Below are 52232 nucleotides of genomic sequence, written 5' to 3' on the forward strand. Positions count from 1 at the left end.
GGGGTTGGTCGCAACGGCCGGTGGCGTATTGCGGCTGCCGAACAGAGTGCCGCGGGCGGTGGCGCTGGAGATGATCATGACGGGTGTGCCGATCTCGGCCCAGCGTGCCTATGAGGTCGGGTTGGTCAACCACGTCGTATCCGAGGGCAGTGTATTGACCAGTGCCGTCGAGCTCGCTCAAACGATTGCCGCCAATGCGCCGATGGCTGTGCGCGCCGCCAAGGCGGTGGCGCTCAATGCCGTTCACTGGAGTGGCTCCGATGGGTTCATGCTGCAGCGTCGGTACACCGATCCGGTGCGCGAATCGGCTGACGCGGCTGAGGGCGCCCGGGCGTTCGTGGAGAAGCGTCCGCCCGTCTGGCAGGATGCCTGAGCGTACGGCGGCAATGCGTCATCTATTCTGCGTCCAGGAGTCTCCGATTAGATGCAGGAGGTCCAACCATGTCGGGGCAACACTCTGAGGACACGCCTACGCATAATCCGCGCCCCCGGGGCCGGCCCCGCACAGTGATCGACCTCGATGCGGTGGCCGACGCGGTCGCGGAACTGGTCATCGACGGGGGCGAGAACGCGATCTCGATTGTCGGCGCGGCGGAACGACTCGATATCTCGCGGGCCACCCTGTACCGTCTTGTGCCGACCAAAGAGGATCTGGTCGGAATCATGTTCGAACGGGCTACGCGGCAGCAGACCGAGGTCCTGTCTGAGGTCGTCGAATCCGGAATCCCCGTGCGGGACAGGCTGATCCGCCTCATTCGCATGCAGGTCGAGACCGCCATCAGGCTGCGCGGCTACATGCCCATCTTCTTCGGCAGCGACGGCCTGCCCGCGGACGTCTTCCAGCGCTGGCATGCGTGGAGCCGGGAATTCGAAGCGACGTGGCACGACTGCGTCGAAGACGCGATGGCCGAGGGAGTGCTCGAACAGGCGGACGTGGGGACAACCACCCGGCTGGTGCTCGGGATGTGTCTGTGGGTGTCGCGCTGGTACCGTGCCGAGGACGGCATCGGGACCGAACACATTGCGCGGGTTGCGTTATCGCTGATCCTGCCCGAGGGTTCCTGACGGAACGACCGGATTGACCGTTCTAACACCCATGATTCGTATTTGCGACCAATAAACCCAAAATAGTTTGGGGGTGCTAATGACTACCGATCTCGGTATTGAAGCGCTGTCGGATGGCGTCGGCCTGTTGGAGATCCGGCGGCCCGCCCAACAACTATTCCGACGCCGACCTCAGCGAGGCGATCGCAGATCTTCATCACCGCTGGTGACTTCGACTGCCCTGGCCGAGAATTCGCGAGCGCCTCGTCAAGGTCCTCTTCTTCGGCGAGGCCCACGGATCGATCTGCTCCTGGAATTCTTCGCAGCATTGGACCATGGCCATCTCTATCAACTGACCGCGGCTGGATACGGTGCAATACATACCTCGGGTCAATATAGCGACAGTATGCACTGACATCAATAACTAAACGAAAGCGTTGGTTGCGATACTCGCACTCTATTTCTCCTGTTCAAGCTCATAAAAGCTATATACGAGACGAATGAGCTGATAAATTGGGGCTGCGCTGCCGATCAGGAATGCCGGTGAGCGATGCCGTCGACGATCAGTCGCGCCATCTCGCGGACCATCCGGGTCCGCCCAGGAGTACGCCGGTTCGCCGGATATGCCCAGTCGCCCAAAAGCACTGAGCCGATGATCATGCTGGCGACCGCCCCGATGGTGGCTGGCGGGTCGACGTAGACCAGCTCCTTGGCCCGCGCGATGTCGACCCCGACGTCGAGCACGGCACAGAAACCCTCCCGGAACTGGGCGCTGATCGCGACCGCGGATTGGTGGAGTGTCGACTGCGGGTCGGAACGCGCGACCATCAGCTCGCGGAGGATCCTGCGGTCCTCCCACACCAGCGTGTACAGGCCGTCCACGAGGTTCTCGGCGAGTTCCTCGAGGGTGATCTCGGTAGGCATGTCGGCCCATGACCGCGTCCACTCGTCCACGACCTCGTTGAACGGCTCGAGGATGCTGGCTTCGAACAGCTCAACCTTGGAGCCGAAATGACGAAAGACCGTCGGCTCGGCGACGCGAGCCCGCGCACTGATCTCCCTCGTGGTGGTCGACTGGTAGCCCTGCTTGGTGAACAGGTCGTGCGCGGCCTTCAGCGTGCGGGCGCGAACGTTCCCGCCACTGTCGGAACGAGGGGCGACCACGGCTCACACACTACTGAATGACCTGCTAGATTCCGGCGTCGGCTGTTTCCAGTCGCTAAACGGCAAGATTATGGGCACCTCTTATCCCGCTACGGTCCCCGGTGGATATCCAGCAACGCCCGCGGGTGGCGGTTGGCGGGATGTCCCTCTCAGCTGGACGCTGGTTAAGGGCGCCCTTGCCATCGATCTCTGTCTGTTGTCCGTCACGGGCACGTTGTTGTGGGGTGCGCCGTTGGCCGCTGCGTTGCTGGGTCGCCGGCCCAACGATCGCGGCATTCCATGCTGGAATGGATCTGTTACAGCGTTATGGCCGTGTGCTATTCGATCGTCTGGATCGTGTTCTCCGCTGGCGGGTTCTTCATTCGTGGCCGTAGGTCGCGTCGCGTCGCGGCATGGGTATGGCGCTTCGCCGGGCATCGACGTTATCTTCGTTGCCCGGCGGCGGGGGTACCGTTCGCGTCTTGGACTCCTCCGCCAGGCCACTCAGGTTCTGGCGCAATGACATTCAGTATGCGCCAGCGTGGGTTCAGCTTGGTTGGCTGGCGTTCAATTTGGGTGACTGCCTGCCTGCGGCGACCGGCTGGCGGTTAGGCGCCAGCCACTCCAGACCGGACATCGCCATCCCCGTCAACAGGTTGTCGAGCGCGGACAACTTCAACGACTGCGTCGGCCAGAACGCGGTGGAGTCGATCAGACCGTGGGTCGCGTGCACGGCGCTGACCAGGAGATCGCGGGGGTTACCCGGGTAGCACGCGTCGAGGGTGTCGACCCAACGGTCGATATAGCGGTTGATGCGGTAGCGCAGCCGTGACCGGTACTTCTTGGGAATCGAATTGCGTTCCTTGGTCCAGACGCTCATCAATTCGCGCTCTTCTAATGCCCGTTGTACGTGCCCGCGGATGAGGTGTTCGAGTTCGTCGCGCGGATTGCCGAACTCGCCACCGGTCGACATCATTACCCGGTCGATGGCTTCATCGACCAAGGTGATCAGGATTTCGTCCTTGCCGCTGAAGTAACGGTAGATAGCAGGTCCCGACATTCCTGCCCGTTCTCCGATCAGATCGACGCCGACGCCATCGAAGCCGCGTTCGTAGAACAGGTGCATAGCTGCCCGAAGGATCCGCTCGGAACGTTCGTTTCGGGTGATAGCCACCCGGCAACGGTACCGCAGTCGGCAGGTCGGCAGCTGAGTCAGCACTACCGAAGCGCGCAGCGGCGCGCAATCGTCACGATAGCGATGGGTTAAGCCTCTCACCTGGGGATCACATTCACTTCACTCATCGTTGCGAGATGCCTTCGGGCCTGACCGACGGGGGTTAGTCGAGCTATCTGGGACTGATCAGTGATATGGGCTGCGTAGTCAGCGATACGACACGTCCGCGGTGACGGACTGGTGCGCGCCGGCAAGGTTATCGACATCGATCCGGACGGTCACTGCATCTATCGTTCACTTCGGTGCTGTCCAACGGTGCCTGCTGCGATCAGCGATCGATATCGCATCACCGATCTCGCACGCGACAGTTCACAATAATTGCGAGTGGTCGTTCACTGAGTGAGGCATCGCGGACCCGCTTAACGGGCTAGGCCCAGCTATATATGTCAATCTCGAATCCAATGGCGTCTGTGGACGGCGTGCCTCAGCGTTCAATATCGTTGGCGATCGTTTACATACTCTCCTTGCCCACTAGCATCGACGCCATCGGCGTTCCGTACGGGCTTCCCGAATCATTCGACGAACAGGACAGCGCCATGAGCTACGCGATTCGGGACTCGGTGACCACCAATGGGCCGTTCGCACCATTTCGGTCCTGGGCACGCCTGCTAGCCCATGTTAGCCCGCAGGCGGGGTCAGCATCGACTGCCAGGTCTGAGGCCGCGGCGCGTTCTGGCCGAGATTGATTTGGGTGTAGGGCTTTCCGTCTGGACCGATGTAGGTCCCGGTCGCGGGGTCATAGGGTGTCGCGGTGATCGACTGGGTTGCCGGTTGGGGTGGTGGCGCCGATTCCGGGGTGCTCCCGACGATCGGCTGGGGTATGGCCTGGCCCGACAGCGTTGCGTTCGGGTCGCCTTTCCAGTTCTCGCCGTCGTTGAGCGGAACGTATTGTTCGTCGCTTTCGCACATCTTGGCGGTCGGGGCCCGCTTTCCTGGCTTCGTCGGACACGGAGTGTTCTTCACTCCGCGGACGCCGAACCGTGCATCCTGCGGGGTGCGGCAGTACATATCGCCGGGCGGGCGCTCCGGGAAGTCGAGCTGGTCGGGCGTGCGCTGCTGCTGAACGGGCATATACCCCGTGGTGCATGGTGGCGGCATGTTGATGTTCAGGTTGAAACTGAGGTAGAGCCCGCGCAGCGGTTGTTTGGTGTTGGCGTTGGGTACCGCGAGCGCGGCTTCGATCGCGAGGCCCTGCGGGACGAGCACCAAAACCTGTTCCAGGCTTGCGTTGTAGGTCAGGGCAACATCGGCGATGCCCGAGAGGTTCGCGAGGATGGTCGGCAGCGTCGCGTCTAGGCGGTCGAACAGTTGTTGAGCCTGCGCGGCCGCGGGGCCGGCATTGTCGATGAGACCGGCGACCGCGTGGTCCTGAGTCTTGAGTTGGGTGGTGATGTCAGCGACCTGAGACGCCCATGCGGAGATTGGGCCGGAGGTGTCGGCCTGGGTATCCAGAAGCGGCTTTGCTCCGTCGATGAGAGTTGTCAGCGAATCGAGATTCGCCCTGGCATCAATGGCCAGTGCCGTCGATCCCTTAACGATGCGGGACAGCTCGGGACCCAAACCGCCGATGGCCGTGTAGCTTTCGTCCACAACTGTGCTCAGTGAATCGCCGGGTATCGCGTCAAGCCCGGTGTTAGCCGAGTCGAGCAGGCTGTTGATATCCGGCGGTACCGAGGTGTCCTCCACGGGTATCACGTCACCGTCTTTAAGTGGCGCTCCGTTCGCGCTGCGCGGTATGAGGGCGACGTACTGCTCGCCGACGGCCGAGACGCTGTGCACTTCGGCTTTGACATCGGACGGGATATCGATACCGGACTTAAGTGACAACGTTGCTGCAACGCCGTCGGGGGTGATCTTCACACTGTCGATGCGGCCGACTTCGACCCCGCGGTAGGTGACGTTTCCCGTGGCGTAAAGGCCGCCGGAGCGCGGCAGATCCACGGTGACGGTGTAGCGGCCGATGCCGAAAAGCAAGACCGGCAGCTTGATATAGACGAACACCATGATGAGCGCGGCGATCAGGCTCACGACGCTGAAGATGGCTAATTGGATCTTGATGCCTTTGGACAGGTGCATCTACGGTCCCTGGTCGAAGTGGTAGGGCGCGACCAGCGGGTTGCCGGCGGTGTACGGGCTTGGCATCTGTCCGATCGTGCGGCCCCATTGCATCTCGAGTTCGGTGAGGTTGCCCTCCCAGCGGGTGCCGGTGAAGACCGACGCATCGATCCGGCTCAGGGTCAAGTCGATGATGGCAGTGAGGTTGGCGTAGTCACCACGGAACCAGTTGAGTAGGGTCTCTTTCGGCCACGGGTAGGTCGCCAGCAGCCCGAGGGACTTGGTCATGTCGGGTCCGGCGTCGGCGAGTGACTTGAGGACCGGTGCGATATTGCGCAGGTTGGCAACCAGGCTGTCGCGGGTCTGGCGGGACACGTCAGCGGCCAGCGCGCTGAACTTGCCGAACTTGTCGATGGCCTCGACGAGGTTGTCGCGCTGCTTGCTGAGCTCGGCCAGCGCATCCGGAATGGCACTTAAGGCATTGTCCAGTACCGGCTTCTGTTCGGCGATCTGCCCGATCAGGCTGTTGAGACTGGTGTTTGCCTCGATGATGTCGGTGGTCTGCTCGCTGAGCTTGCCGATGAAAACGTCCAGTTGGGTGATAAAGCTTCGGAGGTCCTGTTCACGACCCTTGAACGCCGTTGCGAAAGCTTTTGTGATGTCCTGCAGTTGGCCTATCCCGCCGCCGTTCAAAAACAGCGACAGCGATCCGAGAGTCTGTTCGGTGGTGGGATAGGAGCCCGAAGAGGCGAGGGGAATCAACGACCCCTGGTGCAGGTGCCCGCGCGGTGGTTGGGTTGTCGGCGCGGCCAGCTCGACATGCAGGGTGCCCAGCAGGCTCGTCATGCCCACTTTGGCGGTGGCGTTCTCCGGCAGGTCGACGTTGCCTGCGAGGCGCATCGTCACCACGGCGTGCCATCCCTGGCGTTCAATATCGGTGATATGCCCGACGGTGACATCGCCGACCCGAACACGCTGGTTCCGTTGGATATTCGTGACATCCGGCATCTCGGCGCGGACTTCGAAGGACCCGGGGCCGTTGCCCTCCGTGCCCGGCAGGGGCAGGGAATTGGCCCCCTCCCACTTCGAGCATCCGGAGACGGTGCAGGCGGCTGCGGAGATCAGGACGGCGGCGACGACCGTCGCGACGCGGGGCCTCACGAGCCACCTGCCGACGGGGTCATCATGCCGCTCAGACCGGCGCCCGGATTGGTTGCAACCGCCTCGGCCGGTAACGCAGCTGGGTTGTTCGCAGGGGGTCCCGGTCCGTCGGTGGGCGGCGGTGCTGAGTTGTCCGGTGCTGGTGTCGGCCGATAGTCGGGGCGTAGCCAATCTTCGCTGTAGGTCAGCTCATTGGGACGTGCGGACGCACCGACGAAGGGGTTAATACCGAACGGCAGGAAGTTGAACTGCCGGTTCTTGATGATCGGGGCAAGGTACTGAACGCACAGCTTCGCCGACTGTTCGGCGCCCAGCCGGGACGCGGCCTGTATGGCTCCGCACAGGAACGAGACGGGGTTGGCGAAGTTGTTCAGGCCGAGCACACCGGTCAGCGCATCCTGCGCCGGCTGATAGATATTGATGAAGTTCTGCACCGTGGTCGGTGCCACGTGCAGGAACTGCTCGATGTCGTCGTGGCTTTCGCCTAGTGCCTTGGCCACTCCCGCGAGCTGATCTGAGGTTGTCCCGATCGCGTCGGTGTTTTCGGTGAGAAATCCGCGGACGTCGGTGACGGCGGTGTTGAGATCGCCCATCGCTTGGCCGATTTCGTTGGGTGCGTTCACGAACAGCCCGCTCACTGCGTCCAAGTTCCTGTTGAGTAAGCGCATCACGTCGGTGCTGGCTTGCAGCGCGGTCACCAGGGTTGCCAGGTTTTTGACGGTTCCGAAGATGTCCTTGCTGTGGTCGCCTAGGGCCGAGAACGCTTGCGCCATCGTGATGATGGCCTGGCGGATGTCGGCGCCCCGGCCGCGCAGGTTGTCGGCGGTGGTGTTGATGAACGCGCCCAGTGGGCTCACGCCGCCCGGTGTGCTGGGTTGCAATGTCTGCGTGAGCTTCTCGAGTTGCTCGCGCAGGTCGTCCCATTCGACCGGCACGATGGTGCGGTTCAGCGGGATCACCGCGCCGGTCTTGATGACCGGGCCCCCGGTGTAGGCGGGCGTGAGCTGGATAGCGCGGGCGGTGACTAGGGATGGCGACAGGATCGCGGCTTGGACATCGGCGGGGATCTTGTATTTCTTGTCCACCCAGAACGCCACCTTGACCCCTTGCGGCTGGGGTTGGATGGTGTCGATCTGGCCTACCGGAACGCCGAGGATCCTGATCTCGTCACCGGGGAAGATGCCGTTGCTGTTGTCGAAATACGCGGTCAGGTGCAGGCGGTTCGCGGTGAGAACGGATCGCAGGACCAGTCCACTGCCTGCGACCAGCGTCAGCACCAGTGTGATGGCTACGGCCAGTGTGAGGGTGCGTCTGTTCATGGTTGGCCTGGTTCGACGACGAATGGTTGCGGTGTCGGCGTAGGTGACAAGACGGCCGGCGGGCCCGGTGGCGGCCCACCGGGCGGGGGAGCGGGCAGCGGCGGCCGGTACGGGTAGCGGGGGTCACCGGGATTGCCGGTGATGGCGGCAGGGAGCGACGTGTTCGGATCGCCACCCTGACCGGTTCGGGGGAATGGCGATGGCAAGGGCGGCGTAGCCGGCTGGCCGACCTGGGGGTCGGCCAGCTGTGATGGCAGCAGCACGTTTGGATCGAGACCCAGATCGGAGAATGCAGCGTCGATGAACGGCTGAACGAATTGTCCGGGAAGCAGATTGGCGAGGTAGGCCTTGAAGAACGGGCCCGACGACAACGTCTCCCCAAATGACATCAGGTAGGAGTTCAGCAACTTGATCGATTTCTGCGCGTTGTCCTTGTACTTGTTGACCAACGCCAGCACGCCGTTGAGTTTGTCGAGGGCGGGTTTTAGCTTGCCGCGGTTGTCGGCGACGAAACCCGACAACTGCCTGGAGACCGCCGACAGATGGCCCGAGATGGCCTCGAGTGAGCCGCTTTGGCTCCGCAGGCTGGCCAGCAATGCGTTGGTCTCGTTGATCAGGCTCGACACGTCGGAACTGCGTTGCGCAAGAACGGTGGTCGCCTTCTCGGCGTTGGCGAGCAGGCTGCGTAGTTCCTCGTCGCGCTTACCCAACGTGTCGGAGAACTTCGTCACACCGGCCACGGCGACCTGCAGATCCGGCGGGGTGTCTTTGAAGGTTTCGGCCAGCGTCGACAACGAATCGGACAGTTGGTTGGTGTTCAGTCCACTGATCGCGGTGGCGACATCGCCGAGGGCATCGGGAAGCTGGTAGGGCGCGGTGGTGCGGTCCACCGGGATGGGCCCGTCGAGCCTGCCCTGGCCGCGGGGGCTGACCTCGAGGATCTTGGAACCCAGCAAGGTCCGGGTCTTGATCGCGGCCTCGGTGCGATCCCCCAGCGGCATATCCTTGTCGACCTCGAATGTGACGAGTACGCGATTGCCGTCCAGTTCAAGGTCGGTCACCTGGCCGACCTTGAATCCCGAGATCTGCACCGGGGAATCGACTGCCAGGCCACCGGTTTCACTGAAGTACGCGGAGTAGGACTTGCCGCTGTCGAAGAACGGCAGGCTCTTATACTGCAGGGCTGCCACCATCAGGACTGCGAGCACGGCGATGCCGATGGCGCCGACGATCAGCGGATTGCGCTCGGAGAACATTTTCACTTGGGCGTGCACCTCCCAGTGTCCTGGCCGGCGAGCTTGACGTAAACCGGTTGTCCGCCTTTGCCATTCAGCTTGAGGAACAGATCGCACAGGTAGAAGCTGAAGAAGTCGCCATAGACGCCTTGCCTGGCCAGCGCGTGGTAGGCGTCGGGCAGGGTGGCCAGCAGATTGTCGAGGTAGTCGTGGTCGGCCATGGCCAACCCCGACACCCGGTCCGTCTGTTCGATGGTGTTCTGCAGCGGGGGACGGGCCGCGGCCATTAAGTCGGCGATCGACCCCGCTGCGGCATCGGTATAGGCCAGCCCTTTGGCGATGTCGTCGCGCCGAGCCGACAGTCCCTTCACCAGTTCGGTCACCGACGACACCGCCTTGTCGAATTGCTTGTTCTGGTCGGCGAGTGACCCGAGGACGACATTCAGATTGTGGATGACCTGCCCGATGAGGTCGTCGCGGTCGGCCAGCGTGCTGGTGAACTGTGCAGTTTCGTTCAGGAACGAATTGATGGTGCCCCCTTGTCCCTGAAACGCCTGGATCAGTTGTCCGGTGAGGGCATTGACCTGATCGGGGTCCAGTGCCCGGAACAATGGACGGAACCCGCCGATGAGTGCGTCTAGGTCGACTGAGGGCTCGGTTTGGGCGACCGGAATGGTCTGCCCCGGCATCAGCCGTTTGGCGTCACCAGCGCCTTCCTGGAGTTCGAGATAGCGATCACCGAGGGGATTGTCCCATCGGATTACCGCTCGCGAACCGTGTGTCAAGACAACCGACTGGTCGGTGGTGAAAGCGACCGTGACGATGGTGTCCGGGCGGATCGAAATGTCGCTCACCTTACCCACTTCCACGCCGGCGATCCGGACGAAGTCGCCTGACTTCAACCCAGTGATATCGGTGAATTCAGCCCGGTAGGTGTCCTCGTCCTGGAATCGCAGCTGCGCGAAGATTGCGAAGATCGCGAAGATCCCCACCACGCAGACCACCACGAAGACGGCGAGCCGCCACACGGCGCCTGCCAGGTTATCTCGCACCGAAATTCTCCTTGGTATGAGCTTCGTGACTGGTTGGTTCAGGATCCTGGGGGAGGGGGATAGAGCGGTGTGCCGTCGGGCCCGTAGAGGGGAGCACCGTACGGCGGCGCACCCAGATACGGCACCGGGCCGATCGCCGGCGGGCCGTCATGGTGGTCCACGGGAGGCTGCGGCATGCCCTTGGTGACGGTGAACCAGTTGTACAACCAGGGATGGCCGATACCCGGGTTCGGGCGCCAGTCCAGCCCAGTGCCCCACCCGGTGTTCGTGACCAGCTGGCGCACGGGGAAGTTCTTGCTCGGGTCGGGCAGCGATCCGCACGAGGGTTTCCCGCCGGGGCCGCCTTTCGCCGCGACGATCGGCAGGTTTTCCGGATACTGGTACGGATCATCCCCTGCCAGCAGCGCGGCGTCGAGGATCACTGACTTCCCGTTGCCGCCCATCGCGTCCAAACCGCCATTCTTGAGGAACCACACGGCACCCTGCAGCGTGCAGGTGTACGTCGGGTCGTACTTGTGCAGCAGATCCGTCGTGGGCACCAGCGTGTCCATGAGGTGCACCAGATCGTCGGCATTGCGACCAAGGACGTTAGTGCCGCTCTGCGCGAAACCGATGCTGTTGAGCAGGGCGCTATTCAGTTGCGCGGCATGGTCGGTGATCGTCGTGCTGGTGACCGTGGCTGAATCCAGGATCTTCATGATGTCGGGTGCGGCCGCACTGTACGCGTCGGAGAAGCCTTTGAGCGCCCGCCAGTCCGCGGCGACAGTGTCCATCCGCGGATTGATCGCGAGCAGAACCTCGTTGGCGTCGACCGTGGCCTGGCCGATCCGCTCACCCTGCCCGCGCACCCCGTCGGCGAGTGCGGTCAGCGTCGCGTTGAGTTTCATCGGGTCGAGCTTGGCGATGAACTTGCTCAGGTTATCGAAGACCGTGTTGACCTCGGTACTGACATTGCGCGACTTCAATACCGTCCCGGCCGAAAGCCGTTGAGGGCTGGGATTGTCTGGGTAGATCAAGTCAACGTACTTGGCGCCGAATACGGTGGTGGCCTTGATCTGCGCACCGACGTTCTCCGGGATCTCGACGGCTGCGTCGGGATAGATGTTCAATCGCACGGTGACATTTCGGCCCGTTCCCGTCACCGAGTCGATACGGCCGACCTGGACGCCACGCATCTTGACTTTGCCGCCGGACTCCAGGATCAGACCCGAGCGGTCCGAGGTCAGCGTGACCGGGACGAATGTACGGAAAGCGCCGGTGAACAACGCCATCGTCATCAGAATCATGCCCACGATGAGTGCCAGCAGAATGGCCGTCCACCAGGCTGGCTTGATACGCATGTCCTTACCGTCGTCGAACATCACTTACCCAGAAAGGTCGAAGTTGCCGGACTGCCCGTACACCGACAGCGTGATGATGACCGAGACGAATGCGGCCGCGATGAGGGAGGTGCGCACCGCGCGGCCAACCGCCTCGCCCACTCCGGCCGGGCCGCCGGTGGCCGTGTACCCGTAGTAGGTATGCACGAGCATGACGACGATGCCGATCATCACGGCCTGGAAGAACGACCAGATTAGATCGGTCGAGTGCAAGAAGGTATTGAAGTAGTGGTCGTAGACGCCGGTGGACTGTCCGTAGCCGAAGGTGGTCCCCATTCGCGCGGCGAAAAATGAAGCGAGTACCGCGATGCAGTACAACGGCATGACAACGATGATTCCGGCCACCACCCGGGTGGAGGCCAGGTAGGCGATCGAGCGAATGCCCATTACTTCGAGAGCGTCGATCTCCTCGCTGATCCGCATCGCGCCGAGCTGGGCGGTGGCGCCGGCTCCAATCGTCGCGGCCAGGCCGATCCCGGCGACTACGGGGGCGATGATCCGGACGTTGACGTAGGCCGAGATGAAGCCGGTGAGTGCCTCCACGCCGATGCCGGCCAGTGAATTGTAGCCCTGGACGGCTATGATCGCTCCCGCCGATAACGTGAGAAATCCGATGATCACCACGGTTCCGCCGATGACGGCCAGCGCGCCGGTTCCGAGACTCATCTGTGCGATGAGTCGGATGATCTCAATTTTGTAGTGCACGAACGCGTTTCGGATCTCGGCCATCGTTCTGGTGTAGAAGGCCATCTGGAGCCCGACGGACTCCCAGCCCTTCCCCAACTCTTTAGCGGTGCCGCTCAGCCGGCCCAGTCGCTTACTTGGTCGAGCCGTTGTCATTTGGCTGCCTCTACGCCGATGGCTGTCGCGATGACGTTGATGAAGAACAGCGCCATGAAGGAGAGCACCACCGTCTCGTTGACCGCGTTGCCGACACCTGCGGGGCCGCCGTCGACCGAGATGCCCTTGTAGCAGGCGATGAGACTGGCGGCCAGGCCGAAGATCGCGGCCTTGCACAGGGCAACGATTACCTCGACGGGTCCGGTCAGGATCGTCATCCCGGCGGCGAACGCGCCCGGCGTCACGTGTTGTACGAAGACCGAGAACAGGAAGCCGCCGCCCAGGCCGATCACCGACACGATCGAATTCAGCAGTAGGGCGACGAGAGTCGCGGCGAGCACCCGGGGTACGACGAGCGATTGGATGGGGTTGATACCGAGCACTCGCAGTGCGTCGAGCTCCTCGCGAATGGTTCGTGCCCCGAGATCCGCGCACATGGCGGTGGCGCCGGCGCCGGCCACTACGAGCACCGTGACCACTGGGCCGATCTGGGTGATGGCGCCCAGTGCGGTGCCGGTGCCCGAGTAGTCGGCGGCGCCGAACTCGATCAGCAGAACATTCAGGACGAAAACCGTCAGCACGGTGAACGGAATCGACAGCATGATGGTCGGCACGAGGGACACGCGTGCGACGAACCAGCTCTGCAACAGAAACTCACGCCAGGCGAACGGCGGCTTGAACATCAAGACGAATGTGTCGAGGGACATTGCGAAAAATCCGCCCACCGCCGCGGCTGGCTTCAACGCCGTCAACACCGCGCCGCGGGTCAGGCTCCGCTGAGGCGTTGCCGGAGCAACTTGCCCCATCTTGACCTCCGATCGTGGATTGATCTGCGGGCTTCGGACAGTGTGACGCAGGTCTCTATTACAGAGTACGAAGAACGTACATCATATTTTGTCCATAATGCAATGCTCAAAGATACGCTGACCACTCCGCGCCTGACGCGGCGCCCAGCAACGAACCACTATTTAGAGTTAAATCGTCTCATAAACATACCCAGTCGGCCCGATCAGTGACGCTCGCGAAGGGTTCCCACGTGCTCGAAGTGCACGGTCTTAGCGGTTCATAAATCTATTGGTGCATCTCGTGGCTCGTCACGCCAACGGGCTGTGTCGGATCGCTGTTCGGATCCGACTTCGACGGGGTCGGGAAACCACCACAGCATTGGCGATGCGCAAGCTGGTCGACTACCCGCTCGCCCGGGTCCTACTCGATCTGCGAGACTGATCGTCGCCGCGTGGTCAGGCCGGTTGGCCGTAGACCGCCACCAGGACCGAGCGGTCCAGGCTGTTCACTGACCAGACTCCGATCGCGGTGTTGGCGCAGTCCGACATGATCGCGAAATCAGCGGGGTCGTAATACCACTGGTTGATGACGTCAAGGTTGTTGATGGCCAGGGCGGGGTTGATGGCCACCGTCTGGGCGACCTTACCTGTGAAACCAGCTGCGGCAGCGCGGCTCTGCGGCGTGGAGCCGTCCGATCCGAGATCACCGTCCAGGGCCCGATTGTTGAGGACGTCGTTGGCGTGCCATTCGGCCGCTTGGGTGAGGGCGGGGTCCTTCTTGATGTTCGTCGAGCACCCCGCCTGATGCTGGACGGTATAGACGTTGGCGACCACGCCATTGTTGAGGCGAGTGTTGTCGGCATGCGCGGCGGGCGCACCGGCGACGGCAAGCAGAGTCGCCGCGCCGGCCGCGGTAGCTGCGTGAATAGCTTTGTTTCCCAACGTCTTTCCTTACTACACGGATGGGACGTAGCCAGCCGCGGACCGGCGCAGTTGCCAGATCGCGGCGGGGCACAGCTCCTGAGCGGACTGGCTGATCAGGTACGATGCCTGGAACTCGTCGGTGGTGGCGAAGGCGGACTTGATGGTGTTGACTAGCTGGCCGTAACTCACCCCGGAATTGATCTGATCGCAGATGCCGTGGCCGTAGGCCAGCGCGGCGTCGGCATTGGGGAAGTTGTATCCCGGCCGGACCGTGACGTTGACGAGGTAGCCGATGTTGTCGGCGTGTGCGGGCTGCGCCGTGGTCAGGACACCGACGGTGCCTAGTGCGGCGACGGTGCCGGCGATCAGCAGGCGGGTTGCGGGGGTGCGCATGTCGCTATTGTGCTCCATAAGTGATCGGTGCGGGTCGGGGAGCGCTGGGCATCGGCTGCAATAGACGTCGACGCATTCCGTGGTGATCTACTGTCCGCTGTGATCCACCATCCCTTGGGCCATAATCTCTCAGTGGACTCATCCCCTGGTGTGGAGGCCATCGCGGCGTGGCTCGAGCAGTCTGCCCTACTCAACATTCGCCAACTCGCGGACCGCAGTGAATTCAATGTCACGGCATTGGATGTCCTGCACAGGTTGGATACCGCGGGTCCTGTCCGCCTGACTGCGCTGGCCGCCGCTGCTGGCGTCAGTCAACCATCGATGTCCCAGCTGATTCGGCGGCTCGAGTGTCGTGGGATGACCCAACGCACGACTGACACCAGTGATGGACGGGCAACCTTGGTGACAATTACCGACGTTGGCCGCGACATGGTCCGGCAGCGTCGGCGAGACCTCGCAGAGCGATTGGCTGCCCTCCTTGCGACGCTCCCCATCAATGATCGAGCCGGACTTGAATTAGCGGCCCGGGTCGCGCTGCCGCTTATCACCCGATTGACCGCCGTTGAAGCGTCGAATGCCGCTCAGCGGGTTCCCCGTTGAGGGAGTGCTGAGCAGCGGATCCTGCCCGACCAGGGCTTGTCGCCGGACCGTGACGCTGAGTTCCCGCCGCGATCCGCCCGATGACGTCTTTTCCGTGTTGGGCTCACATGAGCACGGCATGGAGTCCTGATTTACGGCGTCAAGGCTGCGCAATCTCACGTCACAACAGCGGCCCTAGACTAAGCGGCGTTGTCGCACTTGCAACGAGCCCAAGAAGGTTGAGTCCACCGTGTTACGCCGGTGCGCGCGATACACGCCAGGTGAGCAATCTGATGGTTTCGGTAATTTCCTGTTTTGGCGGGCAGCAGCGCACGGCCCTGACTCAATACGGAGGCGAAATACGTTGCCAACGTTTATATTAGGCGTCCTTGTCGGCACTCTTCTGCGTCGGACCTCCGTCGGGCGGGGAAGTCACAATTGTCAGCCTGCGGGTTGACCGTGAAGCTTTCGGCTCGACCTAGAGCCAGGCGCACGATTGCTGCGCTTGAGGACAGCTCGCAGCAGCACGCGCACCGCCATTCTCAGCGGATAGCACAGGAGATCTCGGTGCCGTTTTTGCCTGGCGCAACAGATAGCTTGCCGAACGGCAACCCTGACTAAGCCCGCGGGGTACAGCGCGGTGAGTGAGGCGACGCGGCTCGATCCGGCCGGGCTTGATGACAGCGGATGTACGGGTGCTCCGGTCAGGGTGATAGCGGCTCCCCGAGAGCCCATGGTGTCGTGCACGATCAGCGTGTCCACCGTGGTTTCGACGGGCAACTCGAAGTTGACGGTGGTGTCGAGCGTCTCGCCTTTGGCGATGTCTTGTGTGGGGTGTTCGTTCGGTAGCGCGACTGCGGCGAGCCCGTGTGACCATGGTGGTCGCGACGCCCCAGCGCCACCTTTAGCGCGGTGGTGACCATGGCAGTGTCCTTGGTCTTGGCGACCTGCCAGCCCATGATGGCCCGCGAGAAACAATCGATGACCAGTGCGACGTAGACGAAGCCCGACCAGGTCGGCACGTAGGTGAAGTTGGTGACCCAGTTGCGGTAGGTCCGTGGGTCGACCTGCACACCGTTCTCGGTGAGAAAGCGGCAGATCGACTCGACCCGGTATCCGGCCACCCGCGTGTGGTCGTTGAATCCGCAGATCAGCGATGGAGCGGGTCGAGCTCCCGCGCGAAGAAAATCGAGGCCGCCTTCAGAATCTCGTTGGCCTCCTTGAGATCCCGGTTCTCCCACTCAAGCTCGCGGATGCGCTGCGCCTCGGCAGTCGTGACACCCGGACGTTGGCTGGCACGTTGGCCTGCAACACCCACCGGCGCAGCGACTCCGCACCAACACCGACCGATACTCACCGAGATGATCGAGCACCATCCCCACTGCAGGCTCACGCTGCTCGACCGGGTAATGCTTAGCCATACTCACCATCCTTCACACAGAAGGAAGCGGCATCAAACCCGGAACGGTTCAGGCCGTCCGCGGACAGGTGCGCAGAGTACCCCGGCGCATGTTCGTGGCTAATGATGATTATCATCAAAATGAGGTCGAATAGTCGAAGAGCAACCACGAGTCCGCCAAACGTTCTGTCACGGTGACGATTTGACCGGGCCCAAGAAATAGTCTTCGTCTGCTGTACCGCATTGCCTCAATGGCTTGGCCCTCGACGGGCCGAGTTCATCGCGTCGATGTAGTCGATTGCACATTCGGATGAGATAACACCGTCATGAGGTCGTCGCACAATGTCTCGCACAGTTCGCGCTGATAGCCCGGTAGGTTGGGCGCTTGACACATTAATTGATCATATAATCTCTGTTGGAAGAGCGTAAATATCGTTGTGACACAGCACATCTCGAACCTACTCGTAACCTGCGTATTTGCCGCGTTCGATCTGAACTGATTCTCGGGTAGCAGATTTCCTCGAGCATCTACAACACTCGGTACCCATGACGTCATCTGGGTTTCCCGCCCGGTAGTCTGAGGTGGCGTCAGCCAACCAGCGCGCTGTGCGGAGAGAACATCGGAACTCAGCTCTCGGCACCCTGGCTGTGCTTCCGCCCAGTCAACGGGCTTTGAGACCGAGACGGCGTCGCCAGTCGTGCATCTCCACCAACCGGAGCACCGTGGCGGTCACCTTCGCCTTGCGCGGAGAGTACGGGTACCAATGCGTCTCGTTATCGAGGTGGACCCGCTCGCTCACGAACGCCTGCTGGCGGCAGTACTTACGGATACTGTTCGGACCGCCGAAACGGTGTCCCAGACCCGATTGCTTCCAGCCGCCCATCGGCAGCGGGAACTGAAACACGTTCGTCATAGCGTTGTTGATGTTCACTCCACCGGCCTCGAGCTGGGCACCCACCCTCTCGGCACGTTCCTCGGACGCTGTCCACACACTGCTGCCCAGACCGTAGATGCTGTCGTTGGCCAGCGCGACGGCGGCGTCCTCGTCGGGCACCTTCATGATGGGCAGCAGGGGGCCGAAGGTTTCATCACGCATACAGCTCATCGTGTGGTCCACGTCGACCAAAATCGTCGCCGGGAAGAACAGCCCGGTCGCTGCACGCGTCCCGCCGGTCAGCACGCGTGCGCCTTTGGCGACGGCGTCGGCGACCTGACGCTCGACGAGCTCCAACTGGGTCTCGGTTGCCATCGCCCCGAATTCGGCGGTGAAGCTGCCTTGCGCATCGTGGCCCTGACGCATCGTGGCGACCTCGTCGACGAGACGGCTGACGAACTCGTCGTACACCGGTGCTTCGACGTAGATGCGTTCGACGGCGATGCAGGACTGGCCGGCGTTGAATAACCCGCCCCAGATGGCGCCGCGGATGGCGCGTTTCATAGGGGCGTCGGACAACACGATCATGGCGTCCTTGCCGCCGAGTTCCAGGCTTGACGGGATCAGTCGTTCGGCGCAGCGCATGCCGATTCGCCGACCCGTGGCGGTCGATCCAGTGAACTGCACCATGTCCACGGTATCGACGACGGCCTGGCCGGTGGGGCCCCGGCCGGTCGCACAACCCAGTATCGGGGGCGCGCCGATCTCCTCATTCCATGCGCGTACACATTCAGCCCAGGCCAGCGGCGTTTCCTCAGATGGCTTGGACAGGACGGCTGCACCCGCCATCAACGCCCCGGGGACGTCCATGAACGGCATGCCCAGTGGGTAATTCCACGGCGTGATGACTCCGACGAGTTGGTAGGGCCGGTGCCTGATCCGGAGATCTTTCGTGAGTGACGCCGGACCATGTGGCCGACGCGTCTCATCGGCGAGGAAGGCGGCGCCATGTTTGGTGACGTAATTGATGACCTCCATAGCCACCATCAACTCGAGCTGCGAATCGCCCCAGGACTTGCCGGCTTCCCGATGCACCAGCCCGAGGACGTGATCCTGGTTGTCGACGATCCAGTCGAGCCAGTTACGCAGGAGACGTGCTCTTGCCTTGGGACTCAGCGCCTCCCAGTCCGGCTGCGCGGATCGCAACGCGTCCGCCAGCGCGCTAACGTCGGCGGCGGACATATCCGGAGTGGTTCCCACCAAGGAACCGTCGGCCGGGTTTCGCACCTCGACGTGTGGGTCGGTCCGGTTCCCATCAGTCGCGCCCGTCGTTGTGCCTTCGGTCGTTTGCATAAGCGAGGTCCTCGCCTTCGTTGTCGGTCGGTCTGCCGTGGCTCCGGCGCCGAATGCGCGTCAGTGCCGCCGATGGTTGTAGTGAATCGCTGAAGACGGCAGCACCTCGTGTCGGCCCCGGGCACGGTCAGCCGGCGACAGTGGGTAACAATCCCAGTTCGCCGGCGGCGTTTCGCGGCACGGTGTAGCCGTCCTCGGCGAGGATGCGTGCTTCGTTGTCGCGAATTGCCTCGATGGTGGGCTCGTCGAGGAACACTCCTGGCCCTATCGCGGTGAAGGCGCGTGCGACCCGGCCGCCGAACGCGCTGAGGATCTCACCGTTGAGGGCACAGTCCTCGTGGACAAGCCACGCAGCCACCGGCGCGACCAGCGCGGGGTCGAGGCGCTGGGCAAGGGGCCCAAGGATGTCCTCGGTCATCGCGGTGCAGGCGACCGGTGCCAGGATGTTAGCGGTAACTCCCTTTTTGCGGCCTTCCTGGGCAAGCGCTCGCGCGAACCCGACGAGGCCTGCCTTGGCCGCGCAATAGTTGGCCTGACCGAAGTTGCCGAACAGTCCCGCGGCCGACGTCGTGACCAGGATTCGGCCGTACCCCTGCTCGCGCATGTGCGCAAAAGCCGGCCGGCTAATCCACATCGCGCCGCGCAGGTGCACGTCCAGGACGGCGTCGATCTGCTCGTCGGACATCTTGTGAAACGTTGAGTCGCGGAGGATCCCGGCGTTGTTGATTAGGATGTCGAGCCGACCGAACTCGGAGATGGTGTTGCTTACCAGGTTCGCGGCGCCGGCCCGGTCGGCGACCGAGTCCAGGTTCGCCACGGCTGACCCGCCGGCGTCGACGATCTCGGCCACCACCGAGTTGGCAGGTCTGCGGTCAACGCCGGCACGGACCGGCGCCGGGTCGTTGACGACGACAGTGGCGCCCCGGGCGGCCAGCAGCAGGGCGTGCTCGCGGCCAAGGCCGCCTCCAGCGCCGGTGACGATGGCGATGCGCCCGTCGAAGCGCAGCTCCGGTGGATCGGTCACGATTTCTCCTTGGTCGCTCAGTGGTCGTGGATGATCACGCCGCGGATGTTCTTGCCGTCCGCGAGATCTTGGTAGCCCTGATTGACGTCGTCGAGCTTGTAGACGGTGGTGACGAGCTCGTCGAGCAGGAGGTGACCAGTCTGATACAGGCTGATGAGATGGGGGATGTCGGCAAAGGGGTTGCCGCCCCCGAACACGTTGCCGAGCAACTGTTTCTGGTAAAGCGTGAATTCCTGCAAGGGCAGCTCCACCTCGGCGACGTCCCATGGCGACACCGAGGTGATCACTGCGCGGCCGGCCTTGGACAGCAGTGCCGTCAGCTCGCCGATCAGCTGGCCCGAGGCGACGCCCACCGTGAGGATGGCGACGTCGGCCATCCGGCCCGCGGTGAGTTCGGTGAGCATCGCCTGCGCGCGGCCGGTGGTGGGCGCGGTGTGGGTGGCGCCGAACGTGCGGGCCTGGTCGCGTTTGAACTCGACCGGATCGACAGCGATGATGCGTTGCGCGCCGGCAAGTCGGGCACCCTGGATGGCGTTCACCCCGATTCCGCCCGCGCCGACGACGACGACGGTCTCGCCCGCGCGGACCTGGCCGATGTGCACCGCCGAGCCCCAGCCGGTCGTGACTCCACAGCCCACCAGGCAGGCTTTGTCCAGTGGCACGTCGTCGGGAATCTTGACCACCGAACTCTCGTGCACCACGGCATGTCCGGCGAAGGTCCCGAGCAGCGACATTGCCCCGAGGTCCTGGCCGTTGGCGTGGGCCCGGTAGCCGCCGTCCTCGATCATCGTTCCCTGCATCAGGAACTGGCCCAGGTCACATAGGTTCTGCCGGCCGGTGGAACACCATTCGCAGCGCCCGCAGGCGGGCATGAACGACAGCACTACGTGATCGCCCACGGCCAGTCCGGTCACCGCCGAGCCGACCTCCTCGATGATTCCCGCGCCCTCATGCCCGCCGATCACCGGTGTCTGAATCTGGAGATCGCCGGTGCGGATGTGATCGTCGGAATGGCACAACCCACTGGCGACGATGCGGATCAGGACCTCGTGCGGCAGCGGCGGGTCGAGTTCGATCTCCTCGATGCTCCAGGGTTCGCCCTGCTCCCACATGACCGCGGCCTTGGTTTTCATCATCGCCTCCGTGACTGGCACCGCCGAGAAATAAACGCCCATTTCGGCCTTGCGGGAAAGCCGATCCAGCCGTAAAGTAATCGCTTACTGCTCATATTGTCAAGCTCATGGGCTAGTGCGGATCGGCCCGCCAGTAATAGGGATTCGGCCGTCCAGTCCACCTCGACGGCGAGGAGGCCAGCCTCCTGCCGCCCCGCGCGAAAGGGATCTGCGCCATGCCAGTATTCAGCTCGACCGACGAAGCCGAGGACGTCTTCGCGAAATTCATGGAGAAGGTGAGCTCCAGCGACGACCTCCGCCCGAAGTTCGTCAAGGCCAACACCTCGTTCCGGGTGAGCTACGTCGAACCCGATTGCGTGATCAGCCTCGACGCCACCCAGGATCCACCGGTGGTGAAGAGCGGCGACGCCGCGCGCGCGGCGGACGTGCAGGTGGAGATGTCGATGTCCTCCGACGACGGCCACAAGTTCTGGCTCGGCGAGCTCAACGTCCCGATGGCGATGGCCAAGAAGAAGATCACCGTTCAAGGACCGATCGGGAAGTTGCTCAAGATGCTGCCGGCCCTGCAGCCGGCGTTCTCCCGGTACCGGGACTACCTGGAAGAGCGTGGCCTGCAGGACAAGCTGTCCTGAATCCCGATGGAGCTGTCGATTCTCAAGCGCGAGTGTTGCGGCCACGGCCGTTGTTTCACCTATTTCCCCCAGCTCTTCGAGCCCGACGAGGAGGGTCTCGGTCGGCCGCGCTTCGAGACCGTCCCCGCCGGGCAGGCACAGCTGGCCCGCCTTGCCGTCACGGAATGCCCGGAGCGGGCGATCGTCCTAACCACCACCCAACCCGACCGCAGCGTGTCTGGAGAGGACCAGCGATGACCACGAGCGAGAACACCCGGACCTGTCCCGTCTCACCCGAGGTCGCACAGGCCGCTGCGGCGTTCCACCTCTTCGACCCGGAGATGGATCCCCACGCCCTGCTGGGCACCTTCCGCGAGCAATGCCCGGTGGCGCGCAGTGAACAGCTCGACGGCTTCTGGGTGGTGACTCGGCACGCCGACATTCAGCACGTCCTGAAGAACCCCGAGACCTTCTCCAGCGGTCACGGCAACAGCATTCCCCCCGTGTTCGATCCCATCGGTACCTGGATTCCGTTGCACTTCGATCCGCCGGAGCACGGCAAGTTCCGCCGCGACCTGAACGCGAACTTCCTGCCCCAGAAGGTCGCCTCCATGGAGGACGACATTCGCGCCCAGGCCCGCAAATACCTGAACGCCATCGTCGAGCGCGGCCACGGCGAGCTGGTGTGGGAGGTCTGCGTTCCCTACCCGAGCATGACGTTCCTGGTGATGCTGGGCGCGCCCGTCGAGGACGTCGAGACGCTCTTGAACTGGAAGAACATGAACATGATCGGGATGTCGGGCGACCCAGATGCCGAGGAGTACGTCGACGAGTTCATCCGCCCCGAGTACATGGCGTACTTCAACGCACTGCTCGATGAGCGCGTCAACAGCGACAATCCACCCGACGACATCCTGACTGCCCTGACCCGAGCAAACTACGGTGACCGTCCGTTTACTCGCGACGAGATGCTCCGCGTGTGCACCACCTTGATGATCGCCGGCCTCGACACGGTGACCGCCGCGCTGACGTGGACGTTCCACTTCCTGGCCACCAACCCGGGCCACCGCCAGCAGCTCATCGACGATCGGTCGCTGATCCCGAGCGCGGTCGAGGAACTCAACCGCTACTTCGGCATCGTCTCGGTGGCCCGCCGGGCCACCCAGGACGCTGTGGTGGGTGAGCAGGCGATCAAGCAGGGCGACTGGGTGTTGTGCACCCTGCCGTCCGCCGGACGCGACGCGGCGGAGTTCCCCGACGCGGAGACGGTCGACTTTCACCGCTCGCCGAACCGGCACATCGGATTTGGCACCGGCCCGCACCGCTGCCTAGGGATCCACCTGGCACGGCTGGAGATGCGGGTTCTGCTCGAGGAGATGGTCAAGATCATGCCGCACTTCGAGCTGGCGCCCGGATGCAAGCCGGGATTCCAGAACGGCATCGTGATCAGCATCGACGACCTCGAAATCGTCGTCACGGACGGCAGCTAGATGGTCGACGCGGCGCTGCCCGGCACGGAGCAGGAGCTCGTCGACGCCGCCGTCGACGAGCTCCTGACAGGCATCGATCCGAGGTCGGCCGATCCGAAGGACTTCTTCGGCGCGCAGTTCGACGCGGGACTGGCCAACGTGTCCTTCCCGGTCGGTCGCGGCGGCCTCGGTCTGCCCGCCCCGCTGCAGCGGCGGGTGGACGAGCAGTTGCGGGCCGCCGGCGCCAAGAGCCCGGTGATGCGCAACCCGCTGGGGGTGGGCATGGGCCTGCCGCTGCTGATCACCCACGGCACGGCTGAGCAGCAGGACCGATTCCTGCGGCGGTGCTTCACCGGCGCCGAGATCTGGTGCCAGCTGTTCAGCGAGCCGGGGGCCGGCAGCGACGTCGCCAGCCTGTCCACCCGTGCCGTTCGCCAACCCGACGGCGGATGGCGCGTCGACGGGCAGAAGGTGTGGTCGAGCCTCGCGCACAAGGCGTCCGTCGGCATGCTGCTGGCCCGTTGCGACCCGAACAGCCCCAAGCACGAGGGGTTGTTAGTGCTCCTGGTCGACATGACGGCCCCGGGCGTCACGGTGCGCCCCCTGCGCGAGATCACCGGCGAGGCCGTATTCAACGAGGTGTTCTTCTCCAGCGTCGACGTCCCCGACGACAGGCGCATCGGCGCACCGGGGGAGGGCTGGCAGGTAGCGCGGACGATTCTGACCAACGAGCGCGTCATGCTGTCCGGCGCCGGTGCCGGCACCGGTCCCGACGTCGTCGGCGGCTCACGGATCGAAAAGCTGATCGATCGTGCCCACGCCAACGGCAGCTGGAAGGATCCCCTGGTCCGCGACGAGCTGGTGCGCCGCTTCGTCGAGGGCCAGCTCATCCGTCAGACCAACATCCGGTCCCGGCAGCGCGGCACGCGCGGTCTGCCGCCGCTGCACGGCGCCGTCACAAAACTCAGCCAGGGCCTGTACAACCGGCGGTTGCAGGCCACCGCATTGCGGGTCGAGGGCCCGGCCGCGACCGCGTGGAAATCCGCTGACGGCGCAGGCACGGCGTCGGGATACCTGCGCGCTCAGGCGAACACGATCGAGGGCGGAACGCCGGAGATGCTGCGCAACACCATCGGCGAGCGACTGCTGGGGCTACCGCGGGACGAAGGGCCCGCGCGGAACACCCCATGGTCCCAATTGCGCAAGAACTAGCCGAGCAGAGGATGGAACACGTCAACGATGGATGAGCGCGACCGCCGGCCCGCCGCGCACACCTTGCGGGTCGCAGAGGTGGTGGACGAGACCGAGGACACGCGCTCCATCGTCTTCGACGTAGACGCCGAACTTCGTGACCGGTTCTCCTACCGGCCCGGGCAGTTCCTGACCCTGCGCATCCCGAGCGAGCGCACCGGATCGGTGGCGCGGTGCTATTCGCTGGCCAGCTCGCCGCACTGCGACGACGCTCTCAAGGTCACGGTCAAACGCACCCGGGGCGGTTTTGGTTCGAACTGGCTCTGCGACAACGTCACCGCCGGGGCGTCGATCGACGTCCTGCCACCCAGCGGGCAATTCACCCCGGCGGACCTGAACCGTGATTTCCTGCTGTTTGCCGGCGGAAGCGGAATCACGCCGGTGTTCTCGATCCTGCGGTCCATGCTCGCCTGCGGCGCAGGCGCCGTCACGTTGTTCTACGCGAACCGCAACGAGACCTCGGTGATCTTCTCCGACGAGCTGCGCGCCCTGTCCGCGCAGCATCCGGAACGGTTGTCGGTGGTGCACTGGCTCGAGTCAGTGCAGGGCATCCCCACCCGCGAGCAGCTGCGAGCGTTCGCCGAACCGTTCACCGACCGGGACTGCTTCACCTGCGGGCCGGGTCCGTTCATGGCCGCCGTGGCCGCCGCGCTCACCGACGCAGGTGTGCCCAGAGCCCGCATCCATCTGGAGGCGTTCACCTCCCTCACAGGCGACCCGTTCGCCGAGCCGACCCCCCCGCCGGCAATGGACGCCGGCACCGAGACCGTCACGGTAGAGGTGGAGCTGGCCGGTCAGAGTCATCAACTGGACTGGCCCGTCACTGTGCCACTGCTGGATCTGCTGATCGAGAAGGGACTCGACGTCCCCTACCTATGCCGCACGGGTGACTGCGGCACCTGTCAGGCGGTCGTGGAGCAGGGCAAGGTCCGGATGATCCGCAATGAGGTCATGGACCCCGATGACGTGGCAGACGGATACGTCCTGGGCTGCCAGACACTGCCCGACGGCGAGCCCGGCGATCGGTACCGCATCTCCTTCTAATCGGCGCGTCAGCGGGCCGTGGGCGCTGGTTGAGGCCCTTGGCACCGGCCCGACAGTGCACTATAGTAAACGCATGCTATCAACTCAGCCGCGGCGCGCTGCCGCTCAGGACGGTCCTCGTGGGTGAACGCGTCTTCGTACTCGGGGTCGGCATGACCAAGTTCAGCAAGCCGGTCGCCGACGGGCCCAGCTATCTCGACCTCGGCCAAGAGGCGGTAGCTGCCGCGATGGCAGACTCCGGACTGGACAACTCCGCGATCCAGCAAGCGTACGCAGCCTACATCTACGGCGAAACCTGTTGCGGCCAAAGGGTTCTATACCGATCGGGGTTCTACGAGATCCCGATCTTCAACGTCAACAACGCCTGCGCCTCGGGATCCACCGCTCTTTACCAGCTCAAGCGATCCATCGAGGCCGGCCTGCTCGATTGTGGCCTAGCGGTGGGCTTCGAACAGATGCAGAAGGGCTCCATCGACGTGGGCTGGACCGACCGGCCGACGCCGTTATCGCGCCACTTCGGTCGGATGAAGAGCGAGCGGGGAATCGGCAAGGCACCGGCAGCTCCGCAGATCTTCGGCAACGCCGGCCGGTACTACATGGAGAAGTACGGGATCACCGCCGAGACGTTCGCTCGGGTGGCCGCCAAGAACCACCGGAACTCGGTCGGTAACCCAAACGCGCAGTTCCGCGACGAATACTCGGTGGCCGAGATTCTGGACTCCCCGATGGTGTGGGATCCGCTGACGCGATTGCAGTGCAGCCCGACCTCCAATGGCGCCGCCGCCGCGGTGCTGGCCAGTGAACGGTTCGTGCGCGAGCACGGCCTGCAGCAGCGCGCCGTGGAGATCTTGGCGTCCCAACTGGTCACCGATCCGGCGTCCACCTTCGAGAGCAACGACGCGGACCTGGCCGGCGCAGGGATGACGCGGGCGGCCTCGCACGCGGCCTACGTGGAGAGCGGCAAGGGTCCCGAGGACCTCGACGTGATCGAACTCCACGACTGCTTCTCCACCAACGAGCTCATCACCTACGACGGGCTCGGACTGTGCGACGAGGGCGGCGGGGGCAAGCTGATCGACTCGGGCGCCACCGACCACGGCGGGGACGTCGTGGTCAATCCGTCGGGTGGGCTGATCTCCAAGGGGCACCCGATCGGCGCGACCGGTCTGGCGCAGTGCCACGAGCTGACCACGCAGCTGCGCAACGAAGCCGGCCCCCGGCAGGTACCCGGAGCAAGCGTGGCCCTGCAGCACAACCTGGGTCTGGGCGGGGCCTGCGTCATCAACATCTTCGGGAGGCCACAATGACCATCGCGTCCGCACCCGTCAGGGACTACGGCGACATCGTCGCCGGACTTTCAGCAGTACTCGAGGACCGGGTCGAGCGCTCGGCATCGACGACCTCCGTTCCCGCCGCGACATTGGAGGATCTGCACAAGTCCGGTCTCTACCGGATGCGGGTGCCGGCGTGTCTGGGCGGCGGGGCGGCCGACGCGCGCACCGCCTACGAGGTCGTCGAGCGACTGTCCTACATCGACGGTGCCACCGGCTGGACCTTCATGGCGGGGGCGAACCTGCTCGGTCTGGCCGGCGCCTTCCTCAGCGATGACGCCGTAGCGACGATCCTGTCGGACCCGCGCGCCTGCATCGCCGGGCAGGTCGCCGCACGTGGCAAGGCCGAGGCAGTTCCGGACGGCTACCGGCTGGAGGGCACCTTCGGCTTCGGCAGCGGTTCGTCGCACTCCTCGTACATGATGGGTGGGTTCAGGGAGCTGCGGAACGGTGAACCCGTCCGCACCGCCTCCGGGATGCCCAATGTGCTGGCGGCGGTGATTCCGCGCGAGAGTGTGGAGTTCCTGGGGAACTGGGACGTGCTCGGTCTGCAGGCCACCGGCAGCGTCGACTACCGCATCCCCGAGCAGACGATAGACGCCGGCTTCACCTGGCCGCTGTTCACCGGGGCGCCGCGCCGCGGCGAATCCTTCTACCGGATGGGTATCTTCGGCGTCACCTCGATCGACCACTCCGCGTTCTCCATCGGAGTGGCGCGACGTGCCCTCGACGACGTCGCGGCGATGGCGGTGGGCAAGCGGCGCGCCGGTCGGGTGAGCCTGGCTGACGACCCGATCTTCCAAAGCGAATACGCGCAGGCCGAGGCGTCGCTGCGGTCAGCTCGCGCGTTCGTGATCGAGGCCATCACCGAACTCGAGCAGGCGGCGGCGCACGACGCGGTCACCCAGCAGTTGCGGGCGCGGGCCCGGCTATCGGCCTCGCACGCGGCGCGGACGTCGGTCGAGGTCACCAGCGTGGCCTACCGCTACTCCGGTAGCACCGGATTGCGCAATGGCAGCGCCATGCAGCAGTGCCTGCGCGACTTGACGGCCTCGGAGGCCCATGTGTTCACCGATCACAACAGCTGGCGTGACACCGGCAGCGCTCTGCTCGGCTCCGCACCTGCCGACCTCTTCCTGTGAGTTCGCACCGAGACGCCGGTGGCGTCATCGTCGACGGAGAGTTCCGCTCCACGGCGGACCTGTTGAATCGCGGTGCGCGTCTGAGCACCGTGCTCGCCTCGTTGGGAGTGGAACCGGGTTCGCGGGTGCTGTGCCTGCAGAGCAACAACTTCGCCTTCTACGAGGTCGCGTTCGCCGTCCGCCGGCTCGGCGCGGTACTGGTCCCGGTGAGCACCATGCTCACGGTCAACGAGGTCGCCTCCATCGTCGCCGATTGCGGTGCGGCCGCCATCGCGGTGGACCCCGAACTGGCCGACCTGGCCAACGCCGCGGCGCCGGACGTGGCGACGATCATCACCTCCGGCCGCGGCTCCACGGCGTCGCTGGCCTACGAGCGCGCTCTGGACGCGGCAGAGCCGTGGTCCGGGCCGCGTCAGCCACCCGCGGAACCGATGCTGTACACCTCCGGAACCACCGGCCGCCCCAAGGGGGTGCGCAAATCCGCGCCGACGGATCAACAGCGCGCTGCGATGAGCGCCTGGCTGACCGAGCTCTTCGACCTGCGGCCTGGCATGGTGACGCTGATCGCGAACCCGCTCTACCATTCCGCGGCCTACGGCTACTCCATGCTGGTCCTTGGTCAGGGTGGCACCGTCGTGCTGGAACGGCGTTTCGACGCCGAGACCTTCCTGCGACTGATCGATGCGCACGACGTCACCCACCTGCAGATGGTGCCGACGATGATGCACCGCCTGCTCAAGCTCCCGGCGGATGTCCGGTCTCGCTACGACACCAGCTCGCTGCAGCACGTGCTCCACGGGGCGGGGCCATGCTCGCCTGCACTGAAGCACGCCATGATCGCCTGGTGGGGCCCAATCATCAACGAGTACTACGGCGCCACCGAGACGGGCGGCGTGGTGGCGTGCAACTCCGAGGAGTGGGTCGCACACCCCGGCACGGTGGGCCGCGCACGCGACGGCGCCATCGTTCGGATCGTGGACGACGACGGACGCGATGTGGCGCCGGGCACGATCGGGACGATCTACGTCTGGCATCCCGGCATGCCGGAATTCACCTACCACGGTGACCCGGACAAGCGCCGCAACATGGAACTTGACGGTCTGTTCACCTGCGGGGACCTCGGCCACCTCGACGCCGACGGCTACCTTTACATCGCCGACCGTCGCACCGACCTGATCCTCTGCGGGGGCGTGAACGTCTACCCGGCGGAGATCGAGCGGGAGCTGTCGGTGATGCCGGGCGTCGCCGACTGCGCCGTCATCGGCGCCCCCGACGACGACCTCGGGCAGATACCGATGGTCTTCGTGGAGCTCGAACCCGGCGCGGAGGTGACGCTGGAGGACGTGCGCGAGTTCCTCGCCGGGCGGCTGGCGCGTCCGAAGCTGCCCCGTCGCCTGCAGGTGCTGGAACGGCTGCCGCGGGAGGCCACCGGCAAGGTGCGCAAACCCAGGCTGTTGGACGCGGTCCTCGCCGATCCCGCCTGACGTCGACCCGACAGAAATCGAGGTACCACGATCGTGCCCACCCAGACCGACGACGACCTGGCGCTGCTGCGCTCATCGCTGCGCGAGTTCTTCGCCGAGCACTACCGCACGGGCGACCTAGCCGAGTGCGACCCGACCAGCGAGCACAGCGGCACCGTGTGGAAGCCGCTCACCGAGCAGTTGGCTCTCAGCGGATTGCACATTCCGGAGGATTACGGCGGGCAGGGGTACGGCTTCGAGGAGCTGGGTGTGGCCCTGGAGGAGTCCGGCCGGGTGCTGCTGCGATCCCCGTTCTTCGCCTCCACCTGCCTGGCTGCCAACCTGCTGCTCAACATCGCCGATGAGCCGGCGCGCCAAGATTACCTGCCCGGGATTGCTTCCGGGACCGTGACGGCGACGGTCACGGCCGGCGAATCCGCCGGCATCTGGAGTGCCGAGCCATCGGACGTGGTCTTCGACGACGATTCTGGCACCCTGAGCGGCACCCGCAACGCCGTTCTCGACGGTGCCACCGCGGACGTCCTGATCGTCTCGGCCCGCCACGCCGACGGTGGTCAGGTTCTCGCCGTCGTTGAGCGTGACACCCCCGGACTGGTGGTCGAGCCGCTGCAGACGCTCGACTTCAGCCGCCCGCAGGCAGCGGTCGAATTCGACCGGACCCGCGCGCGTCGACTGGAGGTGCCCAACCCCGTGGACGTGCTGGCTCGCACCTACGACCAGGCGGTCTCGTGTCTGGCGGCGGAATCGGCTGGCGCTGCCCGGGCCTGCGTCGACATGGCGGTGGACTACGCCAAGCAGCGCATCCAGTTCGGCAAGGCGATCGGCGGATTCCAGTCGATCAAGCACACCTGCGCCGATCTGCTGGTCGAGGTCGAACTCTCCACCTCGGCGGCGATTGCGGCGATGCAGGCCGCTGGCAACGGGGACGACTTGACCACCGCGAGTTCCGTGGCGAAGAGTTCCGTGTCGGAGACCTTCCTGCGCGTCGCAGAGGCCAACATTCAGATCCACGGCGGCATCGGCTTCACCTGGGAGCATGATGCGCATTTGTACCTACGGAGGGCGGCGTCGGCTGCGCTGCTATTGGGTGATGCGGCTCAGCACCGCAACAGGCTGGCCGACCGGTTCGGCACCAGCTGAGGCGGAATCGATCCGACGTGCTCAGTGATGGTCGGCGTCTCCTTTGCTGTTGGGCGATCCGTCGATGCCGGTGCGCAGTAGCCGGGCGACCTGGACGGAGACGTCGTCGGTGTTGAGGTCGTCGCCGGTGAAGTGGTGGTGCAGCGCTATCCCGAGGTTGATGCCGTAGGCCATGGTGAGGAATGCCGAGATGGACTTCTTACTGGCTTCCGTTCTGGCCATCTGGTCCACCTGCCGGGCGAAGGCCGGCGCGGTCAGCTCCGTGTAGTTGGCCCGCCCGGGCTGGGGATCGGCGTAGAACAACGCCCCGATCGCCGGTAGCAATCGGCCGATCTCGGTGAGCAACTCTCCTTCGGCGTGGATGGTGTCGGCCAGCGTCGAATCGGCAGTCCCGGCCAACGCGTCCAACTTGCCCATCAGCACCTGGTTATCCCTGTTCACCGGCTCGAGCATCGCCTGTTCGAAGATGTCCTGCTTCGACGAGAAATGTTGGTAGAGAACGGCTTCAGTGATACCCGCGGCTTTGGCGATGGCCCGGGTGGTGGCCCCGGCGAAACCTTTGCTGGTGAAGGACTGCCGCGCCGCAGTCATGATCCGCTCGCGACGTTCCTCGGCGGTGAGTTTCCTGCGGGCCACCCGATTACAGTACGTTAATAAGTAAGTGATCGGCTGCTTCGCAGGGTGTGACCTGCGTCCAGGAGGAAACCCGGGAGGTGAGCGTGCCATCGGTGGACGGGCTTGCCGCTGAGCAGATCACGGATGAGGATGACGGTGGCGCGGATGGCTCGCAGCGCCGCAGGCAGATCATCGATGCCGCTCGTGAGGTCTTCGCGCGTGACGGGTTCGCCTCGGCACGGATCCGCGAGATCTCCGCAGTCGGCGGGGTCACCGACGCGATGATCTATCGCAAGTTCCGGTCCAAGGAGGAGCTGTTCGGCGCGGTGCTCGACGAGCCGCTCGGGGAGTTCACCCGAGCCATCCAGGGCCTGGCGGCGCATGGTCTGGGGACGAGCCCCCAGGAGCGTTATCGGCTCTCGGTGGAGGCGCACGAAAAGCTGCTTGCCGTGTTCCGTGACATCGCTCCGCTGCTGGGCGTCGCATTGTTCTACGACTCGGACGCCGGCCGGATCTTCTACCGGGATCACATGTTGCCCGTGATCACCGCGGTCGCGGAGTCGCTGCGCGCCGTGATGACGGCCCGCCAGCTCCAGGTCATCGATCCGATGTTGCTGACCACCGCTTTGGTGGGCATCTACCTGGCATTCTCTACGGCGGCATACGACAAGCGGATCGCCGAGAGCGACCATGCCGAAAGTGAGATCATCACGCGCGCGGTCGCTTTCGGGCTCTTCGAGACGCTGCTGAGCTGACACCCGGGCGCACGCGGTCCTGCTCTAAAACCCAAGGCTACTGATAGTAAACGCTGACATCTGTGCTAGTCTGCCTGTTGTCCACCTTGATTGCCGACGACCGGCCGTGCGCCCGAGAAGAGGTGTCGATGCACGTCAACACCTATCGCGGTGCCGTCGCTGCCGCCGACCTCGGCCGCACTCTGATGCACGAGCACGTTTTCGTCATGGCGCCCGAGCTGATGATCAACTATCCCGGCTATGCGGACTGGGATGAGGAGAGCGTGGTGTGCGCGGCGGTAACCCGCCTGACCGATCTCAAACACGCCGGGATCGACACCATCGTTGACCTCACGGTGACCCCGCTGGGTCGAAACCCACCGCTGATCCAGCGGGTGGCCCAGGCCTGCGCGCTGAACATCGTCGGCGCCACCGGCATCTACGTGACAAACGAACTTCCCGAGTACCTCAAGTTTCGCGGGCCGGGGTTGCTCAGTAACGAGCCCGAGCCGCTGGTGGAACTCTTCGTGCGCGACATCGAGCACGGGATGGCCGACACCGGCGTGCGCGCCGGCATCCTGAAATGCGCCACCGACCGGTACGGCCTCACCCCCGACGTCGAGCGCGCGTTGCGAGCGGTGGCGCAGGCGCATCTGCGCACCGGGGTTCCGATCAGCACGCACACCCACGCCGGCCGCGAGGTCGGACTGGTGCAGCAAAAGGTGTTCGCCGAGGAGGGAGTGAGCCTGGACCGGGTGATCATCGGTCACAGCGGCGACACCGTCGACCTGGACTACCTGCAGCGGCTCCTCGACGCCGGTTCCTACCTTGGGATGGATCGCTTCGGATTCGATGTGCTGGTGCCCTTCGCGGAACGGGTACGCGTCGTCGCCGAACTCTGCCGCCGCGGCTACGCCGACCGGCTCGTGCTGTCCCACGATGCGGTCTGTCACCACGACGCCGTGCCGGCGAAGACGATGCAGGCCCTGATGCCGAACTACCACATGGGCCACATCAGCGCCGACGTCATCCCGGCGTTACTGCAAACCGGTGTGTCCCAAGAGCAGATCGACCAAATGTTGATAGGCAATCCGGCCCAGATCCTCGGCCGGTGCGCGTGAACGGGAAAGGCCATCGATGAGACCCGAGGAGTTCGTCGACACCCGGTACGAGGTGCGTGACGGTGTCGCCACGATCACCATGGATCGTCCCGAGTACCTCAACGCTCTGAAGAGCACCGGCTACGAGGAACTGCGCTGGGCGATTCGCGCAGCCCGGGTCGACCCCTCCGTCGACATCGTCGTGCTGACCGGGGCCGGTGGCGCGTTCGCGCCCGGCGGAGATCTGCACGAAACGCTCGGCTATCTCGAATCGGACGACCCGCTCGCGATGTGCGAATTCTACGACCGGCTGCCGTGGAAGGACTTCTTCGAATGTCCCAAGGTCATCATCGCAGCGGTCAACGGAATCTGCATGGGTGGCGGCCTGATCGGAGCGCTCACCTGTGACATCGTCCTAGCCGCGGAGTCGGCGACGTTCGCCGCAGCCGAGGCGCGGGTCGGCGTGGCCGACGCACTGGCGCCGGCGGTGCTGTTCGGCAAGGTCAATACGCTCAAGGCCAAGTACCTGCTGTTCACCGGACAGACGATCTCGGCGGCGGAGGCCGAGCGGTACGGACTCGTCACCGAAGTCGTCCCAGACGATCGGCTCGCCCAGCGGTGCGTCGAGGTCATCGCCGAGGTGCGGCAAACCTCCCAGGCGGCCCGTGCGGTCTTCAAGTTCCACCTTCAGCAGCTGCTTGCCGCCCCGACAGACCACGGCGCCATCGAGGTTCTAGCCGGACCGGAGGCACTAGAAGGCGTGCGAGCTTTCGCCCAGAAGAGAACCCCCGCCTTCGCCTTGCGCAACGGGCGGCAGGGCTCCTGATCGCGTAACGCGCGCATCATGACGATCACCGGTTCGATGAATGGAGAGGATTGACAATGGGTCTCGGACTTCCGTACACCACTGCCCCCGTGGGCTGGTTCCAGATCGGCTGGAGCGACGACATCGCCGCAGGGGACGTGCGGCCGCTGCGCTACTTCGGAAGGGACATGGTCTGCTATCGCGGCGAAGACGGCCAGATCCGGGTGTTCGACGCGTTCTGCCCGCACCTGGGCGCCCACCTCGGCCACGGCGGCACGGTTGCCGGCAACGACATCGTCTGCCCGTTCCACGGCTGGCGGTGGGGCTGCGACGGCAAGAACGTCGACATCCCCTACGAATCGCGGCCCAACCGGGGCAAGCGGCTCGCGGCGTGGCCGGTGCGCGAGGTCAACGGATGGGTCATGGTCTGGTACCACCCGGACGGCGCAGAACCAGAGTGGGAGGCCCCGGTGATCGACGAGTTCGTCTCCGGTGAACTGATCACCGGGCCCGAGTTCCGGCAGTTCGACGCCTCGATCCGGTTGCAACCGCAGTTCATCGTCGAGAACATCGTCGACGCGGCCCATCAGGTCGACGTGCACGGTGGCACCGAGCCGCTGGAGATCGTGGACTTCGCGCCCGACGGGCCGGTGTTCCGGGTGCACACCAGGCTCGTTCTGGGCGCCGGAAAGAAGTCGACCTGGCTGACACCGGAGGGCAAGACCGTCGCCGACCTGTTCATGGAGTCGTGGGGGATGGGCATCGCGATCGCCCGGCACATGCAGGACCGCAGCATCCATGCGCAGAACTCGACCCCGATCGACGACGAGCACTCCGCGTTGTTCGCCACCCTGCTGCTGGTCCCCCCGGCCGACGAAGCCGCCCACGCTCTGGCGGAGCGTCGGTTCCGATTCGAGATGAAGCAGCTCGGCCATGACATCGAGATCTGGAAGCACATGCGCTACGAGCCCCATGCCCCGTTCGCGGGCATGGAACCCAAGCCGTACGGCGCATTCCGGTCGTGGGCCGCGCAGTTCTACTCGTCCGCCGAGGTGTCCGCCTGACGGCGACGCCGCGATGCGTCGGTCAGACCCGGCGGGGGAGCATGGCCGACAGTTCGGTGCGTTCCCGACGCAGGGCCTCCTGCAAGGGGGCTTCGTGGGCGGCCCGCAGCAAGTGCTTGTTGCTCTCGACCGCACCCGCCGGCATCGCGACGATGGCCGTGGCCAGTTCTTGCGCGCTGGCGACGACGGCCTCGCGGTCGCCGTCCACCAGGTGGCTGACCAGGCCACAGGCATGGGCCTCGGCGGCTCCGATGCGCTCGCCGAACAACAGCATGCGGGCGGCCACCCGGGGACCGGCGATGGCGGGGAGCAACAGGCTGCTGCCGGCCTCGGCGGGCACGCCGAGGCTCGCGAACGGTGTGGCGATCCTGGCCAGGGGGCCGGCGACGACGGCGTCGGCATGCAGCAGCATGGTGGCGCCGAATCCCGCCGCTGCTCCGTGTACCGCTGCGATCAGGACTTTGGGGAAGCGTGTCAGCCGCTCGGTCAGGCGGTGCACGGGATGCTCGGCCAGCTCCTCGGGCCCCAGGGTGGCGCTCTCCTTGAGATCGCCACCGGCACAGAACGTCTCACCGGTCCCGGTGAGTAGCAGGACCCGGAGTTCGGGATCGTCGGCCACCGTGTCGACGATCTGGATCAGTCGGTCGAATTCCCTGAGGCGTAGGGCGTTGCGCACGTGCGGGCGGTTAAGGGTCACGGTCACGATCCCGTGGTGGGTGGTCGTACAGATGGTGTCGGTCATCGAGGGTCCTTCCGATAGGGGTGCGCATCCGAAGAGCATGAAGAGCAAGGAGTGTGGTTGTGTCCAGCGATGTTCTCGTCATTGATGCGGTGCGTACGCCGTCCGGCAGGCGCGGTGGTGGCTTGTCCGGTCTGCACCCGGCCGAGCTGCTCGGCCGAGTGCTGACCGCGTTGCTGTCGCGAAACGGACTCGACGGCAGCGAAGTCGACCAGCTGATCTGCGGGTGCGAGGGGCAGAGCGGTGCGCAGTCGTTCAACATCGGCCGGACGGCCTGGCTGACGGCTGGGCTTCCGACCACCGTCGCAGCGACGACGGTCGACGCCCAATGCGGTGCCTCTCAGCAGGCCCTGAGCTTCGGCACGGCGCTGATTGGCTCGGGGAGCTGCGACGCGGTGCTGGCGTGCGGAGTCGAGAGCATGAGTGTCGTGCCCCTCGGTGCGAGCACCAAGGTTGGACCCGGGCGGGCCATCCCCAAGGCCTACTTTGCGCGCTACGAGTTCCCGTCGCACTTCGCCGCCGCCGATGCCTACGCGCGTCGTCACGAAATCGGCCGGTCGGAATGCGACGCCTACGGCATGCGCAGCCAGGAACGCGCCCTGCAGGCTTGGGACCGGGGGGCATTCAACCGTGAGGTCATCGCGGTGGATGTTCCTGCGGACGGCCCCGATGAAGGGTCCGCCGGCCCCGTCACGATCAGACGCGATGAGGGCGTGCGGGTCAGGGACGCCTCCGCGGTGGCCCAACTCGCGCCGCTGTCCCCAGACGGCATCCACACCGCGGCCACCACGTCTCAGATCGCCGACCAGGCCTCGGCCGTCCTGCTGATGTCCGCGAACGCGGCCGCACGCACGGGCCTGTCGGCACGGGCCCGAGTCGTCGATCACCTTGCGGTCGGCGTGGATCCGGTGACGATGTTCGACGGACCCATCGAGGTCACGCGCGCCTTGCTGGCGCGCAACGCGATCGCGCCGTCGGACATCGGCGTGGCAGAGATCAACGAGGCCTTCGCCGCCGTGCCGATCGCCTGGGCCCGTGAGTTCGGCATCGACGAGAGTCGAGTCAACCAGTTGGGCGGCGCGATCGCGCTCGGCCACGCCCTGGGATCGACGGGGACCCGATTGATCACGACCGCGGTGACCGCGCTGGAGGAGCGAGACGCCGAACGCGCGCTTGTCGCGGTGTGCTGCAACGGCGGTCTGGGCACCGGGACGCTTCTGGAACGCTGTTGATCGGTGCCGCCGGCGCGACGACGTCACTTGGGCGGCATTCGCAGCCCGCCGTCTAGCCGGATCACCTCTCCGTTGAGATACGGGTTGTCGACGATGTGCGCCACCAGAGCGGCGAATTCCGAGGGCTTTCCTGGACGTTTGGGCTGTTGGATGATCTGTTCCAGAGCGGCGCGGTTCTTCTCGTCCATCTGGGCGGCCAGGGGTGTGTCGATGACCCCTGGGGCGATCGCACATACCCGGATGCCCACAGGCGACAGATCGCGGGTGGCGGGCAACGTCATGCCCACGACACCAGCCTTCGCCGCGGCGTAAGCGATCTGGCCGGCCTGGCCGTCGAAGGCCGCCACCGAGGCGGTGTTGACGATGACGCCCCGCTCACCGTCGGCGTTGGGGGTGTTGGCGCTCATCGCGGCAGCCGCGTGCCGCATCATGTTGAACGTGCCAATAAGGTTGACCCGGACGATGATCTCGAATCGTTTCACCGGCAGCAGGTTGCCGTGCCGGTCGATGAGCCGCTGAGACGGCGCCACTCCGGCACAGTTGACTACGAGCCGCAACGGGCCAAGCTCGACAGCGGACTCCACGGCGCGCCCCGCCGACTCCTCGGAGCTGACATCGGTCTCGACGAATACTGCGTCGAGATCTGACGCGGTCTGCTTGCCGATCTCGATGTTGCGGTCGGCGATGACGACACCGACAGCGCGGCTGCGGAGCATCGCGACGACGGCGCGGCCGAGGCCTGAGGCGCCTCCGGTGACTACTGCGGAAGAATTCGACTGTGACATGGCGCGAAGTATACGCACACTATCACCGCGTTCCGGCCCCTGTTCGCCGAGAATTCCGCTGCTGAGGAGATCGGGAAGTACCGTTGGCAGACGTCGGCGGCGGCGGAGCGCTTGACATCTCCCACGCGAAGTACTTAGTGTTTACTTCGCTACCGTCGCCGATAGGCAACACCCGAACGACCCATACGCGAACGGCGTCAGGGAGAGGATTGAGTCAACAATGCGCGGTTTTCCGTACGACCACTTTCCGACAGGTTGGTTCCAGGTGGCCTGGAGTGACGAGATCGCCGTCGGCGACGTGGTGGCCAAGCGCTACTTCGCGCGCGACTTGGTGTGCACTCGCTCGGAGCCCGGTCAGATCGCGGTGTTCGACGCCTTCTGCCCACACCTTGGGGCGCACTTGGGCCACGGCGGCCGGCTGGAGGGCGGGGCGCTGGTGTGCCCGTTCCACGGCTGGCGCTTCGACGGCGAGGGTCGCAACTGCGAGATCCCCTATGCGGACCGGCCAAACCGCGTCAAGCGGCTGAACAAGTGGTCCACTCGCGAGGCGAACGGTGCGGTGCTGGTTTGGTATGACTCACTGGGCCGTCCCCCGCTCTGGGAGCCCCTGGTGCTGGCCGAGGCGACCGATCCCGGCTACTGGACGTCCGCAGAACTCCGCAAGCGCCACGACAAGATCCGACTGATTCCGCAATGGGTCTGCGAGAACCTCGTCGACCCCGCCCACCAGAAGTACGTCCACGGCTCCCACGAACCGGTCACCATCACCGACTTCAACGTCAAGGGCCCGGTCTTCGAGATCTTCAACGAGGTTGAGCTGGGGGCGGGCAAGGACACCACCTGGCTGACACCGGACGGCTCCTACGTGGCACAGATGAATTCGGAGGCCTGGGGGGTCGGTCTGATCGCCGGCCGTTTCCCCGATCAGGACGGCGCCGTGCACTACCAGGCCGTCACGCCGATCGACGAGGAATACTCCGAGCTGAACATGGCGGTGTTCGTCCGCCGCGTTGCCATCGAGACGGTCGACGGCGTCGAGCGGCCGGACCGCAGGGCCAGGAGGCGCTTCGACTTCCTGGCCTACCAACTCGAGGCGGACTTCGTGATCTGGGAGAACATGCAGTACGTCGCAAATGCGCCGCTGACGGGCATCGAAGCCCGCCCCTACGGCTCATTCCGCCGCTGGGCGTCGCAATTCTACCCCGATGGCGCTGGAACGGACTGGAGTCCGGAGACCGGGGAGCGTCTCGTCCATGAGCCCGTCGCCTCCAACGCTTCATGAGCCTGCGGCTCCCCACGATCGATCAGATCGGGATTCGTGCGCTGCTGGAACGCAACGCGTCCGAATGCCCCGACCGCGAATTTGTCACCTTCGAGGACGGTACGAGCTGGACCTTCTCCGAGGCCCTTAACCAGGCGTTCTCCGCTGCTAACGTGCTGCGGGGAATGGGGGTGCAGCAGGGCCAGGTGGTGGCGATCCTGCTCGGCAACGGGGCCGACTTCTTGCGGGCATGGTGGGGTGCCGCCGCTCTCGGTGCCACCACCGCGATGTTCAACCCGACCTATCAGGGCGAGTTCCTCGGGAACCTTGTCCGCAAGGCTGAACCGGTGCTGGTCATCAGCGAGAGCGACGCGCATGTCCCGGTCGCGGCGGCGATCGATGTGCCGAGTATGCATCCGTTCGCTCTGCGTTCCGGTAGCGCGGAACCGCCGAAACTCGAGCGTCCCATCGAGGTCTGGGACGTGCACGGCATCCTGTGCACCTCCGGCACCACCGGCGGCTCCAAGGCCGTGTTGCAGTCCTACCACCACCTGCACACCACCGGCTCCTGGGCGACCATCGACGCCGGCCTGAGCCCCGACGACACGCTCCTGGTCGATCTGCCGTTGTTCCACGCCGCCCTCAACACGTTCGTCGTCGGATGTCTGGCCACCCGTTCCCGGCTGGCGGTCCGGACCCGCCCGCAGCTGTCCCGCTACTGGGCCGTCGCGAGGGAAACCGGAGCGACGATCGCCGTCGGAGTCAGCGCGATGGCCGTTTACCTCCAGGGGCAACCGACCGTACCCGAAGAGCGTGACCACCGGATGCGTTACTGGATCGGCGTCCCGTTGCCGTCCGACCCGACCGCGTTTGCGCAGCGGTTCGGGATCTCCGGGGGCGTGCTGGGCGCCTACGGGTGCACCGAGATCGGCGTGGCGGTGATCGCCCGGCCCGGGGTGGCTCATCCACCGGGCAGCTGCGGGCGGGCTCGGCCCGGTTTCGAACTGCGGATCGTCGACGAGAACGATGTTGAGGTTCCCGCCGGGCAGCCGGGCGAGCTCGTCGTGCGCACGGAGCTGCCCTGGGCGATCTCGCATGGCTATCTGAACGACGGGGAGGCCACCGCGGCCTCCTGGCGCAACGGTTGGTTTCACACCGGCGATGCGCTTTCGGTCGACGAGGACGGGAATTACTACTTCCGGGACCGGATCAAGGACGTCATACGGCGCCGCGGCGAGAACATCTCGAGTTTTGAAATCGAACGCATCATCGCCGGGCACCCTGCAATCGAAGAAGCGGCGTGCATCGCGGTGTCAAGCGACCTCGGCATCGAAGACGAAATCAAGGTCCTGATCGTCCGGCGTGACGGCGCGGACCTCGACTACCTTCAGCTCGTCGAATGGTTGGCCGCTCACGTGCCCTACTTCATGGTGCCCAGATTCTTCGAGGAGGTCGATTCCTTCCCGAAGACAGCCACCGGTCGGATACAGAAATTCCTGCTGCGCGGGGAGCACACCGATCGGTGCTGGGATCGTGAGCCGTACATCGCCGTCACCCGAGACGGGGTAAAGCGGCGCACTGCCGTGCCCAGCGGACGATGAAGGACCGGCTGACCCGCCGAGGCCGATCGCAGCAACCCGGAACCAACACAGCAATCGAGGAACACCCGTGAGCATCACCTCAGCGGCGCCGGCGAAGGACATCTACGCGCCGTTGGAACTATTAGACGTCGACCGCCTCCTCGACGAGGACGAGCGCGACATCGCCGCCACTGTGCGCAGGTTCGTGGAAAACCGGCTGCGGCCGGGCGTCGCGGACTGGTTCGAATCGGCCACGCTTCCCAGGGAGCTGGCCAAGGAGTTCGGCGATCTCGGTGTGTTGGGTATGCATCTCGACGGATACGGGTGCGCGGGCACCAACGCTGTCAGCTACGGGCTGGCCTGTATGGAGCTGGAGGCCGGCGACAGCGGGTTTCGCAGTTTCGTCTCGGTACAGGGATCGCTGTCGATGTTTTCAATCTACCGTTACGGCTCGGAGGAACAGAAGACCGCTTGGCTGCCCCTACTGGCCAGTGGGGAGGCGATCGGCTGCTTCGGTTTGACCGAGGCCGACTTCGGTTCCAACCCGGCCGGAATGCGCACTCGCGCTCGCCGTGTCGGCGGTGACTGGATGCTCAACGGGACCAAGATGTGGATCACCAACGGCAATCTCGCCGATGTCGCCACGGTGTGGGCGCAGACCGACGAGGGGATCCGCGGATTCGTGGTTCCGACCGATACTGCCGGCTTCAGCGCCAACGTGATTCACAAGAAGCTGTCGCTGCGGGCGTCGGTGACTTCCGAACTAGTGCTCGACAACGTGCGCCTGCCGGCCTCGGCTCAGCTGCCGCATGCCCGCGGCCTGGGCGCCCCGCTCTCGTGCCTCAACGAGGCGCGGTTCGGAATCGTGTTCGGTTCGCTCGGCGCCGCCCGCGACAGTCTCGAGACCGCGATCGCCTACACGCGGCAGCGCGACGTGTTCGATCGTCCTCTGTCGAGTTTCCAGCTGACCCAGGAGAAGCTGGCCAACATGACCGTGGAATTGGGCAAGGGCGTGTTGTTGGCACTGCATCTGGGACGCATCAAGGACGCCGAGGGAGTGCGGCCGGAGCAGATCAGCTTTGGCAAGCTCAACAACGTGCGCGAGGCCTTGGCCATCGCCCGGGAATGCCGAACGCTATTGGGCGGCAGCGGTATCACCCTGGAGTACTCGCCGCTGCGGCATGCCAACAACCTGGAATCGGTTTTGACGTACGAAGGCACCTCCGAGATGCACCTGCTGTCCATCGGCCGTGCCCTCACCGGGCACGCAGCCTTCCGATGACCCGGCGGCGTCCACCGCCGCCGGGCGCGCGGCTCGGCACACCGCCGGGATTTCGCGTCGAGGACGTCGGATCCTTCATGTTGCATCCACCGCAGCGGTGATCGACGCACGCCCACGGCGTGGGAGGGAAGGTCCGGTGGCTGAACCGGGTTTAGTGCTCAGGTGGTACCGCGGTTGCGCACCGAAGTGTGCGCCGTGGATCTGCCCGAGCACCCGAACCGGCCCGCGGCCCTGGCGGAGCTCACCCTGGTCGACTTCGCGGACTCGGTCGTCACCGACTCCACGGCGGCATGCATGGCGGCGTGGTGCTGGGACGCCGATTCCGGGCAACCCGGGGAGCATCAGGGTGGAATCAGGCCTGCTGGAACACATACTTGATTACGCCCGTCAGCAAGGATTGCGGCGGTGAGTCTCGAGACCGGCGCCACGCCCTTCTTCGAGCCGGACCGATTGCCACACCTCAAGCATGGATTCCGGCCGAGCCCGCCCTTCGGTGACTATGAGTTCGATCCCAACAGCGCGTCCTGCACGCTCGAGCTATGAGCGCGGACGGCATCGATGAGTTGGAGCGGCGGTGGACTGATGTTTTCGAAGATTGGCGCCCTACGGTCGAGATCGCTACCGACGGAGATCCTGTTCCAGTAGTGGGGTTTCGGACTCTGAGGACGCTCATCGATCGATTCAGCAATCTCACAGAGCAGATTGACGGAAGTAGGCAAGCGTTTGGTTGCTCTGCTCACTCAACTGGAGACCGCAAACAATCTCTACGCGACCAAGCAGCGAAGCGGTGATCGTGTACGGCGGCATAAGGAGTGGCTCCAGACCGTCAACCCGGTCATTGATGCCATTCTTGGCACGGGTTGCCGAGATGGCTGGCGCTGCATCGAACTTATAAGTCGTACATGGATTTCGTTCACGGTTGGGGCTGATTCGGCGCGTGCTCGACGGACGCCGACGAGCGGATTGCGAAGTCAGCCGGACTCAACTAACGGCGAGTTTCGGTATCGATCTGACTTAGTCCGCATGTCCCCAGTTATCGTCCAGCGCGATCTTCGCGATTACGCCCGATCCGCCTTGCGATGGCGGATACCCATCAGAGAGGGTTCCGGGCCGAATTCCGATGAGGATTTCCCATCAGTTCGTCCCGCAGTGGTGCGGCCCCTTCGACAAAGATGTAGACGTGCACGTGGGCCGCACGTAGGCGCTGCTCAAGGCCTTCTTGATTGTGCGGATCTTCCGTCGTCTTTTGGCGTGACCGGCGTTACGAATTTCGTGTAGTCGTCACTTCCGAAATTGGATCGGCGTTTTGCGGCGCGGACTTGAATGAATCAGGCAAACTCATCCTCCGTGGGGGATACGGCTTCGGCGTGCGATGTTCTACGTGACGTTGTCGGCGTGGTATCGGACGCGGTCACGCACTCGCTGGTTGTGATGTCAGCGGTGGTGTGCCTCGGGTTGTTCGTGCTCGGTATTGCCTGCAAAATCCCTCGTGTATGGAGATTCTTCGAAAAGACGGCGCTGCTGTGGATCGCCGCGGGAACCTTCTGTATCGGCATGAGCGGCATGTTCTGGTATCAGGCGAACTTCAAGCCGCTGACCTACACGATCCGAATCTTGTGCATTGTATCGGTAGTACTGCTGGTCATTGTGCACGTCCGTTATTGGGTGCGGGAACGAACATTTGCCTTTCGGCCGGAGAAAGCCGAAGTTCTCGACGTCCCGGCGTTCAGGCCGGTATCAGGTCCAGCTGCCAAGCATCAATACGAAGCGGCTCTCTCGATCGTCGCAGAGCAGTTCGGACTGGATTCAGAAGACAATATGCGATGTCTCCTGAGGCAGCTGCTCGAGCCCAAGCCCTTCCGCCGACGCATCCATGAAAAGGTGCGTGTCGAGCATCGATCGATCTTACATTCAGTGGCGCTGCACATGCCAGCCGAAAGACTCTATGCTCCGCCTTGGCATCAGCGACGCAAAGTCAGCTTGATATCGGTCGCTCACCCCCTTAAACAAGACGCATACCACGACACTTCGGTTGTGGACCATAATGGAAACCGGGTTGAAGCGCTGAATTACCGCCAGGCGCAGTCAGTGGTCTACTCCCTGCTGCGTCAGCAGGTATACCAACATCGAGCAACGTTGCAAAGCGATATCGAGGCGATACTTGTCGACGTGGCCGATATCATCGCAAGTCCTAAGGACGAGAATCGATTGGCTCGGAGACTGTACGAGGGGATCACTCAGAACCCGGTGGATCACCAGAATATGCCGACAGACGACCTTTGGGGTTTGTTAAACCTCGCTGCGACGCGAAGGCCTATCATCATCGCCTACCGGGCCGCCTTCGACCCAGAACTCATCCTCAGCATCAACTCGCTACGAAAGCTTATCGATGAATTTGATATCCCCAATGCCCGTGAAAATCGTTGGAGATGGTTCGGCCGAAAGACCAGGGCGATCTTCGGCTTCTCATCAACCCAACTTGTCATACCTGTTGCACGTGCCCGGTCGTGTCTAACTTATCGTTTGTCTTTTTCCGCCCCACAGGGGACGTACATCCAGGAAACGGCGGCGTATTCCCCGAGCGCACAAAAGTGGTTACCCAACGATCTCGACAGTCACGGGCTCTACGCTGCGTTCGTGGGCTGGTCAGAACCCGATGGCCGTAACGAATGCTCTCTTGCTTGCCGCAGCTTCGACGCCACCGGACTCGAGGATCTGGTCTTTTATGCCCGGGTGTCAGAACGACCGCCGGGTACGGGCGGAAAGGCCATCTTGGTGGCATTCGCCGCTGCTCTCGTGGTTTGGCTCTGTGGTGCACTTCCCTTGAAACAAGGGGTCAACGTCGATGTCATAGCGTTAACGTTGGCGTTGCCTGGCGTCGCCGCAGTGTGGTTCGGCATCAGTGGTGATATTCAGCCGGGATCATTCCGATCGATCCCCGCGCTGGTTTCCATGGGGATGAGCGGCATCATTTCAGTGTTGTCGATCATTATCTATATGGGGTCGGCGTCGGGCCACGCCGATGGTAGCCCGCGGATCCCGGCAACAACATGGCCGGCCGACGACACCTTCTTTATGGTCAATGGTGTCGTATGGTCGGCATTGTTGCTTCTCGCTCTCAGTAATCTTGCCTGCATCGGGGCATCCTTTTTCGTCTCGGTGCATCGCTATCGCAGCATCGTTCGGGGCCGTTTACTGCGTCAGAATAATTGACGCCGATAACAGGCTCGCGTATTCTGAAGTATAGGAAGGACCTATTCATGAAATGGAGAGAAAGCGAAAACTAGATCGACGGAAACCCTTAACAGCGCGAGATATGTGCTCAATTCCGAGCATGTGGGAACCGGACCTAGATGTGTGGCCCGTTTGGTCCGAGACAGACCAAGCCAGTGTCGATGCCCAAGAGCCCGACAAAGCGGAGCCGGATCCAGGGGCAACACACATACCGATGATTTCGAAACTTGCAACAGCCGTCATGCGACGTTGCCACGGCACATATCGCGGAAATCCTGCGCCGACAACGGAGCAAGACGGATAGAACTGGGCGGCCTCATCCCATTGGGTACGGCCGGCAATCCGCGGTGGCGTGCCGTCGCATTCCCTTGGCCTGGCAGTCGGTGGTGACCGTTGGTGCCAGTCGGCCAGTGGCCTCGACCAAGCGTTTTAGCCGTTGAGACTATTCGGTGATCGATTTCCGCAGATGAGATAAAAGTTCGACGATGCGTTGGTTCGACTGCTCTCCCCAAGGCCCACCCCTAGTTCTACCTGTCAGTTTTCGGACACCTAAAGCGTCAAGATCGAGCCCGCCCTCGATCGTGTCAGCTCCGGTCGAAAAGTGAGCAGGTGATTCCGGAACAGGCTGCTCACAATTCAACCGGAGCTGACAGATCGTCACTCGTAAGGTTTATCGGCGCTTTGGCACGACGTCACCGGAGCGAAACTGGTGGCAACCGCGAGGAACTGGCGCATTAACCTCACTGCGTCTGAAACTCAACGACTGACATAAGAGGTAGTAATCGGCTCATCCGGTACATACCACCGACGGCTCGCGAACTCGCCGTGGATCAGCAGCCGGACCCGGGACTGCAGGTGTGGGTACCGCGCTCCGCCTCACGGCGTTGGTCGCGACAGGAGACCGATCGCCAACGGGGGGCAGACCCAGTCGACCTGCTATGTCGGCGCCTGCCTCGTGGAGCGCGCACCGTCTTCATTCGGAAGGTTTAGGTAGCAGGTTGATCATGCCGTCTTCTGATACCAGCAGAATCACGGTCGGGGTGTCTGTCGAAGCAAGGTATTTCACGGCGGAGTTGTATCGCGCGCCGCGGGAACGATCCCCCGCAGTCGTGGCGGTGCCGTCCAGGATGACGCCGATGGCGTGGCAGTCACCGCTGGGGTCGACCAGAACCGATCCATCGATGCCAGTGACTTTCGCGAAGAGACTCGTGTCAAGCGCGGCGGTTTCAATGGGAATCGCTTGGCTGGACAGACGTTTCGCCTCGTCAGCGGCCCTCTGGGAAATCACCAGCATAGTGCCGTGCTCGGCGCCTTTGGAGGCATTGGCGAGCACCCACAGCGCATCTCCGTCGTATTCGCCGAGCACCTGCGTGCACACCTGATCGAGGCGGTCGCGCTGCAATTGCTGAGCGGGTAGCCGGGGAGCCCCAAACTCCACCCGTGCGAGCGCGACGTCGCCATGGTGCAACTCCCACGCACCGTCACCGGTCACCAGCACATCGAACACCGACTCAGACGTCGCAGGGTAGTCCGGCCGAAGCCGGCCGAGACCGTACACGTCCCTACCATCGGTGAGCAGCGACGCACCGTCACGACTGCTGGTCTCCAAAACTTTTCTGAGGGTTCGGGTGTCGCGGATGGACACGGGCTTCACGAAGGTGATGGCGCGATCGACGTATGGTGCGTCGCGCAGAGCGAGCAGCAACGATCCGACCCCCACGCGGCGTTCGTATCGAGTATTGGTGAGCGCGTTCAACGAATCGAAGAGGCCTGAACCATGGCTGCCCGCAAGCAGCACAGCGGAATTGGTGAGGGCGATGCCGGCCGCCTTAGTCAGACCCGCTGGCGATGCGTCGAAGTCCAGATCAGCCCCAGGGTTGGGTTTGTGGAGCTCCGAAGTGCTTAGGTCGAGCACCGCATTGACAACGCCTTCGACGAGTGAACGCGTCACCGGATAGCGGTCAGCGGCCAAGTCGCTGCCGAGGTGCGGTGCGTCGTCGAACGTTGTCGCGGGGAGTCCAACGGCGGTGAACACGAGGTGTTGATCGACGTTAACCGGCGAACCGGTGGAAAACCGCAAGCCTAATTTCGCCTCAAGCACCTCACTGATGGCGCCCTGGTAGGCACGGTGGCGCGCGGCTCGGTGCTTCCTCTCCGTGATCCACGCGGCACCGAAATCAGCGCTGCTGTCCAGGTCATCAGCCAACAGCTCGGCGGCCCTGCCTTCCAGAGCGTCGAAGTCGGCCGGGGCGACGGGGCCGTTCTCGGGTTGCACGCACAATGGATGACGAGTGCCACCCTCGCTGAGCAGCCCGACCAAGAAGACGGTCGGCTCGACGGTCAGACCGAGCACCTGAAGTGCTTGGTGCACTTTGCTTTCCACGGCACCCTGGAAAGAGTTCTGGAACCCCCACATGAACAACTCGATCTGCCTCTTTGTCATGTGTGCATCCTGTTCATAGACGGTGACGATGGCGCGGGGTCGGGGAACACACGGCCACCACGCTCCAGCATTTCCTGGATAAGGACGATTAACCATGGGATTGCCGTGAGGCGACCCGCCAGGTGATTGTCCTGACCTGGACAGGTGCGATAGCCGCTCGGCGGTGCGCGGGTTCGATAGTGTTCCCCTAGCTCCATTTTCGAGACACCTTAAGTTCGTTGATCGAACCCCGCGACAGACGTAGGCCCAAGTTCGTTCAGCTTCCCCGACCCGTGAGCGTCGATGTCAGCGTGAGCGATCTGCGTTGGTCGGGTGGCATGGGGCCTCGTCGATGAATATGGACGGTCAGCGGATAAGTTTGGAAATGGCGCGTATGAATCTCCTCCAGCCGGGATCCTGAGGTCCGCTATCGGCTGGGTGCTCGGTGACGGATCCATTTTCGCTCGCCCATACCAGATGCTCATGCGCAGACGACCCCTGCTCCTCAGCCTGTTTGACTGCTCGATTGCGTTGTCTTCCAGCGGCGATCGCTGTCTGGCTCATGGCCGCTGCCCACACCACTCGGCCACGACGGATGAAGTAGTGCGACTGGCAATGGAAGTTCCAGTTGCCAATTGAGGGTGAAATGCCGACACTCTGGCCGTCGAACACCATTGCGTAATCGGTTGGCGACAGCGGGCAGACGACCTTAGTGTGGCATCCGCATGCACACAGGTGAATCGTCGTCGTGTAGGGCAGCGATATGTAGAGGACGCCCTCTTGAATTTCGCTGGGGATGAACTCGACGAACTCGTGGGTGAAGCGTTCAACGGCCGGCATCAGAAGTCCTCGTTGATGATGTGGTTGCCGTCGACCGTAAACACGGAGTGGTGTTCACCGCTTGTGTCCGCATAGATGCCGACGTACCGCTTCCATCGATTGACGGCCAGTGCGGCGTTTAGGGCGTTGAGGTCGACGATTTGTACGTTTCGGCCGTATAGTTCGTCGGCGGTGCCTCTGATTGGGAGCCGCCTGCGGTCGTCCCACAGATGATCTCGCTTACCGGGAAGAGCACTCGCGGTTCGCAGCTGACCACCTATCGTGCCGTTCGTTAGGTAGAGACCCATGCCGACGTCGATGTACGGCCGGTCGGCGGCGTCGAGTCGCGCGGCAATCAGGGCGCGGCTGGGGTTGTCATCGATGGCAAGAAAGACGAAGTCCATCGATGCAAGCTGCGCGACGTTGCTTTCGTCGACGTACTCCGGATGCGCAATCACTCCTCGACGAAAAGCTGAATAGTGTTCGGCAAAGTAGTTGGCTTTGAGAGGTTTGGCGGCGACAACGTCGATTGGGATCGCCCCGGGATAGCGGAAGGCATTGTGCTGCATCAGGATATCTCCGTCGAAGAGGTGAACTTCAGCCACTGGTGACTTGGCGATCAAATCCAAAATGTATGCACCAGTGCCTCCAAGGCCTACGACGGCGATCCGATGCCCGAGGACCTTGGCATTGATGGCAGTGATGCCAGCACGTCCTGACGCTGTGTCCGCATAAAGGAAGGGGCTGTCATCGTCCTCTTCGGCCATCACCAGCGGGTGGGTGCGCGCCGTCACTGAGATATCAACAGCGTGAACATGTTTGGCCAGCAGCGCGACATACGTGGTGACCAGATCGTAGTAGTCGACATAGCCCGTGGGTGGCTTGTTGGAGAGCATGTGGTCGACGACCACACCGGTAAGAATCTCTTGCTGAACGCTCGTATTGATCAAGCGCTCAAGGGGTTGGCCTTCGGCGTTATGCGGCTTCGGGCCGGCGAGATAGATGGTGTGGTCGTTTTGGTAGTCGGTCACATCGCCGCTGAGCGTCAGTGCCTTCACTAGGCTGCCGCGGACGACGTCCCGGTTCGCGTCCAGGTACGGCACATCCCGGACAATCAGGAACGCGTCTTCGGTCGTGATGTCGTAGCCGTCAGCCCGTAGACGACTGAGATCGGCGCTACGACTTATCAGTACCGGTGACATTGAAGATCATTCCTTCTCGGACCTTGACTGACTGACCCTCCACCAGAGTGCCCTCTGGATGCCGCGGGTCGCCGTTGCGGTACGACACCGTGTATTCGGGGTTCGGCCCGGGCGGAACTGGAAAAGCCAGAGCCGCAAGACTTTCAAAAGAGATCAACCCCGCGGGGACGATGTGCTGGGCCGCGTTGATGACGATGGTGACCTCGTGGTGTCGGTGCTCACGTACCGAGATGAACCGATCGCCGTCATGGACTTCGATAATCTCACCAGGGGCCAGCCGACGGTCCAGGGCGTCCTGAATGTCGTGGAATAGAACGAAATCTTCCCCGATCGGCGGCTTTGGCAGTGAACGCAGCTGGTCCTCGGAAACGGTTCCAGCCGCGACGCGGTAGGGCTTGGAGTCCAGGAAGATCGTGATACTCGCACTCGTGAAGAAGTGCATGCCATCCGCCACGGTGATGACAGAGTCGGGGGGCACAGCGCGGTCCTGAGCGTCGTCGACGTCGAGCCACAGGTCGGCGGCCGGCGGGGTCGTGCGCGCACGAAGCTGCTGGCCGGTATAGCGCCCGGGCGGGATCTCGTACGGTGCACCGTCGATGTAGATGGTGATGTGCCGTGCTGCGCTCATGCCAATCCTCTCTATAGGCGCCGGGCGTGATAGCCGGTCGTTCGCACTGTTCCCTAACGATTGAAGAGTGTTCTCTTTCAAGAACAGCGTAGCACACTGTTCCTGAAGGGGAACGAGGTACAATTTTTCGAGAACAGGAGCGAGATGCTGTCAGAATTCGAACAGATGCATGCGGCCTCCCCGGGGAGATCGGACGCGGCTGTGGTTGTCGCCATGGTCCAGGAGACCTTGCGCGACCTTGATCTCTCTCCTCCGGTAGATCACAACATTGTCGCGTCCTATCGCGGCGTGCTCCGCATCGATTATGCCGACCACGTCTGGGCGGGATACATCGCACCCGCACCTTATGACGCGGGATTAGTGATCAGCGTGAGGTCGTCTGACCCATGGGGGCGCCAGCGATTCACGATCTTTCACGAAGTCCTGCATACCTATATGCAGGGGTTCTATCTGCAGCCGCAGTATCGATGCGAACCCGGCGCCCGACCGGTCGGCACGGAGCATGATCCGGAGTTAGAGGCGTTGTGCGACCAGGGAGCAGCCGAGATGTTGATGCCACGCGAGGCCTTCCTCGCGGATCTTGAAGGCAACTCTTTGAATCTGACTTTGGTTGACGACCTCGCTGATCGATATGAGGCGAGTCGGGCTGCAACCGCATCGCGAATCTGTGCCCTTAGCCCCTCGAAGACGCTGTACGTCTCTTTCTCGGAGATGTCCACACCAAGGGACCCTTTCTCTCCTCCGAAGCTTCGCGTCGAGTCATGCTTCAGTCGCGGGGATTGGTCGTACGTTCCCCGGTTCAAATCGGTCAAGCCTGGGGGTGTGTTTGACCGCGCTTGGAACGGTGAACTAGTTGATGAAACGGTGTATCTCGATGAACTGACGCGAAACCCACTTGGTTGGGCTCATGTTAGTGCTCGACGGTCTGATTACGTCAGCAGCGAAGGAGTTCAAATGCGGGTGAAGGCTCTCATCACACAGATCGACTCGGTAGGGCGACGCGGTGCCTCGTGATTCCGGCGATGGCTCGGAGTCACCGGACGTCACCGGCCTCGGCGGGAGAATCCGACGTTTCCGTCAGGAGAAGGGGATGAGTCTTAGTCAGCTTGCGGAACAAGCTGAAGTGAGCAAGGGCTACCTGTCGACTTTGGAGAACACGGATAGCGCGGGGCAATCTGCGCGCAGACCGTCGGCCAAGACCTTGTACGCGATAGCTCAAACGCTTGGTGTAACTATGTCCGATCTTCTAGGTCGGCGTTTGCTCATTGAAGTGCCAGATGGACCAGCGCCTGAGGGCTTACAAGAGTTTGTGGCGAAACACCGTCTGCCTGCAGCAGACATGCAAATGCTGCGAACGATCAAATTTCGCGGCGAGGCACCGAAGACCGCCGAACGCTGGGAGTACATCTACAACGCCATCCGCTTCAGCGAGGCTATCGATAAGGAAGAGTAACGGGCTGCAGCTCCGGCTAGACGGTGTGTGGTCAGCCGGGGAACGTGCAGAATTTGCAATTTGTCGAAGCAGACGGTGCCCGCGAAGTTTCGGTTGAGGGGGTGGTTTGGGACCAAATCTGCGAAGGGCCCGTGGTACGCCGAGCAAGATCGCTCTGGTCAAGCGATCGCCCTGATCAAGTGGCCGGGTTCGATGCGCAACAAGGGATCCCTGGCGTTTCGTGGGTTGACGCCCCACACAGCCGATTTCTCACGGTTGGCGCGCTGGGCGGCGGCGGTTGAATCATCCGCGGCGCAGTCCGGCGACTGACCTCGACAATTGAGACCAACGTCCGGCGGTACCGTCGCGGCACGCAGGCGCCGGGTCCGGCGCCGGCCCGTCGAATGCATCCGCTACGGCGTCGAGATCAGCCATGGCGCAGCGGGCGGTACCCTTCCGCGTTGTCGTCCGTAGACGGCCGCGGCGAACACCAGATTCGAAGACCGAATCTGGGCCGCGCTCCATAGCCGCCGACGTTGGCCGTCGACTGCAGTTCCAATGAAGCTGTTCCGCAATTCCTATGATCGGGTTGTGACGGTTGTCGCCTTCATGTTCAGCCCGGGCCCGACGGTGGGCTTCTTGCAAGACGAGGCGATTTGCGCGGCCCTAGTACGCGAGCTGATTGCTGAGGCGCGCGACGGTCGACCGGTGGCTGCTGCGATTCGCAGCGGCGGCTTGCTGCTTCACAACTTCGCTTACCGATGCGTAGAGGTAAGAGAGATCGAGTCGGTCAATGGTCTGCCGGCATTCGGCTGGCTTCAGTGGCGTGTTCCCCGTGAGTGAGACCGGGAGGTTTTAGAGTCCTGTGGCCCGATGTCGGGCCGGAAGGGACGATGGAA

50 protein-coding genes (1 of these 50 only partly in view) are annotated in these 52232 nt (G+C 63.7%); 26 read left to right on the forward strand and 24 right to left on the reverse strand.

The annotated features are described in order from the left end of the window. Nucleotides 1–373, forward strand: partial view of a crotonase/enoyl-CoA hydratase family protein gene (locus CG716_RS22890; RefSeq protein ID WP_094483413.1) — the 3' end only. Its footprint begins 389 nt before the window's first position; only the last 373 of its 762 coding nucleotides appear in the window; its start codon lies off the left edge, out of view; the stop codon is at nt 371–373. Between the two features lie 68 nt (nt 374–441). Continuing rightward, on the forward strand, nt 442–1065 hold the full coding sequence (locus CG716_RS22895) for a TetR-type transcription factor C-terminal domain-containing protein (RefSeq protein ID WP_094483414.1): 624 nt from the start codon (nt 442–444) through the stop codon (nt 1063–1065). Between the two features lie 510 nt (nt 1066–1575). Here the strand turns inward: CG716_RS22895 and CG716_RS22900 are convergent. The 12 genes from CG716_RS22900 to CG716_RS22955 all read right to left on the reverse strand — a co-directional run bounded on the left by CG716_RS22900 (nt 1576) and on the right by CG716_RS22955 (nt 14564). Next, nucleotides 1576–2208 carry a TetR/AcrR family transcriptional regulator gene (locus CG716_RS22900; RefSeq protein WP_094483415.1) on the reverse strand — a complete coding sequence of 211 codons (633 nt, stop codon included), beginning with the start codon at nt 2206–2208 and terminating at the stop codon, nt 1576–1578. Between the two features lie 526 nt (nt 2209–2734). Beyond that, nucleotides 2735–3361 (reverse strand): TetR/AcrR family transcriptional regulator, encoded by a 627-nt coding sequence (locus CG716_RS22905; protein WP_133067005.1) that lies wholly within the window; start codon nt 3359–3361, stop codon nt 2735–2737. A gap of 678 nt (nt 3362–4039) precedes the next feature. Beyond that, nucleotides 4040–5497 carry an MCE family protein gene (locus tag CG716_RS22910; RefSeq protein ID WP_094483417.1) on the reverse strand — a complete coding sequence of 486 codons (1458 nt, stop codon included), beginning with the start codon at nt 5495–5497 and terminating at the stop codon, nt 4040–4042. Beyond that, the gene (locus CG716_RS22915) at nt 5498–6637 is read right to left on the reverse strand and encodes an MCE family protein (RefSeq protein ID WP_094483418.1); all 1140 of its coding nucleotides are present in this window, start codon (nt 6635–6637) and stop codon (nt 5498–5500) included. It lies immediately after the preceding gene. Continuing rightward, the gene (locus CG716_RS22920; RefSeq protein WP_094483419.1) at nt 6634–7956 is read right to left on the reverse strand and encodes an MCE family protein; all 1323 of its coding nucleotides are present in this window, start codon (nt 7954–7956) and stop codon (nt 6634–6636) included. The genes CG716_RS22915 and CG716_RS22920 overlap by 4 nt, the downstream gene beginning before the upstream one ends. After that, nucleotides 7953–9218 (reverse strand): MCE family protein, encoded by a 1266-nt coding sequence (locus CG716_RS22925; RefSeq protein ID WP_094483457.1) that lies wholly within the window; start codon nt 9216–9218, stop codon nt 7953–7955. Before CG716_RS22925 ends, CG716_RS22920 begins: the two co-directional genes overlap by 4 nt. Beyond that, nucleotides 9215–10243, reverse strand: coding sequence for an MCE family protein (locus CG716_RS22930; RefSeq protein ID WP_094483420.1), 1029 nt, complete (start codon nt 10241–10243; stop codon nt 9215–9217). Before CG716_RS22930 ends, CG716_RS22925 begins: the two co-directional genes overlap by 4 nt. A 38-nt stretch (nt 10244–10281) precedes the next feature. Then, complete coding sequence (locus tag CG716_RS22935) at nt 10282–11583, reverse strand: MCE family protein (RefSeq protein WP_234817979.1); 1302 nt, start codon at nt 11581–11583, stop codon at nt 10282–10284. A 24-nt stretch (nt 11584–11607) separates the two neighbouring features. Continuing rightward, nucleotides 11608–12462 (reverse strand): ABC transporter permease, encoded by an 855-nt coding sequence (locus tag CG716_RS22940; RefSeq protein WP_094483421.1) that lies wholly within the window; start codon nt 12460–12462, stop codon nt 11608–11610. After that, nucleotides 12459–13268 carry an MlaE family ABC transporter permease gene (locus CG716_RS22945; RefSeq protein ID WP_094483422.1) on the reverse strand — a complete coding sequence of 270 codons (810 nt, stop codon included), beginning with the start codon at nt 13266–13268 and terminating at the stop codon, nt 12459–12461. Before CG716_RS22945 ends, CG716_RS22940 begins: the two co-directional genes overlap by 4 nt. A 435-nt stretch (nt 13269–13703) precedes the next feature. Continuing rightward, nucleotides 13704–14189 (reverse strand): CAP domain-containing protein, encoded by a 486-nt coding sequence (locus tag CG716_RS22950; protein WP_094483423.1) that lies wholly within the window; start codon nt 14187–14189, stop codon nt 13704–13706. A gap of 12 nt (nt 14190–14201) precedes the next feature. Next, a complete protein-coding gene (locus tag CG716_RS22955) occupies nt 14202–14564 on the reverse strand; it encodes a DUF732 domain-containing protein (RefSeq protein ID WP_094483459.1) in 363 nt (120 codons plus the stop codon). Nucleotides 14565–14714: 150 nt separating this feature from the next. On the opposite strand from CG716_RS22955, the gene CG716_RS22960 reads away from it, so the two are divergent. Then, entirely contained in the window at nt 14715–15164 is a 450-nt protein-coding gene (locus CG716_RS22960) for a MarR family winged helix-turn-helix transcriptional regulator (protein WP_234817981.1), read from the forward strand. Nucleotides 15165–15892: 728 nt separating this feature from the next. Here CG716_RS22960 and CG716_RS22965 read toward each other — a convergent pair. The 5 genes from CG716_RS22965 to CG716_RS22980 all read right to left on the reverse strand — a co-directional run bounded on the left by CG716_RS22965 (nt 15893) and on the right by CG716_RS22980 (nt 20927). Next, complete coding sequence (locus CG716_RS22965) at nt 15893–16267, reverse strand: DDE-type integrase/transposase/recombinase (RefSeq protein ID WP_165774263.1); 375 nt, start codon at nt 16265–16267, stop codon at nt 15893–15895. Between the two features lie 26 nt (nt 16268–16293). Continuing rightward, nucleotides 16294–16461 (reverse strand): hypothetical protein, encoded by a 168-nt coding sequence (locus tag CG716_RS30325; protein WP_165774264.1) that lies wholly within the window; start codon nt 16459–16461, stop codon nt 16294–16296. Nucleotides 16462–17204: 743 nt separating this feature from the next. After that, the gene (locus CG716_RS22970) at nt 17205–18770 is read right to left on the reverse strand and encodes an aldehyde dehydrogenase family protein (RefSeq protein ID WP_094483425.1); all 1566 of its coding nucleotides are present in this window, start codon (nt 18768–18770) and stop codon (nt 17205–17207) included. A gap of 127 nt (nt 18771–18897) precedes the next feature. Further along, the gene (locus CG716_RS22975; protein WP_094483426.1) at nt 18898–19794 is read right to left on the reverse strand and encodes an SDR family NAD(P)-dependent oxidoreductase; all 897 of its coding nucleotides are present in this window, start codon (nt 19792–19794) and stop codon (nt 18898–18900) included. 17 nt (nt 19795–19811) lie between these two features. Continuing rightward, nucleotides 19812–20927, reverse strand: coding sequence for an NDMA-dependent alcohol dehydrogenase (locus CG716_RS22980; RefSeq protein ID WP_094483461.1), 1116 nt, complete (start codon nt 20925–20927; stop codon nt 19812–19814). Nucleotides 20928–21142: 215 nt separating this feature from the next. Between CG716_RS22980 and CG716_RS22985 the strand changes: the two genes are divergently transcribed. The 9 genes from CG716_RS22985 to CG716_RS23025 all read left to right on the forward strand — a co-directional run bounded on the left by CG716_RS22985 (nt 21143) and on the right by CG716_RS23025 (nt 30399). Next, entirely contained in the window at nt 21143–21559 is a 417-nt protein-coding gene (locus CG716_RS22985; RefSeq protein ID WP_094483427.1) for an SCP2 sterol-binding domain-containing protein, read from the forward strand. A gap of 6 nt (nt 21560–21565) precedes the next feature. Further along, on the forward strand, nt 21566–21796 hold the full coding sequence (locus tag CG716_RS22990) for a ferredoxin (RefSeq protein WP_094483462.1): 231 nt from the start codon (nt 21566–21568) through the stop codon (nt 21794–21796). Continuing rightward, nucleotides 21793–23028 carry a cytochrome P450 gene (locus tag CG716_RS22995; RefSeq protein WP_165774265.1) on the forward strand — a complete coding sequence of 412 codons (1236 nt, stop codon included), beginning with the start codon at nt 21793–21795 and terminating at the stop codon, nt 23026–23028. Before CG716_RS22990 ends, CG716_RS22995 begins: the two co-directional genes overlap by 4 nt. Next, on the forward strand, nt 23029–24219 hold the full coding sequence (locus tag CG716_RS23000; RefSeq protein WP_094483429.1) for an acyl-CoA dehydrogenase family protein: 1191 nt from the start codon (nt 23029–23031) through the stop codon (nt 24217–24219). 27 nt (nt 24220–24246) lie between these two features. Then, nucleotides 24247–25302 carry a ferredoxin--NADP reductase gene (locus tag CG716_RS23005; protein WP_094483430.1) on the forward strand — a complete coding sequence of 352 codons (1056 nt, stop codon included), beginning with the start codon at nt 24247–24249 and terminating at the stop codon, nt 25300–25302. 119 nt (nt 25303–25421) lie between these two features. After that, the gene (locus CG716_RS23010) at nt 25422–26609 is read left to right on the forward strand and encodes a thiolase C-terminal domain-containing protein (RefSeq protein ID WP_094483431.1); all 1188 of its coding nucleotides are present in this window, start codon (nt 25422–25424) and stop codon (nt 26607–26609) included. Next, entirely contained in the window at nt 26606–27775 is a 1170-nt protein-coding gene (locus tag CG716_RS23015; protein WP_094483432.1) for an acyl-CoA dehydrogenase family protein, read from the forward strand. The genes CG716_RS23010 and CG716_RS23015 overlap by 4 nt, the downstream gene beginning before the upstream one ends. Continuing rightward, on the forward strand, nt 27772–29259 hold the full coding sequence (locus CG716_RS23020) for an AMP-binding protein (protein ID WP_094483433.1): 1488 nt from the start codon (nt 27772–27774) through the stop codon (nt 29257–29259). The genes CG716_RS23015 and CG716_RS23020 overlap by 4 nt, the downstream gene beginning before the upstream one ends. 33 nt (nt 29260–29292) lie before the next feature. Next, nucleotides 29293–30399, forward strand: coding sequence for an acyl-CoA dehydrogenase family protein (locus CG716_RS23025; protein ID WP_094483434.1), 1107 nt, complete (start codon nt 29293–29295; stop codon nt 30397–30399). A 21-nt stretch (nt 30400–30420) separates the two neighbouring features. On the opposite strand, the gene CG716_RS23030 is transcribed toward CG716_RS23025, so the two are convergent. After that, nucleotides 30421–31035 (reverse strand): TetR/AcrR family transcriptional regulator, encoded by a 615-nt coding sequence (locus CG716_RS23030; protein ID WP_165774266.1) that lies wholly within the window; start codon nt 31033–31035, stop codon nt 30421–30423. 77 nt (nt 31036–31112) lie between these two features. On the opposite strand from CG716_RS23030, the gene CG716_RS23035 reads away from it, so the two are divergent. The 4 genes from CG716_RS23035 (at nt 31113) to CG716_RS23050 (ending at nt 34717) form a co-directional block, all read left to right on the forward strand. Further along, the gene (locus tag CG716_RS23035) at nt 31113–31769 is read left to right on the forward strand and encodes a TetR/AcrR family transcriptional regulator (protein WP_165774267.1); all 657 of its coding nucleotides are present in this window, start codon (nt 31113–31115) and stop codon (nt 31767–31769) included. A gap of 128 nt (nt 31770–31897) precedes the next feature. After that, nucleotides 31898–32869, forward strand: coding sequence for a phosphotriesterase family protein (locus CG716_RS23040; RefSeq protein ID WP_094483463.1), 972 nt, complete (start codon nt 31898–31900; stop codon nt 32867–32869). A gap of 16 nt (nt 32870–32885) precedes the next feature. Next, entirely contained in the window at nt 32886–33674 is a 789-nt protein-coding gene (locus tag CG716_RS23045; protein ID WP_094483437.1) for an enoyl-CoA hydratase/isomerase family protein, read from the forward strand. 56 nt (nt 33675–33730) lie between these two features. Next, the gene (locus tag CG716_RS23050) at nt 33731–34717 is read left to right on the forward strand and encodes a Rieske 2Fe-2S domain-containing protein (protein ID WP_094483438.1); all 987 of its coding nucleotides are present in this window, start codon (nt 33731–33733) and stop codon (nt 34715–34717) included. A gap of 22 nt (nt 34718–34739) precedes the next feature. Here CG716_RS23050 and CG716_RS23055 read toward each other — a convergent pair whose 3' ends face one another. Beyond that, nucleotides 34740–35459, reverse strand: a complete 720-nt coding sequence (locus CG716_RS23055; protein WP_165774268.1) for an enoyl-CoA hydratase/isomerase family protein — start codon at nt 35457–35459, stop codon at nt 34740–34742. Nucleotides 35460–35518: 59 nt separating this feature from the next. Here CG716_RS23055 and CG716_RS23060 point away from each other — a divergent pair, with 59 nt between their 5' ends. Further along, nucleotides 35519–36688, forward strand: a complete 1170-nt coding sequence (locus CG716_RS23060; RefSeq protein WP_094483440.1) for an acetyl-CoA C-acyltransferase — start codon at nt 35519–35521, stop codon at nt 36686–36688. 23 nt (nt 36689–36711) lie between these two features. Here the strand turns inward: CG716_RS23060 and CG716_RS23065 are convergent, their stop codons facing one another. Further along, complete coding sequence (locus tag CG716_RS23065; RefSeq protein WP_094483441.1) at nt 36712–37473, reverse strand: SDR family NAD(P)-dependent oxidoreductase; 762 nt, start codon at nt 37471–37473, stop codon at nt 36712–36714. A gap of 220 nt (nt 37474–37693) precedes the next feature. On the opposite strand from CG716_RS23065, the gene CG716_RS23070 reads away from it, so the two are divergent. From CG716_RS23070 to CG716_RS23090, 6 genes are all read left to right on the forward strand, one after another. Further along, nucleotides 37694–38755 carry a Rieske 2Fe-2S domain-containing protein gene (locus CG716_RS23070; protein ID WP_094483442.1) on the forward strand — a complete coding sequence of 354 codons (1062 nt, stop codon included), beginning with the start codon at nt 37694–37696 and terminating at the stop codon, nt 38753–38755. Continuing rightward, complete coding sequence (locus CG716_RS23075; protein WP_094483443.1) at nt 38752–40335, forward strand: AMP-binding protein; 1584 nt, start codon at nt 38752–38754, stop codon at nt 40333–40335. The genes CG716_RS23070 and CG716_RS23075 overlap by 4 nt, the downstream gene beginning before the upstream one ends. A 73-nt stretch (nt 40336–40408) precedes the next feature. After that, on the forward strand, nt 40409–41596 hold the full coding sequence (locus CG716_RS23080) for an acyl-CoA dehydrogenase family protein (RefSeq protein WP_094483464.1): 1188 nt from the start codon (nt 40409–40411) through the stop codon (nt 41594–41596). Nucleotides 41597–41758: 162 nt separating this feature from the next. After that, nucleotides 41759–41974 carry a hypothetical protein gene (locus tag CG716_RS23085; protein ID WP_094483444.1) on the forward strand — a complete coding sequence of 72 codons (216 nt, stop codon included), beginning with the start codon at nt 41759–41761 and terminating at the stop codon, nt 41972–41974. Between the two features lie 27 nt (nt 41975–42001). Next, nucleotides 42002–42139, forward strand: coding sequence for a hypothetical protein (locus tag CG716_RS30330; RefSeq protein WP_165774270.1), 138 nt, complete (start codon nt 42002–42004; stop codon nt 42137–42139). Between the two features lie 804 nt (nt 42140–42943). Continuing rightward, nucleotides 42944–44809, forward strand: a complete 1866-nt coding sequence (locus CG716_RS23090) for a hypothetical protein (protein ID WP_133067006.1) — start codon at nt 42944–42946, stop codon at nt 44807–44809. Between the two features lie 994 nt (nt 44810–45803). On the opposite strand, the gene CG716_RS23095 is transcribed toward CG716_RS23090, so the two are convergent. The 4 genes from CG716_RS23095 to CG716_RS23110 all read right to left on the reverse strand — a co-directional run bounded on the left by CG716_RS23095 (nt 45804) and on the right by CG716_RS23110 (nt 49901). Next, entirely contained in the window at nt 45804–47369 is a 1566-nt protein-coding gene (locus CG716_RS23095) for a diadenylate cyclase (protein ID WP_094483446.1), read from the reverse strand. Nucleotides 47370–47618: 249 nt separating this feature from the next. Continuing rightward, on the reverse strand, nt 47619–48092 hold the full coding sequence (locus tag CG716_RS23100) for a ubiquitination-like system serine protease family protein (RefSeq protein ID WP_094483447.1): 474 nt from the start codon (nt 48090–48092) through the stop codon (nt 47619–47621). After that, on the reverse strand, nt 48092–49273 hold the full coding sequence (locus CG716_RS23105) for a ThiF family adenylyltransferase (RefSeq protein WP_094483448.1): 1182 nt from the start codon (nt 49271–49273) through the stop codon (nt 48092–48094). The genes CG716_RS23100 and CG716_RS23105 overlap by 1 nt, the downstream gene beginning before the upstream one ends. Then, nucleotides 49248–49901 carry a multiubiquitin domain-containing protein gene (locus CG716_RS23110; protein ID WP_165774271.1) on the reverse strand — a complete coding sequence of 218 codons (654 nt, stop codon included), beginning with the start codon at nt 49899–49901 and terminating at the stop codon, nt 49248–49250. The genes CG716_RS23105 and CG716_RS23110 overlap by 26 nt, the downstream gene beginning before the upstream one ends. A gap of 144 nt (nt 49902–50045) precedes the next feature. On the opposite strand from CG716_RS23110, the gene CG716_RS23115 reads away from it, so the two are divergent. The 3 genes from CG716_RS23115 to CG716_RS23125 all read left to right on the forward strand — a co-directional run bounded on the left by CG716_RS23115 (nt 50046) and on the right by CG716_RS23125 (nt 52176). Continuing rightward, a complete protein-coding gene (locus tag CG716_RS23115; protein WP_133067007.1) occupies nt 50046–50915 on the forward strand; it encodes an ImmA/IrrE family metallo-endopeptidase in 870 nt (289 codons plus the stop codon). Then, the gene (locus CG716_RS23120; RefSeq protein ID WP_094483450.1) at nt 50905–51354 is read left to right on the forward strand and encodes a helix-turn-helix domain-containing protein; all 450 of its coding nucleotides are present in this window, start codon (nt 50905–50907) and stop codon (nt 51352–51354) included. The genes CG716_RS23115 and CG716_RS23120 overlap by 11 nt, the downstream gene beginning before the upstream one ends. Before the next feature lie 537 nt (nt 51355–51891). Next, nucleotides 51892–52176, forward strand: a complete 285-nt coding sequence (locus CG716_RS23125) for a hypothetical protein (RefSeq protein ID WP_094483451.1) — start codon at nt 51892–51894, stop codon at nt 52174–52176. The last annotated feature ends 56 nt before the right edge of the window (nt 52177–52232 follow it).

Source organism: Mycolicibacterium sphagni (assembly GCF_002250655.1).
GTDB classification, from domain to species: domain Bacteria; phylum Actinomycetota; class Actinomycetes; order Mycobacteriales; family Mycobacteriaceae; genus Mycobacterium; species Mycobacterium sphagni.

Excerpts from the sequence above, each read along its gene's own strand:
- CG716_RS23110 (WP_165774271.1), bottom strand. The coding sequence starts at position 49,901 with ATGAGCGCAGCACGGCACATCACCATCTACATCGACGGTGCACCGTAC.
- CG716_RS23095 (WP_094483446.1), bottom strand. The coding sequence starts at position 47,369 with ATGGTTAATCGTCCTTATCCAGGAAATGCTGGAGCGTGGTGGCCGTGT.
- CG716_RS23000 (WP_094483429.1), top strand. The coding sequence starts at position 23,029 with ATGGTCGACGCGGCGCTGCCCGGCACGGAGCAGGAGCTCGTCGACGCC.
- CG716_RS22895 (WP_094483414.1), top strand. The coding sequence starts at position 442 with ATGTCGGGGCAACACTCTGAGGACACGCCTACGCATAATCCGCGCCCC.
- CG716_RS23040 (WP_094483463.1), top strand. The coding sequence starts at position 31,898 with ATGCACGTCAACACCTATCGCGGTGCCGTCGCTGCCGCCGACCTCGGC.
- CG716_RS23070 (WP_094483442.1), top strand. The coding sequence starts at position 37,694 with ATGCGCGGTTTTCCGTACGACCACTTTCCGACAGGTTGGTTCCAGGTG.
- CG716_RS22955 (WP_094483459.1), bottom strand. The coding sequence starts at position 14,564 with ATGCGCACCCCCGCAACCCGCCTGCTGATCGCCGGCACCGTCGCCGCA.
- CG716_RS23100 (WP_094483447.1), bottom strand. The coding sequence starts at position 48,092 with ATGCCGGCCGTTGAACGCTTCACCCACGAGTTCGTCGAGTTCATCCCC.
- CG716_RS23050 (WP_094483438.1), top strand. The coding sequence starts at position 33,731 with ATGGGTCTCGGACTTCCGTACACCACTGCCCCCGTGGGCTGGTTCCAG.
- CG716_RS22940 (WP_094483421.1), bottom strand. The coding sequence starts at position 12,462 with ATGACAACGGCTCGACCAAGTAAGCGACTGGGCCGGCTGAGCGGCACC.
- CG716_RS23005 (WP_094483430.1), top strand. The coding sequence starts at position 24,247 with ATGGATGAGCGCGACCGCCGGCCCGCCGCGCACACCTTGCGGGTCGCA.
- CG716_RS22990 (WP_094483462.1), top strand. The coding sequence starts at position 21,566 with ATGGAGCTGTCGATTCTCAAGCGCGAGTGTTGCGGCCACGGCCGTTGT.
- CG716_RS22920 (WP_094483419.1), bottom strand. The coding sequence starts at position 7,956 with ATGAACAGACGCACCCTCACACTGGCCGTAGCCATCACACTGGTGCTG.
- CG716_RS22980 (WP_094483461.1), bottom strand. The coding sequence starts at position 20,927 with ATGAAAACCAAGGCCGCGGTCATGTGGGAGCAGGGCGAACCCTGGAGC.
- CG716_RS23115 (WP_133067007.1), top strand. The coding sequence starts at position 50,046 with ATGCTGTCAGAATTCGAACAGATGCATGCGGCCTCCCCGGGGAGATCG.
- CG716_RS22935 (WP_234817979.1), bottom strand. The coding sequence starts at position 11,583 with ATGCGTATCAAGCCAGCCTGGTGGACGGCCATTCTGCTGGCACTCATC.
- CG716_RS23015 (WP_094483432.1), top strand. The coding sequence starts at position 26,606 with ATGACCATCGCGTCCGCACCCGTCAGGGACTACGGCGACATCGTCGCC.
- CG716_RS23045 (WP_094483437.1), top strand. The coding sequence starts at position 32,886 with ATGAGACCCGAGGAGTTCGTCGACACCCGGTACGAGGTGCGTGACGGT.
- CG716_RS23055 (WP_165774268.1), bottom strand. The coding sequence starts at position 35,459 with ATGACCGACACCATCTGTACGACCACCCACCACGGGATCGTGACCGTG.
- CG716_RS23075 (WP_094483443.1), top strand. The coding sequence starts at position 38,752 with ATGAGCCTGCGGCTCCCCACGATCGATCAGATCGGGATTCGTGCGCTG.
- CG716_RS23125 (WP_094483451.1), top strand. The coding sequence starts at position 51,892 with ATGAAGCTGTTCCGCAATTCCTATGATCGGGTTGTGACGGTTGTCGCC.
- CG716_RS23065 (WP_094483441.1), bottom strand. The coding sequence starts at position 37,473 with ATGTCACAGTCGAATTCTTCCGCAGTAGTCACCGGAGGCGCCTCAGGC.
- CG716_RS22970 (WP_094483425.1), bottom strand. The coding sequence starts at position 18,770 with ATGCAAACGACCGAAGGCACAACGACGGGCGCGACTGATGGGAACCGG.
- CG716_RS22910 (WP_094483417.1), bottom strand. The coding sequence starts at position 5,497 with ATGCACCTGTCCAAAGGCATCAAGATCCAATTAGCCATCTTCAGCGTC.
- CG716_RS22985 (WP_094483427.1), top strand. The coding sequence starts at position 21,143 with ATGCCAGTATTCAGCTCGACCGACGAAGCCGAGGACGTCTTCGCGAAA.
- CG716_RS23105 (WP_094483448.1), bottom strand. The coding sequence starts at position 49,273 with ATGTCACCGGTACTGATAAGTCGTAGCGCCGATCTCAGTCGTCTACGG.
- CG716_RS22995 (WP_165774265.1), top strand. The coding sequence starts at position 21,793 with ATGACCACGAGCGAGAACACCCGGACCTGTCCCGTCTCACCCGAGGTC.
- CG716_RS22945 (WP_094483422.1), bottom strand. The coding sequence starts at position 13,268 with ATGGGGCAAGTTGCTCCGGCAACGCCTCAGCGGAGCCTGACCCGCGGC.